We start from the raw sequence: 57,671 nt of genomic DNA on the forward strand, positions 1-57,671 counted from the left end.
TAAATGCTAGTATTCGTATGATTTTTGGCGTGCTACTCGTTTTAGGATGCTATTTTATAATGAGAAATTTATTGGGGAATACTGAAATAGTGGTACTTGAATCATCTATTGCTTATGTAGGAATAGTATTTAATGTTGTAAGTCTACTACTCTATATAATCGGTTTACAATACTTTAGTTTATACGGTGGAGAAGAGAGAGAAATTTTTGCTGGATTATTAGTTGATAGAGGATATCCACGGTTAATTGGATTGCTAGATGATCCTAACATTTTTATTTTCTATAATACAATATTTTTTATGTACTATATGACGAATTTGCAAAATATCACTAACATCTTAGGGTTAATTTTATGTGTTACGACGAGTCTATTAACCTTTTCAAGAGGGGGAATATTAGCGCTTGTGCTTGTCATTTTTGTATATATATGTATGTCTAGTTTCGCTAAAAAAATAAAAATAATTATGAGTTTAGTATTGTTTAGTGTAGTTATTTTTAGTTTATCGAATAGTGTAATGGGGGGCCAATTAGATGACATATTAAATAAACGAATTTCTGATTTTTCCCATGATAATGGAAGTGGTAGATTTACATTATGGGAAGCTGCTTTTAAATATTATTTATCCAATCCATATATCGGAATTGGTGCGTTTAACTTCTCGAATTATTATGAGTATCAATTTAATGAAAAATTATATGTACACAATACATTTTTAGAAATTTTGTCTGAGTCGGGTACAATTGGTTTTCTTCTATATAGTGCGTTTTTATTCATATTAATGTTTAAGTTAGCGCAGCATACTTTGTTTCGTGAAAAACCATACCTTCTATTGACTATGATTGCATTTTTATTTCAGATGATGTCATTGTCACTCATTATTAACGAAGCGTTCTTTTTATTTTTAGCAGTTGTTGTGAAGTATATTTCAATATATGAAGGAAGGGGAAAGATAGATGGTAAAATGTCTATCAGCACATAATAAGGCGCCTCATGTTTCTGTAATAACACCTTCTTATAATAGTAGACGATTTATAGGTGAGACAATTTTATCTGTACAGAATCAATCGTATGAAAACTGGGAAATGATTATCGTTGATGACTGTTCAACCGACCAATCTGCCGTAAAAATTAAAGAGATAATAGAAGGAGACTCACGTATTAGGTTATTATCATTAAAAGAAAATGTTGGTGCTGCTAAAGCTCGGAATTTAGCGATTCGAGAGGCGAGAGGAAGGTACATTGCCTTTTTAGATAGTGATGATATATGGTTGCCGCATAAATTGAAGACACAATTGTTATTTATGGAAGAAATGAATATTGCTTTTTCATATGCGTCGTATAGTTTAATTGATGAAAATGGTAATGAATTAAATCGCGAAGTGAGTGTACCAAAATCTGTTGACTATCATTATTTAGTAGGAAATACAATTATCGGGTGTTTAACGGTGATGATTGATCGTGAAAAAATTCCGTATGTCGAAATGCCTAGTGTACAGCCGGAAGATACAGCGTTATGGCTGAACTTATTACATGAAGGGCATGAAGCAAAAGGGATACAGCAAGTATTAGCGAAGTATCGAATTGTAGCAAATTCTGTTTCGAGAAATAAAGTTAGAGCAGCTTTTCGGTATTGGAAATTATTAAGGGACCAAAAAAGTCTTAATACAGTGCAAAGCTTTTACTATTTTAGTAAGTATGCTTATCATGCTTATAAAAAAAATAAAATCAATGTAGTTGGGAAGACGCAATTATGAATATACTGTTGATGACTGATAAATTGATAACTGGCGGAGCCGAAAATTATTTCTGTAAATTAGAAAATAATTTGCATTATGAGGATTTTAAGATTTATACAGCTGCAGGTGATGGAGAACTATATGAATCCCTTACTAGAAAAGAAAATTTTATCTTACTTAGTCGATGGAATCATTTGAGAAATATTTATTATTTACGAAACGAAATTTGTAAACGAAAGATAGAACTTATTCATGCAAATAGTTTGCGAATGGTATTATATGCTTTTCTACTTCAAAAGTTTATTAAAAAAAAGATGAAAATTGTTTATACGAAACACAATGTAACGATATTAGAAAAGAAAATGCCAACGCTTTTTCGGTATTTCATGAATAAATATGTGAACAATATTATTACAGTAAGTGAGTTTGAAAAGAACAATTTAATTTCAATTCATGTAGCAGAAGAAAAAATAAATACAATTTATAACGGTGTTGATATTGAAAAGTTTTTATTCCAGCAGAAAAAGAAAGAATCTACATATAAAATAGGGATATTAGCTAGATTATCCAAAGAGAAAAACCATCAACTATTTGTCAAAATTGCAAATGTATTGAAAAAGAGAAATGATTTTATGTTTTATATTGCTGGTGATGGACCAGAGAAAGAATCGATTATGAAAGAAATAGAAAAATATGGATTGCAGCAAAGGGTGAAGATGCTAGGGAATATTTCAGAGCCGCATGAGTTTATAGGGAATATGGACGCCTTACTTTTATTATCTTTTCGTGAAGTGTTTCCAATGGTAGTAATTGAAGCGATGGCTACAGGGACACCAATTGTTTCAATAGATGTTGGTGGAATACATGAAGCGGTAATAGATGGAGAGTCAGGTGTTTTGATATCTGAATATTGCGAATCAGAATTCGCAAGTGCGCTTGAGGAACTACAAGGGAATGAAGAAAAGGTAACTGCTATTAGATTGAAAGCACGAGAGAAAGCAATGAGATATTTCTCGTTAACTAAAATGATAGAGGAAACGAAAAATATATATGAATTAAACAAATGACCGAGTAGGTCGTTTGTTTTTTTTATTATAGAAACTTTTAAGAGACAACTCACATATTATATGAAAAAGGTAATATGAGGAGTGAATTTATTTTGTCAGAATATATTTCATCCCAAGAAGATTGTGCGCCAGAAAGTAGCGTTCATATTGATTGTTTTGGCGCAGTTCCAAACTCGGGAAATGATAGCTCATTAGCAATTCAGCAAGCTATTGATTATTGTGTAGCGAATCGAATTTCGACGGTTAGAATTACAGGGATAAATACGTACAAAATTGTAAAGCCGATTGTTATTAAATCAAACGTAAGATTAGAGTTGGATCCTACCGTAACACTGCAAATTGATGGGGATTTTAATGCATTTGAGCTACAAAGTAACGCTTCGATAGTTGGTGGTACTCTTCAAGTTATAAATCCATTGTTTCAATCTGCTGTTATTTATGTTTCTGGTTCACAACAAATCGAAGTACCTAATCAATCTGTTATATCAAATATAAATATAATAAATACAACTCCATCGTATAAAGGAAAAGCTATACATTTTTATTGTCAAAAGGCATGGGATTTTATTAGTTTCTTTCAAGTTAAATTTATTCAAATTAAAAACTTTCAAACTGCAATACATTTGAAGACAGAATATATAAATGATATCAATACACCTTGCTGGATTAACGCCAATGTATTTCAATCTATATTTATTGATGGATGTGTGTATGGGATTGAAGTAGATGGAAATAGTGATTTGCCAAATGAAAGTTCAGGAAATACGTTTCATGATATTCAAGTGCAATGTAGACAACAAACGGAAAAAGTAATTCGTTGTTCAGGTGCGTATAATACATTTGATTGTATGATCTGGGATACGTACCGGATGAGTAGTGAACAAATTGTTATTGAATTTTCTTCCAATTCTCATCGTAACTACCTTTTTTCAAATCTGCTTTCGACAACTATTGTAGATAAAGGACAATACAATGTTTGTAAGTCTACTTATGAAGAATCCCTACGAATTCAGTTACCTTTGACGTTAAATAGACCTCATTTAATAGGAAATCAAGATGATATTTTAGTAAATGCTCAGCAGAAATATAACGTTAAGCAAGTAAGTGGAAAAGTGCCGTACGGGGGAAATCTCACAAATTGCTTTAATTTAATAGATGAACAAAGTGTAAACTATATTGACGTTCCAGATAGTGATCCAGTTGTAATTGAAATGGATTTTACGAAAAAACCAATACAAATGTTAAATTGTTTTGGAATGTATTTTGGATGGGGAGAGAGCCCAAAGAAAATTAAAATTGAATATGCATTAAGTGCAACTGGAAGTTGGGTTATCGCGTTGGATGTTCCATTAAATGTTGGCGATACAATTATATCGAATATGAAGGCCAGTCAGTTATATAAAGTTAGAATTACATTAAGTGGTTATTCTCAAGATCATAAACGTTTTCGAATTAATCGTATCTTTGCAAGATCTTCTATGGAAAATGGGAGTGCTTGGTTAGCGACGACTGGCGGAAGAATGTTTGGAGATATTGAAATAGAGGCAAGTAAAGGTATAATCATGAAGACTGCTAGTGGAGTGAAATGGAAAGTTACTATTAATGAAGCTGGCCAACTTATTACGACTAAAATAACTTGAGATGGTGTTTAATCGTATATCCTTGGACGAGTTACAACGTAGTGGGATATAGGTAATGAAAAAGAGATTGTAATTTGGTTTCAACCAAACTACAATCTCTTTTTTGTTTCAATTACTTCCACCAAATCCAAGTCCAAAGGTAATTTCGTACATTTCGAGGAGTAATGCGAATGAAGCGTTCACCGTCAAAGAAGCAATTTAAATTTGGAAGTGCTTCATCTGGATTTTCTGGAACAAAGGTGACGATGTTTTCGTTACTTGTAACGGTTACTGTAATTGGTGGGTCGGTAGGCGAGACTTGAAGTTGTAACGAAATATTGGCCGTATTTTTAAAGGGATTATTAACAGGGGGGCTTATCACTTGTACTGTGAATAACACGATAATTGTTTCGTTTGGTTCCAAATTAGTAGCGACTAGGAAACCGATATTCGGATTCGCTAGTGGAGAGCGTTCACCGTTAATAAAGACAGTGCCATTTATAAATTGTAAACCTGCTGGAATAGTATCTTGTAACGAAATATTTGAGAGTGAAATTTCAGAAGTATTTGTAATGCGTACCGTGTAATCAAAATATTGATTTAAATAAGCTGAGCTGGCGGAAGCATTTTTCGTGACTGTTGCAGTTATAAATTGAACTGGTATACGAACGATATTTGAATTAACAATGAAAGTAATAATTGGATCCTGTGGTGTCAACTGAAAAGCAGCGGTAACTGTTGCAGAATTTATAATTGTACTGTTTGAAGGAATAGAAGTTGCGAGAACTTGAAATGTTATAGTTGCTACTGTACCTGCAGATAAAGAACCAATATTAATACCAGTGTCTGGACGAACATTTGGAACGGGAGTGCCGTTAATGGTTACGCTGTTTTCTATAAATGTTGTACCAGCTGGAATTGTGTCTATAACAGAAGTACTGATTGTAGGAATTGGGGAATGATTGAATACCGCTAATGTGAATGTAATGATATCTCCTATAACGACAATAGATTTGTCAGCTGTTTTTTCAATGCGAACCATCGGATCAATAACTGTCGTTGTAACGGTATTTGTTTGTTTTGTAATTGTAATAGGTGGTTTTGTTGGATCAATGATAACGGTATAGGAAACAGAAGCATCATTATTAATTGTAGATTGAAGAGTAGAAGAAGATATTGTCACTTGGAACGTAATAATAACAAATTCATTAGGAGCAAGATTTCCTAACGTAATACCATTTTCAGGATTCTCATTAGGCTGATTGATTCCGTTAATCGTAACACTACCAGCAACAAAAGTCGTATCTATTGGTACGGCGTCTATGGCAAGAAGGTCTTCAATCGTTACATTACCGCTATTCGTAATCGTAATTGTATACGTTAAAGTTTGACCAGGTAAGGCGTTTGTTACATCAGCAGACTTAAAAGCAATGACATTATCATTTTGGACAGTAGTTTTGACAGTATTTGTTGTAGTCGTATTTGTAACAGGTACGTTATTTGGGTTGACTATATAGTTAAAAGTAGTAATTGCGTTGTTGTTTAGTTCATTTGGTGTTGGAATAGAAGTCACCGTTACTTGGAATGAAACGATAGCATCTCCACCAATAGTTATAGTACCAATTGGTATGCCGCTTACTGGATTCACTCCTGGAAGAGTTTCTCCGTTTACAATGACGCTATTTTCTATAAACGTAGTACCTTGAGGAATAATATCTTGAATGATTACATCATTTACTGCAACATTACCGGTTTGATTTAGTGTAATCGTATACGTTAACGTATCACCAACCGTTGCAAATGCAAGGTCAACAGCTTTATTACTATTCAAATTCGCATGATTAATTTCTGTTAAAGCAGCTGATGAAATAATAGTTTCGGTAATAGGTGGTCGATTTGGTACCGTGTATTCATATTCAATTGTACTCGTGTTAGAGATTGGATTTGTTTGTGGAATCGAAGTAACCCGTACTTGGAATAGAATGGTTGCTGTCGTATTAGGCGGAATGTTATCAATTTGTATACCGTTAAGTGGATTGTCATTTGGCCGAGCGTTGCCATTCACGATAACACTATTCTCTATAAAGCTCGTATTTGCTGGGATGATATCTGTAACAATAATGTTTTCTACTTGTATATTCCCATTGTTTGTAATGGAAATAGTGTAAGGGATAATAGTTTGTAGGTCAGCATATTGGATAGGTGTTGTTTTTGTCGCAATTACATTAGCAGAAATAACTTCAGTGAAGGTAATATTGCTAGTGGATATTTGTTCTTCCACGTTTATTGTATAACGAGAAGTTGATTGATTTTGAACATGGCCGCTAGCAGGAAGAGCTACGACGGTAACAGAAAATGTGACTGGGATAGAAATATTAGGGGCAATCGTTCCTACAAGTATACCTGCACTTGGGTTGGCATTAAGCTGAGGAATGTTATTTACTAAAACGCTACCGTCAATAAAGGTTGTTCCATTAGGAATATTGTCTGTAAATACAACAGCAGTGGCATCCGTATTCCCTGTATTTGTTAAAGTTGTTGTATAAGTTAAAATGTCACCAATCGTTACAGAGGTTAAATCAACAGTTTTAAGTGAAACGATGTCAGCATCATTAATTTGAACAAAAGTAGTATTGGAAGTAGTAGATTTTTGAATTGGTGCAAAGTCAGGATTGAAAATAAAGTCGTAGACGACGTTTGCAGTATTAGGTGTTGGATTTACAGCAGGTAAATTCGTAACGGAAACTTGGAATGTTATTGTAGCCATTTGACCTGCTGCGACATTAGGAATGGAAAAGCCGATATTCGGATCTGCTGCAGGAAGTACAGTATTATTAACTACTACACTTCCTGGAATAAATACTGTTCCATCCGCTATAGTATCTGTAAAAAAGATGGAGTTAGTTGTAGCCGATCCATTATTTTGAATGAATACTGTATATTCAATGGTTTCATCAATGTTAGCTAATACAGTATTAGTGGACTTTGTAGCAATAAGAATAGCATCAATAAATTGTATGTTTGTAGCATTGGAAGAGGTCGTTTCTGAAATTGGTGGTGTGCTTGGGTCTGGTCGATACTCATAGTGAATGACGGCGATATTATTAATGTTATTTTGTGGCGGTATAGAGACTACGCTTACTTGGAACGTAACAATAATCGTATTATTTGGAAGAATTATATCAAGATTGATACCTGTAATTGGATTTTCGTTAAGTCTTGGTACGCCATCTACAAGAATGCTATTTGGAACGAATGTGGTGCCAGAAGCAATTGCGTCAAGTAGGAGAGTATTTGTAATAGGTATTGTACCAGCGTTTGTAACTGCGACTGTATATGTGATGATTTGACCGATACGTGTAATGGATCTGTTAGCGGATTTAATTGCACTAACATTTGCCGTCCGCACTTCAGTATTTACTGCATTTGATAACGATCTACGCTGAATAATTTGAGAACTAGGGTCAATTTGGTATTCGTACGAGGTGTCTGAAATATTAATGACTACATTGCCAACTGGTATATTTGTAAGTTGTACTTGGAATGAAATAGTGACTGTTTCATTTGGTTGTATCGTGCCGAGAGTTACTCCGTTTTCAGGATTAGCGCCAGGCTGAATTACATTATTTATTGCTAAGCTATCTTCAATAAATATAGTACCTTCTGGAATGTTATCAATGAACACGGTATTGTTAGCTGGAACGGTTCCTATATTTTGTAGTGTATTTGTGTAGGTAATAATTTGCCCGATTGATGCGAAAGTTATATCCGCGCTTTTAACAGAAATAATATTTGCGTTTTGAAGTGATGTTGTAACAATGTTAGAATTTGCAGAGCGATTCACTGGTGGGGCTGTAGGGATACTTACATATTGGTAAGTTGCTGAAGATTGATTTACAATTTCGGTTTCAGTAGGTGGATTATTTGTTTGCACTTGAAATAGTATCGTTTTGGAACTGTTAGCTGGAATTGTTCCAATCGGTATTCCGTTTTCAGGATTTACACCTGGCTGAAGGACACCGTTAATTGTGACACTATCGGGAACGAATGTAGTCCCAGCTGGGATAGAATCTGTGAAAACAATATTTATTGCGTCAACATTACCGATATTTTTCACTTCAGAAATATAAAGTATAGTTCCGCCAATATCTACAGTTGTTGGATTGGATGTTTTTGTAATTGTCAATTGTGCTTGCACGAAATTTGTAATGACGATATTACTAGTAGATGTTTCAGGAATAGGCGATTGCCCTGGGTCTGGTTGGATTGTATATGTTGTATTGGATTGATTTGTAATCGATTCTCGCGAGAATGAATCTTTAATAAGAATTTGGAACGAAATAAGGTGAGTAGCGTTTGCTGCTAAGGTAGGTAAAGTAACACCTACATTTGGATTGGCACCAAGTATAGTTGTTCCATTAAGTGTAAAACTATTTTCTACGAATGTAGTATCTTGGGGAATCGTATCTGAAAATATGAGATTCGTAGCTGGAATATTTCCGGTATTTTCTAGTGTTATTGTGTAAGTCAAAATATCACCTGTTGTTGTTTGAGGTGCATTGACTGCTTTTAAAGAAAGGATAGTTGCATCCGAAATTTGTGTGAAAGCAGGATTAGACGTAATTGTTCGAGAGATGATAGGAGCAGTTGGATCGGCGATAAAAGTATAGTCAATACGGGCTGTATTAGAAATTGGGTTCACGCTTGGTATAGATTGAACGATAACCTGGAATGTTACAGTGACGATTTCTGACGGTGTGATGGAGTTTAATGGTATTTCTACGTTAGGATCGGCACCTGGAACAGAAACACCACTAATGGTAACGCTATTCGGAATAAATGCAGTTCCTTCTGGGACCAAATCTGTTAAAGTAACTGTATTTGCAGTAGTATTTCCGTTATTTTGAACGACTACTGTGTAAGTGATTGTACCGTCAGTAGATTGTACGAGAGAATCTGTACTTTTAATTACGGATAACGATGCATCAACAACAGCTGTATTAACCGTATTAGACGAGGATGTTGCTGTAACAGGAGGTTGACTTGGATCGACAATATACGTGTAACTTGTAAGTGCTTGATTTATAATCGCTCCTTGCGGTGGAATAGAACTTGCAAGAAATTGGAACGTAATAGTAGCGGAATCACCTGGTGCGATAATACCAACTGGAATACCGAGAGTTGGACTTGCATCTGGAAGTGAAATCCCGTTGAGCGTAACACTATTTGGAACAAATAATGCTCCTTCAGGAACTCCGTTAATGAGTAATACAGAGTTTGCAGGGAAGTTTCCAGTATTCGTTAATGTTGCTGTATACGTAATTACATCCCCGATAGATACAATTGAACGATTTGCTTGTAAAACAGTTGTAACAGTCGCGTTATTAATTTGTGTTGAAGCGCTATTAGAATTTATCGTGCCTGTAACAGGAGGAGAGGCCGGATCAACGATGAATGCGTATTGAATAGATGCTACGTTTGTAATCGGATTTGAAGGTGGAGTAGATGTAACTATGACTTGGAAAGTAACGGTTAAGGAACTACCTGCGCTAACTGTTCCGATATTCACTCCGTTATTTGGATTTGCGCCTGGAATGGTACTTCCATTTACAGCAAAACTATTTTCAACAAAGGTCGTTCCAGTTGGAACTGGGTCTGAGAAATTTACATTCGTAGCGTTTGTATTGCCGTTATTTTGAATCGAAACTGTATAAGTGATCGTATCTCCAATATTTGCAAAGGCTGTATTAGCAGTTTTTACAGCTGAAAGTATGGCTGTATTAATAGAAGTAACGAAGACATTCGTTTCCACATTGCCAGGCTGAGCCAGTAATGCATTGCCTACGTTATATTGGAAGTTAACAAATCCTAAGTTTTGGAGTTCAGGTGTGAACGTTGTTGGATTACTTACGATTTGTACTTGGAATATGATTGTAACAGTTTGATTTGGACTGATTGTATTTATGCCAACACCGTTAATAATCGAAGCGGATGGTAATGGAGTGCCATCAACAATAACTGATCCTGCAACAAATTGTGTCCACGATGGTAAAGGGTCTGAGAATATAGCGTTGTTAGCAGGAATATTGCCTGTGTTCGTAATAGTCGTTGTATACGTAATCGTATCACCAATCGTTGCAAAAGTTTTATCTCCTATTTTAATAGTATTTAAAATAGCACTTTCAATTTTTGTTGTAACGTTGTTAGAAATAATATTTTTTGAAACTGGAGGATTAGCTGGATTAACGATATGTTGAAAGCTAACGCTAGCTTGATTAGTAATTGGATTTATAGGCGGAATTTCATTGGCGATAATGTGAAATGCTACGATGACAGATTCGTTTGGCGCGATATCACCGATTGGAACGCCTGTAATGATATCTGCATTTGGGATGCTAGTTCCGTTCAGTGTAAAGCTATTCGGTTCAAAGGAAGTTCCGTCTGGAATAAGGTCGGTAAAAATAACATTCGTTGCACTCACATTTCCGCTATTTGTAATTGTAACGGTGTAGGTAATATCCTGCCCGATATCTACCGTAGATACATTTGAATTTTTTTGTGCAGTAAGGATAGCGCTATTAATTTGTGTTGTCGTTGTATTAGATTGATTGGAAGTTGTAATAGGTGGCTGGCTAGGATCAACGACATAATGATATGTGGTAGAAGCAGAGTTAGAAATGGGATTAAGTGTTGGAAGTGTAATAACAGTTGCTTGGAATGTAACGATTGCCGTATTACCACCATTAATGGAACCAATATTTACACCAGTTGATAAATCGGCGTTTGGAATGGTTTGCCCATTAGCTGTGAAACTATTTGGAACGAAACTTAAATTGCTATCAAGAATATCGATAATAGTTACATCAGTTGCGGTCACATTCCCGGTATTAGGAAGGTTAAGTGTAAATGTTATTGTATTACCAACATCCGCAAAAGTAAGATTTGCTGTTTTGGTGCTAATAATAGTTGCGTTGTTTATTTGAAGGAGTGTAGTGTTGGAAGTAGCTGCGCTTGAAACGGGAGGATTAACAGGATCAACAGTAAATTCATACGTCGTTGATGCTTTATTTGGTGCTGGGTTACTAGGGGGAATATTGTTTACTGTAACTTGAAAGACGATGCTATATATTTCATTTGGTGGAAGTGTTGCAAGTAATACACCTGTATTTGGATCCGCGTTAGGTTGTAAAACGCCATCGACAGTTAATGTGTTAGGAACAAATGTGAGTCCACTTGGTAATGCATCTGTGAATACAATATTAGTTGCATCGGTATTGCCTACATTGGTAATAGAAGTAGTATAAAAAGCAGTTTGCCCGATATCTGCAAAGGATACACTTTCATTTTTGGTCATAGATAATATGGCTTCTTTAATTTGGGTTGAAACAGGATTGCTAATTGAAGTTTCTGCTTCAGGTGGTGAGACTAATTGATACGATGTTGATGAGAAATTTACAATTGGGTTTGCGGTTGGTAATGATGTTACAGTAACTTGGAACGAAACTGTTACTGTAGTCCCGGCTGTTATTGTCCCAATATTCACACCGTTCGATGGATCCGCCCCGCTTTGAGGAACTCCATTAATAGAAAATGTGTTTGCAATAAATGTAGTGACGCTTGGTACGGTATCTGTAAATATAACATTTTGTGCTGATGAGTTTCCATTGTTTGTTAAAACGACAGTATAAGTGAGTGTGTCTCCAATACGACTAAAGGATTTATCGACTTGTTTTAATGAAAGAATGTTAGCTGTATTAATCGTAGTAAACACTGTGTTTGAAGTAACGTTTCTTGAAACAATAGGTGCATTGGGATCAGCGATAAATGTGTAAGAAGCAGTAGCGGAATTGGCAATAGGATTTTGAACAGGGGTAGAAGTAGCGGTCACTTGAAATGCTATAGATATTGAGCTGTTAGGGGCAATTGATCCAATCGTTATGCCTGTATTAGGATTCAATCCAATTTGTGTGAGTCCATTTATTGTAACGCTATCAGTAATAAATGTTGTACCATTTGGTATAAGATCCGTGAAAGTAATATTAGTTGCATTTGTATTACCGTTATTCGTTAAAATTGTCGTATAGGTTATGGTATCGCCTAGTGTTACAAGGGTTTGATCGACCGATTTTACCATCGTTATCATAGCATCTAATACAGGATTTGTAGCAATATTCGTTGAAGTAGAGGTAGTAGCAGGAGCGCTGTTTGGATCAACAGTATAAGAATATAAAATTGTGTCATTACCCATAATTGAACTGGAAGGGGAAACGGAAATAACATTTACTTGGAAAGTAACAGTTACCGTTTCACCAGGAGCGATATTTGGTATATTTACTCCAAGTGCTGGTTGCGCACCAGACTGCTGAACGCTATTTATTGTGACTGAATTTGGTATAAAGGTAGTGTTAGCTGGAATAGCGCTTGTGAAAGTAATATTCGTTGCGGCTGTATTTCCGGTATTTCTAATAGTAGTTGTATACGTAATCGTATCTCCAACTGAAACTATAGATTTATCAGCACTCTTTTTTGTTGTTAAAATTGCACTATTAATAGTTGTCGAAACCGTATTAGATACATTCGTTTGCGATACGGCAGGTTGGCTAGGATCGACCACATGTGCAAATTGTACAGAGCTAGAATTAGAAATTGGATTTATACTTGGAATGTTTGTAACAAGTACGTTAAGAGTAATCACGGCCGTTCCATTTGGGTTTATATTTCCAATCTGAATTCCGTTAGCTGGATTTCCGATTTGCTGTGTACCAGAATCGTTTGTAAGAGTGCCAGATATGAATGTCGTTCCATCAGGTAAAGTATCCGTAAAAATTATATTTTGTGAAGTGACATTTCCAGGGTTACTTAATGTAATTGTATAAGAAATTGTATCGCCAATTGTTGCGAAAGTTTTATTTACAGATTTGATTGCCACAATTTCCCCGGAATTTATTTGTGTCGAAACCGGATTGGACGTCGTACTTCTTGAAACGAGTGGTAAGTTTGGACCTGTCATAAATTGATAATTAATGGAAGCGCTGTTTACAACCGGTGAGTTTGGTCCGCCTGGTCCAATTGTGAAAATTGGATTTGGAATGCTAACTACTTGCACACGGAAGGTAACGTTTATAAAATCTCCAGCAATAATATCCCCAATCGGTATCCCATTCGCTGGATTTACTCCAGGCAATAAAACTCCGCCTACTCGAACGCTATCTTCTATAAATACTGTGTTATTTGGAATCGGATCTGTAAAAATGATATTCGTAGCAGTTGCGTTTCCTATATTATCCAATAAAGCAGTATACGTTAAAAATGAATTTCCAGGTGCTACGTCAGAAAATAGTCGATCTACACTTTTCGTTGCTTGAATAATCGCTTCGTTAATTTGAACTAAAGTTGGATTATTTGTAGCTGTTTCTATCACCGGCGGCTGGGTAGGATCAATAATGATCGAGTATGTTGTGCTAGATTGGTTCAAAGTTGGGTTTGTAGCTGGTATTGAGCCAACGATAGCTTGAAAGCTAATTGTTGTCGTTCCTCCAACTGGAATTGAGTCTAAAGAGATTCCGCTATCTGGTCTAAATCCAAGTTGTGGGATTGTATTAATTTGTACGCTATCAGGAACGAATGAAAGTTCAGGTGGTAATATATCGATAAAAACAGGTGTGTTTGCTGAAGTATTTCCGCTATTGGTGAGGATAGTTGTATACGTAATTGTATCTCCAACAGCAGCAAAAGCACTGCTTGCAGTTTTTGTTGCGATAACGGAAGCAGTATTTACTTGTGTAAAAGTTTTATTAGATTGAACTGTTCGTGAAACTGGCGGTTCATTTATATCTACAATAAAGCTATATTGAAGCGATGATTTGTTCGGGATTGGATTCGGGTTTGGAAGTGTTGTAATGTTTACTTGAAAACTGAGTGTAGCAGATGCATTTGAATTCAAGTTACCAATATTGATACCGTTTTGTGGATTTGCATTAGTAATAGTTGTTCCATTTACCGTAAAACTATTTGGAATAAACGTTGTACCATTTGGAATTACATCTGTAAAAATAACATTGTTTGCGGTAGTATTACCGGAATTAGTAATGGTAGAAGTGAAAGTAAGTGTATCTCCAATAGTAGCGAATGTTGAATTGACAGTTTTATTTATAGAAAGAGTAGCATCAATAATTGGAGTAACCGTTGTATTCGTAATTGTACTATTGACGGCAGGTGATTGGTTGGGATTCACGGTATATTCATAATTTACAAGAGCATTATTTGTTAATGTGCCACTAGGTGGTATCGCTAAAATTTGTGCTTGAAAAGTAATAAATACAGTATCCCCTGGCGAAATATCTGCCAAGTGAATACCAAGTGATGGATCTAATCCTGGTTGTGGGACATTATTGATCGTTACGGAGTTTTGGATAAATGAAGCTCCTGCACCAAGCCCATCCGTTAAAACAGTCGCACTAGCAGGAGTATTACCTGTATTTGTTACTGCAATCGTATAGGTAACGATATCGCCAATTGCAGCTGTCGGTGTATTCACAGACTTAGTAGCGACAATAGTAGCGTTATTAATTTGAGTTGTTATTACGTTACTTAACGTATTGGCGGATGCTGGAGGTAAGTTAGGATCTACGACGTACTGGTACGTTGTATTGCTTTGGTTCGGGATTGGATTTGGATTCGGGATAGAATTTACTTGTACTTGGAACGAGATGAGCGTATTTGCATTCGGATTTATTGGATCAATGGCAATTCCACTTGCTGGATTTACATTAGGCAGTGTATTCCCGTTTACAGTAACACTATTAGCAATAAATGATGTCCCGTTTGGAATTACATCTGTAAATATTACATTTGATGCAAGTGTGTTCCCGTTATTCGTTAAAGTAGTCGTGTACGTAATAATATCATTTACGTTAGCAAACTGTTTATCTGCAGATTTAGTAGCGGCAATTGAGGCGTTATTAATAGTTGTCTGTACAGTGTTAGAAGCAACCATCTGCATCACAGCAGGTTTGGATGGATCATACGTATATTGGAATGTTGTGCCTGATTGATTTGTAATTGGATTTACAGCAGGGATAGTTGGTACAAAAACTTGGAATGCAACGGTGCGTGATGAATTCGCTCCTATTGTACCAATTGAAATGCCGGTAGCAGGATTTGCGTTAGCTACAGGGACATTATTAATCGTTACAGTATTAGGAATGAAGAGGGTACCCGCTGGAATGATATCTGTAAACGTTACATTAGCAGCAGGGATATTCCCGTTATTTGTTAAAATAGTCGCATATAGTATGACATCACCAACATCAGCGAAGTTTGTACTCGTTAGTTTTGTAGCAACGATATTAGCAGTATTAATTTGTGTAGTTACTATATTGCTAGCAGCGTTTCTAACAAGAGCAGGTAAATTTGGATCAGCGATAAAGCTATATTGAAGTGAAGCGCTGTTTTGAATTGGGTTTGGTGAAGGTAGCCCATTTGCACTTATTTGAAAAACAATCGTTGTAAAACCACCTGAAGGAATGGAGCCGACTTGAAGACCGGTACTAGGGTCTGCACCTAGTTGTAAAGCACCACCTATAAAAATACTATTTGGTACGATTGTGGTGCCATTAGGGATTATATCGGTAAAAATAACATTATTTGCTATAGTATTTCCAAGATTAGCTAAAGAAATTGTATATGTGATTGGTTGCCCGACATCGGCGATAGTTAAATCTACTTCTTTGACAATCACTACATTTGCTAAATTAATTTGTGTACTTACAGTGTTACTTACAGATGTTTCTACAGTTGGTGGATCGCCCGGATTTAGAATAAAACTATACTGTGTACTAGATGAATTTATCGTTGGGTTTTGTATTGGTAAAGAGGTGACGGTTACTTGATAAGAGACGGTAAGTGAGCCGTTAGCAGCAATGGAAGGTAGTGGAACACCTATATTTGGATCTGCGTTATTTTGGAGTACACCATTAATAAGAAAAGTGTTTGGAATAAAGGTAGTACCGTCTGGATTCGTATCTACGAAAGTAGGACTATCAGCAGAAACACTTCCTGCATTCGTCAAAGTAACAGTATAAGTTAATATATCCCCTACGGTAGCGAACGCTCGATCCACTGTTTTGGCTGAAATGACATTTGCATCGTTTACTTGAGTAAATGTAGTGGTTGAAGTAGTGTTCTTACTTACAGGTGAAGCGTTTGGATCAACAATAAAGTTATAGGAGATGGAAGCGCTATTTGAAATAGGGTTTGGATTTGGAATGCTAGTTATTACTACTTGGAATGAAGCTGTAATTGTAGTATTAGCATTGATGCTACCAATATTGATGCTAGTTGGTGTAACGCCTGGTTGAGTAACACCGTTAACTATAACGCTATTTGGTACAAAGGCGGTTCCATTCGCAATTGAATCGGATAGTAATACATTGTTCGCTGCAACATTCCCATCGTTAGTAAGAGCGAAGGTGTAAGTTAATACATCGCCAACTTCCGCAAACGTTTTATCTACAGATTTATTAGCATGGAGATTTGCTAGTCTAATTGTTGATGTAACAGAATTAGAATTTGCTGTCTTTGAAGTCGGTGGCAAATTTGGATTTACAGTATATAGATAAGAAGCGAAGGCATTATTAATGATAGGATTTTGGGTCGTAATATTGATGACTGTTACTTGGAAAGAAAGGGTAAAAGTAGCCCCGCCAGGAATTGTGCCGATAGGTAAAGCGACGAGAGAATCTACATTTTGCAAAACTCCGTTTAGTGTTACAGTACCAGGAGTTAATATCGTTCCATTTGGAAGTGGGTCTGTTAGTTGAACGTTATTAGCGGCCGTATTTCCACTGTTTGTAATAAGGATTGTATAACTTATCGTTTCGCCAATTGTGGCAAATTGTTTGTTAGTTGATTTTGTTAATGTTACATTCGCATTGTTAATTTGAGTGGAAACGAGATTAGAAGAAATGTTTTTTGTAACGGGTGATTGGCTAGGGTTGACGGTATATTGATAAGAAGCACTTGATCCGTTAGATACGACATTTGACGCGGGTATTGTATTTACTACTACTTGAAATGCAACATTTTTTGTTGTGCCGCTTGGGATGGATCCAATATTCACGCCGTTAGCGGGATTTGCGCCCACTTGTGTCGTGCCATCTATTGTTAAACTGTTTAGAACGAAAGTTGTTCCAGTAGGGATGACATCTGTAAAAATAACATTGTTCGCATTTGTATTACCTGTAGCTGTAAAGGAAACGGTGTACGTTAGTGTATCACCAATATCTGCAAAATTTTTATCTACTGCTTTCGTCATTGTTACAGTAGCATTATTCACTTGAGTGGAGACAATATTTGTCTTATCAGTCCCACTTACTGCTGGTTGATTAGGTACAGGAATGTATTGATATGTTGTTGTTCCACTATTTAATATTGGGTTTGTTTGAGGGATAGAAGGAACGAGTACTTGGAATGAAATAGTAGTAGTGGAATTTGCGGCAATTGACCCAATTGATATACCATTAGCGGGATTTGCGCCAGCTTGAGTAACTCCGTTCACAGTTACACTCCCTGAAATGAAAGTAGTCCCGCTAGGAATCGGATCCGTATATATCACATTCGTTGCAGCGATATTTCCTATATTAGCTAAGGCAATACTGTAAGTTAATGTTTCACCAATATCGGTAAAAAGTTTGTTAACTGATTTTGTTCCATTAATATCTGCGAGGTTAATTTGTGTTCCAGCAGAGTTGCTTGTTGCAAGACCATTAAAAGTTGTTCCTCCGGCGATTGGTGTATATTGAAATGTAATATTAGCAGTGTTAGAGATAGGATTTTGACTTGGAAGAGAAACGACAGTAGCTTGGAAAGTTACTGTACGAGAAGCACCATTATTAATTGTTCCAAGAGATATACCAGCCGCAGGATTTGCATTTGTTTGTGGTACGTTATCTACTGTTACAGTGCCGGGTATAAAAGAAGTACCGCTAGGGAGACTATCTATAAAAATAGCGTTATTGGCAGGAAGAAGCCCGGTGTTAGGGATAGTAACTGTATAAGTGAGAATATCTCCAATTGCAGCAACACTTTTATTCACGCTTTTCGTCGCTTGTATATTTGGTGAGTTTATATTAATTTGTAAGCCTACTGTATTTAACATATATGCGTCTCCGTTAGTAGTTAAACGGATTGCGGCGGATACTTGTGAGTTTGTTAAATAAGGAGAAATATCAATGGAAGTAATGTCCCAGCCCTGTCTTCCTGCGGAGATGTTTGTACTTGTAGAAGCACTTTGATTTCGCGTTCCGAATGTCCCTGTTGTATCTAAGTTTCCTGCAGCATTATTAACTTGAGAACCGAAGAAATTATTTATAGCATTGTTTGGTCCAGATAAAGCATTTAATGAACTGAAATTTGGTCCAAATAAAGCTTGATCCCCGGTTAAATCTGCATCTCCTTCGGTAGAACTTAAAAATAATCGCCCGCTTACTGGTCCTCCTGAAGGTGTTAAAAATCCAGAAACAGATACATCGGCACTACCAGTTTCTGCAGAAACACGGTTACCAGCTACATAAATGGTTAAGTTTCTTGCTGGCAATGTCCCGTTTTGATAAGCGACGATAAGTGTCCATCCAGCCGAATTAATTGTTCCATTAGAAGCATCTATAGGATCTACAAGTCCAGGAACCGCTCCTGTAGTATAGGAACCAGCACCTCCCGCTTGAATAAGAGTTGTTACGTCTGCTGAACGAGTGTAAAAGCCAAATGTAATAGAGTTTGAAACGAAAGTTTGATTTGAAGCCGTAACAGCTGAAGGAGTAATCGAGTATGTTGAAACAGGTGTTGTAAAAGAAACTGGGTTTCCTAATACACTTGTAATGTTTTGATCACGAGATAAATAGTTTCCACCCCAAACGAGTTCTGCGTAAAGAATAGTACTACCAGCAGGGATATTTAAAATAGCGGTAGAACTATTTTGTGTATAGTTTAACGTTGTACCAGCAGGAAAAGTAGGTACTTGTAAAGCAGTATTCGTAGTTGCAAATGCACCAATTGCCCCGATTGTACCAGCACGGTTTTGATTACTAATTTTACTTAAGCCTAAAGTATTACCTGTAATAGCGAGTGCGCCGTTAGTGGTGGTAGAAAATCGATTCGTAATGGGCATGTTGTCACCTCATTTACAATATAGTCTTGGTCAAAATAACATATGTGTGTGACAAATAAAGGGAAACATGTACAAGTTGATTTCGTAATAATGATTTAAATGTCTAGATAAGGGGATGGAGTATGATTGAATTGGAAATTAGAGTGGAGCGTCTTAGGGAAGAAAAAACAGGTAATATTGTATCATTATCTTCTTATATTGGGTGGGATTATAACAGAGAAGAAATTGAGACTATTTTTAACGCAGGGATTGTATACGGTGTTTGGAATGAGAGAGAGGAACTAATTGCTAGCGCGGCAATAATATTATATGGGGAGAAATTAGCGTCTATCGGAATGGTGATTGTACATCCAGATTATAAGGGGAGAGGGATTGGAAAGATAATAACGGAAGCGTGCGTTAAAAGCGTATCAGCTCATACTCCAATTATGCTTATTGCTACGGATGAAGGGAAACCTTTATATGAAAAGTTAGGATTTAGGGCAGTAAGTTATGTTTCTAAATACATATGTAACTCATACAATGCGAAAGATTATTGTGTAAGAAATGAAGATTATGTGATGAATTATGAAGAGGGTGATTTAGAAAAAATAATAAAAATAGATGAATATGCGTTTGGAACAAATAGAAAAGAGTTTTTAAAGAAAAGAATTGTGCAAAGTGAGCAGTGTGTCGTTGTAAAGGATACGAAAGAAAATGTAGTAGGATACGGTATAAGTATACAAACGCCAGAAAATAAAATAATAGGACCAGTCGTTGCTAAAAATAATGAGATGGCAATGAGAATAGTACATGATTTAGCAAGAGGGCATAATGGAAAATTAAGAATGGATGTACCAGAAGGAAAGAACGATTTCATGAAAGAATTAGAGATTGCTGGTTTTAAAAAGGTGAATACACCACCAATTATGATGAAAAATAGTAATCGGTTATTAAAAAGAAATAGTGAACTATATAGTATTGCAGCGCAAATTTTTGGATAAAAAAGAACCCTTTTAAATGAAGGATTCTTTTTTGAGCCAATTTAATCACGATATTGGTCATGAGTCGGCTGAAAGAGGTCTTCCTCGATATCTCGCACCATAGAAAAATGATCAACGTTATAATGACCGTGTAAAGTTTTATTGTGATGACCAATAATTTGTTCTGCAGACAATACGTTAGAATCAGTTGTTGAATGACCGTTTTTAATTAATGTAACGTCAAATCCTTGTACAGTTGCTGTCCTAACGGCAGTGTCAATGCAATGTTCTGTTTTACATCCGCCTATAACAATATGATTAATGTTTTCTTCTTTTAAAAGTTCAAGTAAAGAAGTACCGTAGAATGAATTGGTTGCTGCTTTATTAATAAAGATTGCAGACTGGGGTACTTGAATTTGATTATGTACTTCAAATCCTTCGCCACTACCAGAAGCAACATCGATATCTCTTACGAAAACAATAAGAGCATTTGAATCTATTGCTTTCTGGAGGGCTATATTTAGTGTAGATAATAGCTCGGTTTTACGAAAAACTTCATTCTCTTGCTCATTTCCATCAATTAATTCTTGCTGAGCGTCGATAATTAATAGTGCTTGTTTCATCGTGTCTCCCCTTTAATATGAAATAAGTTCCACTGTACATATTCCTTCAGATTATTAGAAAATCCTCCATTGTAAGAGAAGTAGAAGATTGATTTACAAAGTTGTCAAAGAAATTTCATTCTCATAGCGTGTAAAAACATGTATGATAGGAGATGGAGAATTTTTGAGTAGGTGGGAATAACATGCAAACAGTAGAAGATTATCTTTCATTCTTACATACGAAAGGATTTAAATTATCAGAGGAAGCACAAGGGTTTATTATGTTTGGACAAGGATATACTGGTGCGTCTGATGGGATTGTGAACGCAGCAATAGAAGCGACAATTAAACATCAATTGCAGTTTGATGGTAGTTATTTCGTTGCGTTATTAGAACGATTGAAAGAGGAAGAAATTACAGATAAAAAAAGCGCTAAGGCTTTTATGCGGAAGTTACAAGCGTAACTTCACGCAGCCTGCGCTTCTTTTTTTGTTTTGGAAGGTAATTCAACAAAAATCATGCCTAGAAAAATACATAGACATCCGATAATAGCAGAAATAGAAAGTTGTTCATTTGCAACGAGAACGCCTGTTAATGCAGCAAAAACGGGCTCCATTGCGAAAATAATTGCTACCCTCGTTGGAGAAGTGTGTTTTTGTGCCGATGTTTGAATGAAAAAAGCAATAGATGTTGCAAACAGGGCAGTTAGAAAGAGTGCGAATAAAAAGGATTGATTCGTCCATAGTGATACTGAAAATAACTTTTCCCAATCTTCAAACAAAAAAGCGCAAATAGAAGAAAATATACCAACAGCTAATACTTGAGATGTGCTTAATAATAAAGGTGATATTTTCTTAGAAAAGAAGCCGTTAATAAGAATATGGGCAGCGAAAGCGACTGCACAACCGAGAACAAGTATATCTCCTATATTTAATTGGAAAGAATCAGCAGCTGTTAATAAGTATAAACCTGTTGTAGCTACAACAATACCAAGTACGATGAAAATGGTAGCTTTTTGTTTTAAAAAGATAAAGGATAAGATTGGGACCATAACAATGCTTAGCCCAGTTAAGAAACCTGCTTTTGAAGATGTTGTATAGAGTAAGCCAAATGTTTGCAATAAATAACCGACAAATAAGAAGAACCCAACTATTAATCCGGCTAAACTACTATGTTTTAATTCTTGTTTTGAAGTTTTCTGTGAGAAAATAATTTGAACGAATAATAAAATAATTCCAGCGAATAAAAAGCGAATACCATTAAACGTAAATGGACCAACGAAAGACATAGCGTTTTGAACGACAACAAACGTAGCTCCCCAAATAAAAGAGACAAATAATAAAGCAAGAGGAGCAATCCACTCTCTTTTCACACTCATACCCCCGTTAATTTTGTAAGATAGCTTTTCTAGCTAATTCATCAGCTACTTTATTTTGACTACTTGGAATCCACTTAATAAAAAAGAGATCGAAGTTTTTTATGTACTGCAGTGCTTCATCTAAAAGAGGTGCAAATATTTTATTTTTTGCGTATTCTTTTTCAACAGCCCGTTCGACAAGCTGGGAATCTGTACGAAAAGAGACAGTGCTATAATTATGCTCGATGCAATATTTTAATGCTAGAAGTAAAGCGCGGTATTCTGCTTCATGATTGGACATTGTTCCAAGTGGTACTGATAATTGTACAGGCGGCTGAACGCCTTTAATAAACACTCCTGCACCAGAAGGACCAGGATTTCCTTTTGATGCACCATCAATATATACTTCAATCAAAATGAGAAACCTCCAAATTATAAGATTATCCCCTACTTAAATATTTTTTTGAAGTAGGGGATAGGGTAGTTATCCGATTGTGATGCTGTAACGACATGTAAATGTTTCATTCGCTTGTAAAGATTGAATTCCCTTTTTGTCCTTGAAATCTTTTGCTGGATTTACTTCATCAGCGATTCCATACCAAGGTTCAATACATAAGAAAGGTGCGTTATCCCCTGGTGTCCATACGCCGACAAATGGAAATCCATCAAATTCTACTTTTACAAATTTATTATGTTTATGAGAACGAATCGAAATTTCATTCGTATTCATATGTTCAAAAATAAGTGCATCATTTTTGAATAAATCGTATGTAAGTGGCAATTCAGTCGTATTTTCAGCGATTAATTGCTTTTTGTTTGAAAGATAAGGTCCTTCTAATACGCTTGTTTCTAAGCGTTCCGAACCATTAAACGATAAGTGATAATCTGTAAATGATTCACCGTCCAATAAAGGGAAGTTGAATCCAGGATGTGCTCCGATTGAGAAGAACATTTCTTTAGAAGTAGGATTGTTTACTTCATATGTTACATGAACACTTTGTCCATCTAGCTCATAAGAAACGAGTAATTCGAATTCGTATGGGTATTTTTTTAATGTTTCTTCATTACTAGTAACGATATAAGTGATCTTTGTTTCGCTTTGTTCTTTCACAGAGAAAGTAAGATCACGAGCGAAACCGTGTTGTGTTAATGAATATGGTTTACCGTCTACGTAGTATGTATTATCTACTAATCGACCGACAATTGGGAACAAAATTGGTGCACGGCGTCCCCAATAAGTAGAATCACCTTGCCATAAATATTCTATGTTGTCTTCTTTTAAGCGAACGCTCTGTAATTCTGCACCTTTGTCAGAAATGGAAACGATCACTTTTTCATTTTGAATTGTTGCTGTCATGAAGTGAAACCTCCTAAATCTTTCATATGTTTCATTATACGTTGTCTAAAAGGAAAAAGGTAGTTTATGATAGGAAATCTATTGACGAAAGAGGGGCTACCACGTAAAATATAATCTTGTTGCTAAAAAAAGAATAACGTGGTTCGAAACCATCCCACGTAAAAAAACTAAGGAGATTTTGTCATGAATATTAGAACATTAGTCGGTAATGGTATTTTAGCGGCATTATATATTGCTGTTTCTATGCTTATTCAGCCATTTGGCTTTACAAATGTACAGTTTCGTATTTCAGAGATGTTTAATCATCTCGTTGTATTTAACAAGAAAGCAATTTACGGAATTGTATTAGGTGTATTTTTAACGAATCTCTTTTTCTCACCTATGATCGCTTATGATTTAGTATTTGGAGTAGGCCAATCTATTCTTGCATTAGTTGCAACGATTATTTCTATGCGGTTTATTAAAGGTGTTTGGGCTCGTATGATTTTTAATACAGTTATCTTTACGGTTACAATGTTTATGATTGCAATTGAACTTCATCTTGCATTTGACCTACCATTTATGTGGACTTGGTTAACATGTGCAGCAGGTGAATTCGTAGTAATGGCGATCGGTATGCCTGTAATGTACTGGATTAATAAGCGAGTACAATTTGAAAGATTTATGTAATAGATGAAAGAGCTATTCCTTATATAGGATGGCTCTTTTTGTATGTGATTATATTGAATATAATACTGTGACTCTTGATAAAATATAATAAAATAAAGTGAGGCTTCAATTAGCCGGATAAATAAGAAGTCTTACATAAGGGGAATGTAGTATGAAATATAAAATTCATTGGTTGTATAAAACGAAGCGCGGATTGCAGACGGAATTAACGACAGAGTATATGAACATAGAAGAAGTACTTCAATTTGCAGAGGATTTTGAGAAAACAGGAAGAGTAAAAGAAATTTCATTTTATGATGAAATGGACGCAGAATGGTCATTAAAAGAGATGAAAAAGTTAAGTAAGCAAGTAGAGGAAGATCCCCAAGAAATACTCGTTTATTTTGATGGGGGGTATGATGTGCAAACGAAAGAAGCTGGCGTTGGTATATGTGTGTATTATAAAAAAGGAAATACAAACTACCGGATTCGCCGCAATGCATATATAGAAGGTATATATGATAATAATGAAGCGGAATATGCATCGTTACTATACGGTATGAATATACTCGAGGAATTAGGGATTAAGTATGAAGCAGTCACACTTCACGGTGATTCTCAAGTTGTACTGCAGCAATTAGCCGGAGAATGGCCTTGTTATGATGAGCATTTAAACCATTATTTAGATCAAATTGAACAAAAGGCGAAGCAAATGAAATTAAAACTTATATGTGAACCAATATCTAGAAAACAAAATAAAGAAGCACATCAATTAGCTACGCAAGCATTGGAAGGAACAGTTATTGATAGTCATAAAGAAATAACTGAATAGAGAGGTGCAAAGGTGGATAAAAAGCAACTCATTACAGAGGTAAATGACTTATTAGAAACGTATTGTGAAGGATGTTTCTTGCGAGAACATAATCGAAAGACAAATAGTAAATATTATGCCCATTCATTTTGTATACGGCAATGTACAGTTGGAGAAACATTGAAAAAGTATGGAGAACAGTTGTCATGAAAAAACATCCAGAGAAAATTCTCTGGATGTTTTTTAGTGTCTTGCTTCGTTTAGTTGATGCTCACATTTATTTAATTTCTTTTCCTCATTCATTAAAAATGGCTCATCTAAATCAGTTGCAACAGATTTCATAATTTCAAGCTGAGAGCGAGCTGCTTCTACAGCAGTAGTAGCATGCTCTAATGTATCTGGATCCATTGAAATTGTTGCTGATCCTACCATTTTTTGTGCTGTTTCTACACGGAATTTCACTTCTTCAAAATCATTTACTTCTGATCCCATTAATAATTCCTCCTTTGTATAGTGCGCATTTCACATAGTTTTTGCTCTGTAAAACGGAAATATACAAAGGAATAACAAAGGAGGTTACCAAGTAAGGCAACCTCCTGTTATATGTTGGATTAAAGTTTTACTACGTTAGCAGCTTGAGGTCCGCGGTTACCTTCAGTAATGTCGAAAGATACTTCTTGACCTTCTTCTAAAGCTTTGTAGCCGTCTCCTTGAATAGCAGAGAAATGTACGAATACATCGTCAGCGCCTTCCATTTCGATAAATCCAAAACCTTTTTCGTTGTTAAACCATTTTACTTTTCCTTGCATGTTACAATTCCTCCTAAAAGCGTTTACTATTTTCATTTAGTGAAATTCATTAAAAAAATAATATAAACTAAAAATGCTATATTCTTGAATATTCTGCTAAATGATTAATTTAAATATACACGAATTGGGAGAATTTAGTCAAGTAAGCGATTTTATTTTTTTGTATTTTTAAATAATTTTCCAGTCAAATTTTTAAATAGGTATAGGACAAGCCGGGTATGTAATATTCTTAATTGAATGCTATACATAATGAGGTGAAAGAATGAATAAGTCTTACTTATTAGATAATGAAGGAATGAGAACGAGAACCGACATACCGGATTGGGTTGCAAAAGAATTTGAGATTTTTTCAAATGTTGTGTTAGAACCAACTTTTCCATGTTATTTCGGTTTAACAGCTTTGAAAAAGAATGAACTTCGTTATTCATTTCTTTCTCATAATGATTGGAGTCATTTGCCGCATACAATGTTATCTTTTTTAGAGTTAATGAAAGAGAGACCGATTGTAAGAAGGGGCTTTTTCCTTTTTGTAGAACCGGAATGTGAAGAACAATCACTCGAATATTACCGTGATTCTTTTTGGAAAGTGTTACAGTATTTACATGAAAACGATAATCAAGCATGGCCAAAGCAAATTCCTGAAGACCCAGACCATTATTTATGGGAATTTTCATTTGGTGGTGAGCCAATATTCGCATTTGGAAATGCGCCAGCTTATAAACAACGAAAAACTAGACATTTAGGGAATTCTCTCGTTATTGGGTTTCAGCCACGCACTATTTTTGATGGATTAGAGGGAGATCGTCCTAAAGGAGCATATTCAAGACAAATGGTCCGTGAGCGAGTTGAAAAGTGGGATCAATTGCCGAAACATCCTAACATTAGTCATTATGGTGACCCAGAGCATCGTGAATGGAAACAATATTTCATAGGAGACGATGTAGAGCCAATAAAAGGGAAATGTCCTTTTCTTCATAGGATAGAAAAGTAAGAGCCATCATCTAGATGGCTCTTTTGTATATTTTGGATAAAAAAGGGTATTTTATTATGAAAGCTAGTCTATTTTTTAAAATTACATCATTAACTAGTAGTAAAGAGAGTAGAAAGGATAGAGCGATGATTGGAGCAATTATACAGCAAATCGTATTAGGTATATCATTAGCTGCGCCAGTAGGGCCGATTAATATTGAAATGTTAAAACGAGGAATTGAACGTGGTTTTTGGCACGCTTGGGTTGTTGGAATTGGTGGAATGACTGCAGATGTTTTATTTATGCTTCTCATTTATTTCGGTTTATCTTCTGTGTTTATGTATACATATGTACAAGCCTTCATGTATTGCACGGGTTTTTTCTTGTTATTTTATTTAGGATTTCAAAGTGTAAAACAAGGAATTTTCGAATCGAATATGGAATATAAAAAAGAAGAGGTAGGTGGCCTTAAGCAATCGTTTATGGCAGGATTTTTAATTGCGATATCCAATCCATTAAATCTTGTTTTTTGGTTTGGTATATACGGAAGTACACTTAGCTCATTACTTACGAAGGTAACGAAACAAGAAGCTTTTTTGTACAGTCTTTGCATTATTGTTGGTATTATTTTATGGAATTTAAATATTGCTTTTTCTGTACATTTTGGAAGAACTTTATTAAAACCAAAAGCGCTTGGCTACATAACAGCCGGAGCAGGTATTATTTTAGTAGGTTACTCTATACATTTTGCATACAAAGCTTTACAGTTGTTCACATAAGATTGAAGGGGAGATTTTTATGTATCGAACCACTATTGACGGAAAAGAAATTATAATTACGTTAGCGCCAAAAATCCGAAAAGAAATTACTGATAGAAATCCACTATATGAAGCGGTGTTTCATAATGCTGCAAGATTGTTACAAACAAAGCAACCGACGTTTGCAGTAAATCATGAAATATTTGGGCTCATTATTGGAGAAGTGCAAAGAGGAGAAGTAACAGTGTTTGCAGTGGAACATACTATTCCGAAGCAAAATATATTTGGATCAAACAATTTTTTCTCGGCAATAGAACAACAGGCAAATTTGTAAAGTGAATAGAATAAGAATAGAAAAGAAATAGTCGTAACGATATGTTGCGGCTGTTTTTTTGGAAAAGGGGGAAACAAGATGAAGAAAGTGGGGAAAGAGTTCTTTTTACAACATGATATTGTTATTATGTATAGCATTCTATTTATTTTCATTATTATTTTAAAAATGCAATTTTTTACGTGGTTTGGCATGTTAGCATGTGTGTTTGGGATTGTTTTCTATACACTTAATGAATATATGACACATCGTTTTTTATTCCATATAAAGCCACCTAAAAACACATTTCTATTAAAAATGTTAAGAAGATTGCATTATGATCACCACGTATATCCAGATGATTTAAAACTTTTGTTTTTACCTGTATGGTTTAGTATACCTAGTTTTACTATATATTTACTTATAGCATATGGTATTACAAAAAGTGTTACTATTGCACTTTCATTTGGAATCGGAATGATTATTATGCTGCTCGTTTACGAATGGAAACATTATATTGCTCATAGACCGATTCGTCCCGTCACTAAGTTTGGAAGATGGCTAAAAAAACAACATATATTACACCATTATAAAAACGAAAAGTTTTGGTTTGGTGTTTCAAATCCAGTATTCGATTTTATATTTGGAACACTTAAAGACGGAAAAGATGTTGAGTTAAGCGAAACGGCTCGTAATTTAGAAAAGGAAAAAAAGACAAAAGTAGTGCGTTAAGCACTGCTTTTGTCTTAATGAGGATAAATAAGTAAGGTGTCACTTTATTTTGAAAAAGTATATTAAAAATTTAGGGGAAATTGCCGAAAAATGTCTATCAAAAAATCTTTGCATGAATGCATGGATTGTCTAAAATGAATATAAGTTTCTGAATATTTATAAAATTTAGTCTTTAGGTATGCAAGGGGTAAGTGTATTTTAAGTAAGAGAGGGGATCGGTTAATGAAACGAGACGATACGTCAGCACGTAAGTTGCAAAATGAGGTGAATTATACAGAGGTCGTTCAGTCGGAAGAATTTCAATTGTTATTAAATACGAAAAAGAAGTTTATCATTCCAATGAGTATTTTCTTTTTTAGTTTTTTTATCGCATTACCTATTCTAACATCGTATTCAAAGGTGCTTAATACACCTGCATTTGGAGACGTTACATGGGCGTGGGTATTTGCTTTTTCCCAATTTATTATGACATGGGCACTATGTATGATTTATAGCAAAAAAGCAGAATCATTTGATGAAATCTCCCGAAAAATTTTACAAGATATGCAAAAAGGGAGGGGCTGAACTTGAATACTACTGCATTTGCACTATTTTTAATTATTGTTCTTGGTACGCTCGTCATAACCTATTTTGCATCGAAAAAAACGAAAAATGCGAGTGAATTTTATACGGCTGGAGGGGGATTAACTGGTTGGCAAAATGGTCTGGCCATTGCTGGAGATTACATGTCTGCTGCTTCATTTCTCGGTATAGCTGGAGCAATCGCATTAACTGGGTTTGATGGATTCTTTTATAGTATCGGTTTTTTAGTTGCTTATTTAGTTGTACTATATCTTGTTGCAGAACCGCTTAGAAATTTAGGAAAGTACACTTTGGCGGATATGATTGCAGCACGCTTTGACGCGAAAAAAGTTCGCGGAGTTGCAGCTCTTAATACGATGACGATTTCTATCTTTTATATGATTGCACAATTAGTTGGCGCGGGTGCACTTATTAAATTATTATTAGGGATTGAATATACGACATCTGTATTAATCGTTGGAACACTTATGACGGTGTATGTTATTTTTGGTGGTATGACAGCAACGAGCTGGGTACAAATTGTAAAGGCTGTATTACTTATGGCCGGTACGTTTATTATTTCTGTTATCGTTTTCGCAAAATTCAACTTCAGCGTGACTGAAATGTTTGCCCAAATGAAAACAGCTACACCATTAAAAGATTCATTTTTAAATCCAGGTGTAAAGTATAAGGATGGCCTTGATACACTTTCTTTAAATTTAGGACTAGTACTTGGTACAGCTGGATTACCACATATACTTGTCCGCTTTTTTACAGTACGTGATGCAAAAACTGCACGTCAATCTGTCGTATATGCGACATGGTTAATTGGTGCATTTTATATTATGACGATTTTCTTAGGATTTGGTGCGGCAGCGTTTGTAGGAAATGAAGCGATTATTAAAGCGAACCCAGCGGGTAATATGGCAGCACCTTTATTAGCCAAAGCGTTAGGGGGAGACTTCTTATTTGCTTTCGTATCAGCAATTGCTTTTGCAACAATTTTGGCTGTAGTGGCAGGTCTCGTATTAACGGCAGCATCAGCATTCGCTCATGATTTTTATAATGAGATCATTCGCAAAGGGAAATCATCGGAAAAAGAGCAAGTATCTATGGCTCGGTATGCATCTATTGGAGTAGCGATATTATCTATCATACTTGCATTATTTGCCCAAACATTAAACGTAGCATTTTTAGTATCATTAGCATTTGCAGTTGCAGCGAGTGCAAATCTACCAGTGATTTTATTTACAATATATTGGAAGCGTTTTAATACAACGGGTGCTATTTCCGGTATGATTGTAGGGCTCGTATCAGCAATTGTTCTCGTAGCGTTGAGTCCAAATGTTTGGAACCCTGTAGCTGGAAAAGCTATTTTTGTTGGGGAAGCGATATTCCCATATACGACACCAGGAATTATTTCAATTCCGCTTGGATTTCTTGCAGCATATTTAGGAACTGTTTTATCTAGTAAGAAAGAAGATGCAGCGAAATTTGATGAAATTCTTGTGAAATCTAATACTGGTCACGGTATTAGTGATGCGTCTTCACATTAAATAAAAGAGGAGCTTTTCGATAGATAAGAAAAGCTCTTTTTTCTTTTGTCATTTTCTTGTAAATATTACTGATTTGTAAGTAGGATTTGTCTTAATTTTGTGGAATGAAAATAGCAGGGAGAAATTTAAGTCATCATGGCACCAGCGCAGCTTTTGTGAAAAATAAGTTGTTATGGAAGGTGGAAGTAATGATGAAAACGAAGCAAACTGATGAATTATTAGCAAAAGATGAGCAATATGTTTGGCACGGAATGCGTCCCTTTAGTCCAAATAGTACAATGGTAGGGGCAAAAGCTGAAGGGTGCTGGGTTGAAGATATACAAGGAAAAAGATATTTAGATGGTATGAGTGGTCTTTGGTGTGTGAATAGTGGATATGGAAGAAAGGAGCTCGCAGAAGCGGCTTATAAGCAATTACAAACATTATCATACTTTCCAATGTCACAATCTCATGAACCAGCTATAAAGCTTGCTGAAAAATTAAATGAGTGGCTTGGGGGAGAGTATGTTATTTTCTTCTCAAATAGTGGTTCAGAAGCGAACGAAACAGCTTTTAAAATAGCAAGACAATACTATGCGCAAAAAGGTGAACCACATCGTTATAAATTTATGTCACGTTATCGTGGGTATCACGGGAATACAATGGCGACAATGGCAGCGACGGGACAAGCGCAGCGTAGATATCAATATGAACCGTTTGCTTCAGGCTTTTTACACGTAACACCACCGGATTGTTACCGTATGCCTGAAATTGAAGGGCAGCATATTTATGATGTAGAATGTGTGAAAGAAGTCGATCGTGTTATGACGTGGGAATTAAGTGAAACAATTGCCGCTTTTATTATGGAACCAATTATTACAGGCGGGGGCATATTAATGCCACCACAAGACTATATGAAAGCTGTTCATGAAACGTGTCAAAAACACGGTGCCTTGCTTATTAGTGATGAAGTAATTTGCGGTTTCGGACGTACAGGAAAAGCATTTGGATTTATGAATTATGATGTGAAGCCAGATATTATTACGATGGCAAAAGGGATTACGAGCGCATATTTACCATTATCTGCAACAGCTGTGAAAAAAGAAATATATGAAGCATTTAAAGGGAAGGGAGAGTATGAATTCTTCCGACATATTAATACATTTGGTGGAAATCCAGCAGCTTGTGCATTAGCCCTTAAAAACTTAGAGATTATGGAAAATGAAAATTTAATTGAGCGATCTGCGCAAATGGGTTCCCTTTTATTAGAGCAACTAAAAGATGAAATTGGGGAACATCCGCTTGTTGGGGATATTAGAGGAAAAGGTCTATTAGTTGGAATTGAATTAGTAAATGATAAAGAGACGAAAGAGCCAATTGATAACGACAAAATCGCAAGTGTCGTAAATGCTTGTAAAGAAAAAGGGCTTATTATAGGACGAAACGGTATGACGACAGCAGGATATAATAACGTCTTAACATTAGCACCGCCGCTTATTATTTCAAGTGAAGAAATTGCCTTTGTTGTTGGAACGTTGAAGACGGCGATGGAACGTATTTAATAAATAGAGAGAGGAGCGAGCTTTAATATAAGGCTCGCTTTTGTTTAGTAGAGGGGACTTTTAATGGATAAATATGATCCGAACAAACATTATCACATCGGATATTATGAAGACGGATATGATTTAGAAGTGACGGCGTACAAAAGAATAAATGAACCAGTTTGGGATGCTTATCTTCCGCACTATGAGGTAGACGATTTTTATAAGAAAGTGGAGGAAATGAAACTGGGTGAATATATAGATGATTATGGTATTAAGGTGTATTCATTTAGTAATGATATCAATGATGAAGAAGCACGAACTATTTTTGAAAATGGTTAAAAAAGAACGAGATTGTTTAAAGATAAAACAAAAAGGAGATTGCTATCTTATAAAATAGCAATCTCCTTTTATTATAGTAAACTTATTTACTTGCTTTCATTGCTTTATCTTTTGCACCAAACGTGTATTTTAACATTGGTGGTGTAATCATTGTAGTTAAAATAACGACAATAACGATTGCTGTAAAGTAATCTTGTGCCAATAGCCCAGAAGAAAGACCTGTTCCTGCGATGATAAGTGCAACTTCACCACGAGAAACCATTCCAGCACCGATAATTGCAGAAGACTTAGCATCAAATCCAGTCATGCGTGCACCAACACCACAACCAATTAGTTTCGTTAATACAGCGATTACTGTTAATGCTAAGATGAACCAAATTTGATTGCCAATACCGTCAAATGTAATATTCATACCGATACTAACGAAGAATACCGGAACGAACATAGCGTAAGCAATTGGTTCTACTTTCTTTTCTACTTCATGTTTGTAGTTTGTTTGAGAAATTGCAATACCAGCAGCGAAAGCACCGATAATACCAGCAATTCCTAATAGTTCGCCGAAATATGCGAATGAGAAACAGATGATAAGAGCTGCGCTCACGATAGACTCAGATACGCGCAGTGGTGACAACCAACGCATAATTGCTGGAACACCTTTCCATCCGATTAAAATAATAGAAGCGAAGAATACTACTTTCTTCAAGATAACCATTGTTAAGTTAACATCATCAGTGCCTAAGAAGCTCATTGCGAATGCTAATAAAATAACAACAAGAATATCATCAAATACAGCGGCTCCAAGCATCGTCGTACTTTCACGTGTTTTCATTTTACCTAAATCACGAAGTGTTTGTACGGAAATACTAACACTTGTCGCACATAGAAGTAATCCTAAGAATACAGCGTTTCCTTGTTCCATTCCCATAACAAGGCCGGAAACGTAACCACCTACGAATGGAAGAATGATACCTCCGAGTGCAACTGCTAAAGAAGAATTACGATTTGCGTTTAATTCTTCTAAGTCTGTTTCAAGTCCAGCCATAAACATTAGAAGAATAACCCCGACATTACTTAATTGAGTTAGAAGCTCTGAATTTTCAATCCAACCTAATACAGCTGGACCGATAACGATACCGACAATTAATTTACCTAGTACAGAAGGTTGACCTAATCTAACACTAAGATCACCAGCAAGCTTTGTACTTAATAAAATAAGTGCAATTTGAAAGAAAAATTCGAATTCCATCTGATCCTCTCCTCATCATTTTTAGTTTTATCATACGATTTCTCGGAATTTGCCTAATGAAAATATGTAAAACCCATTAAACAAAAGGGTCTGATTACAAGTTCTTTTGAACTCGTAATTTGAACCTGTAATTAATATATAATATATTTTGCAAAAAATCAATGAAAAAATGGGAGCTTTTTTAGAGAGAGACGGTGTTATTAGAGGTATACATATAAGAATAGTGTGTGAATTTTTATATGTATGAAATAGTATGAAGTCCTTTTTCATTACAAATAATAAAGCCTAAATGCTATTTCACGAATTATAAATGTGAAAAGGAGGTTTTATCATTTGAATTCATTAAAAAATAACTTGTCTATTGTTGCTTTAGGTGGAGTAAATGAAATAGGAAAAAATATGTATGCTATCCAATATGAAAATGATATTGTCGTCATTGATTGTGGATCTAAATTTCCAGATGAAAGTTTATTAGGGATTGATTTAATAATTCCAGACGTCACATATTTGCAAGAAAATAAAGAAAAAATTCGCGGTTTAGTAGTAACGCACGGGCATGAGGACCATATTGGCGGAATACCATATTTTTTAAAACAACTAAATGTACCAATCTATGCAACAAAGTTAACGTTAGGTTTAATTGAAATTAAATTAAAGGAACACAATCTTCAAAATGATACGGAATTAATCGTTATTCATTCAGAATCAGAAATTGATTGTGGTTCTATTAAGGCAACCTTTTTTAAAACGAACCACAGTATTCCGGATTGTCTCGGTATTGTTTTTCATACACCAGAAGGTACTGTAGTACATACAGGTGATTTTAAATTTGATTTAACACCAGTAAATAATCAACATCCTGATATTCATAAAATGGCTAAAATAGGAAGTGAAGGTGTACTAGCTTTATTATCTGAAAGCACAAATGCAGAACGCCCAGGTTTTACTCCATCAGAAAGGTCAGTAGGAGAACGGGTAGAGGAAATATTTATGAAAGCAAATAGAAAAGTAATTATTTCTACATTTGCTTCTAATGTGAATCGTGTTCAGCAAATAGTTGAAGCTTGCATAAAAACAAATCGAAAATTGGCTTTGCTCGGGAGAAGTATGGTAAATGTAGTAGAAGTTGCTCTAGAGAAAGGTTATTTACATATTCCAGAAGGTATGTTAATTGAAGCAAATGAGGTAAATCGTTTAGATCCAAAGCAGGTTGCAATACTTTGTACAGGAAGTCAAGGAGAACCGATGGCAGCTTTAGCGCGTTTAGCGAGTGGAAACTATAGACAAGTTGATGTTTTACCAGAAGATACGGTTATTATAGCCGCGACTCCGATTCCGGGAAATGAACGTAACGTTTCAAGAATTATAGATAATCTATTTGCTTTAGGAGCAAAAGTAATTTATGGATCAGGTAGTTCTACTGGAGTCCATGTATCTGGTCATGCGTATCAAGAAGAATTGAAATTAATGCTCACTTTAATGAAACCTAAATATTTTATCCCAATTCATGGAGAGTTTAGAATGCTACATCACCATAGTTTGTTAGCAGAATCAATTGGTATTGAAAAGGAAAATATCTTTATCGTACGTAATGGAGATGTTGTAGATATAAGTAATGAAGTGGCAATTCAATCTAGAAGAATACAGGCAGGAAATATATATGTAGATGGATTAGGAATTGGAGATGTTGGAAATGCATTATTACGTGATCGTAAACAACTTTCAGAAGATGGAATGCTCGTTATAGTTATTACTTTTAATAAAGTGGATGGAGAAATAATTTCAGGTCCTGATATTATTTCTCGTGGATTTGTCTATGTTCGTGATTCAGAAGAATTTTTAAGAGAATTAAATAAATTAGCTGTTATTACAATTAATAATTTAAAGAAAGAGAATGTGAATAGCTGGGGTATTTTGAAAAGGGAGGTAAGAGAAGCGTTAGGGAAGTATATATATACAAATACAAAACGAAAGCCGATGATTCTTCCTATAATAATAGAGGTTTAATAGTAAAAAAAGAATTCTCGTATGGGAATTCTTTTTTGTTTTGAAGACAAAATGAACATATAATGAAATAAATAGAAATGGAAGGAAATAAAAGATGTTATTAAATAAACGTTTTACAATTGGAGAAATGGCAAAAATGCATAATATCGCAGAATCTACATTAAGGTATTATGATGAAAAAGGAATTTTTCATCCGTCCATTGTTGATCCTCAAACGAATTATCGTTATTATACAATCGATCAATTTTCACTATTAGATACGATTAAGTTTTTACGCCAATTAAACATTCCATTAAAGGAAATTAAAAAATATATTGATGAAAGAAATCCAGCATACGCACTCAATTTACTGGAAAAACAACAAGAGATGATGCTGAAGAAACAAAGAGAAATTGAGTATGCTTTGGCGAAAATGGAGCATAGAATTCATTTAATTAAGGAAGCAACAAAAGCAAAAGCTGAACAAATGGTAATAAAAGAGATCCCGCAGCGAAAAATAACAGCTATTGCGGTTGCCCCGAATACGACGGATGATATGTTTGAGTACTACATTCATTCGTTGCAAAAAAATATGAGGCAAATGGATGATAGCTTATTTTCTGGAGATATTGGTGTAACTGTTGCGAAAAAAGGGTTAATGCAAAATGAGTTTCAAGCATATAGCAGTGTATTTATTCTTTTGGATTATATGCCTTTTGAAGTACAGAGTTCAGATGAAATTAAAGAAGGTATGTTTGCCTGTGTATATCATCATGGGCCATATGAAGAAACTGATGAAACATATAAGAAGCTAATGAAATATATTGATCAAGAAGGATACGAAATAAGTGGAGATGCAATTGAGATTGCATTAATTGATTGGTCTGTAACAGAAGATCCTGAGGAGCAAGTAACAGAAATTCAAATTCCTATAATGAAAAAACAAAGCAATAAGTTATAGGACTCGTATAATTACAAATGAGCATCAAACGCGATAATTAAGTCACCTATTTTTTAATTCTCTATTGACCTTAAAGTTACTTGAAGGTTTAAACTAAGAAAAGAGAGTTGAAAAAAAGGAGCATATTAGAGTATGGAAGCAACAGAAAAATTAAGAGAAAAACCAATTAAAAGCTTATTTATTTCTTATTTAATACCAGCAGTTCTTGGAATGGTATTAATGTCAGTGAATATTGTAATTGACGCGGTTATGATTAGTAGAGGAGTTGGGGCGAACGGTTTAGCAGGAGTGAACGTGGCTATTCCAGCCTTTTCGATTTTCTTCTCTATTTCATTATGGATCGGAATGGGCGGGGCAACGTTATACTCCATTGCATTAGGTGAAAATAAACGAGAAAGAGCAAGGTCTATTTTTACTCAATCAATGACGGTAGCAGTTGTTATCGTAGGGATTTTAGCAGCGATTTGCTTATGGAGAATAGAAGATTTAGTATACTTATTTGGTGCAAACGAAGTGATTCTACCATATGCGTTAGACTATTTACACGTATTATTAACATTTGGAATGATATACGTTTTAGAAAATATTTTAAGTACATTTATACGAAATGATGGAAATCCTAATTTAGCAATGGCTGGTCTTGTTGTAACGGCTGTATTAAATATAGTGTTTGACTATATCTTTATTTTTATCTTTGGATGGGGCGTAACAGGTGCTGCCTCAGCGACTATTCTTTCGGCAGCGATTGGTTTCCTTGTATTATTAACCCATTTCTTTAGAAAAAGTAGTATTTTAAAGTGGACGAAATTTCATTTTGAATGGGATACTGTCAAACAAATTATGGTGATTGGTTTCCCAAGTTTTACAGCAGAAAGTACGGTTGCAATCGTAACGATTGGTTTTAATATCGCATTTGTCCAATATGCAGGAGAAGTAGGAGTAGCTTCCTATGCGATGGTGAATAGTATTCATGCAATGACATTACTATTATTCTTTGGTGTTGGAGCAGCATTACAGCCAATTGCTAGTTTCCATTACGGGGCAAATTTATCAGAGAGACTTCGTGAAGGATTGAAGTTTGCTGTGAAAATTGCAGTTGTCCTTGGAGGCGTTGCGATAATTGTCGGATTATTCTTCGGGAAATATATCATTGGTTTATTTGATGTTCAATCTCCAGAATTATTGGAGTTAACCTTAACAGGTATTAGTTTATTCTTTATCCAATACGTATTTTTAGGTTATAACATTGTGTATGGAGAGTACTTCCAATCAGTGCGACAAACGAAGAAATCAGTACTTATTATAATGAGCCGAGGATTACTATTTATTATTCCATTGTTATGGATTATGCCGAAACTATTTGGTATAAATGGAATTTGGCTCGTTATGCCAGTTGCAGAAGTAATGACAGCGATTATCGTATTTACGATGAATCGTATGAAACATCCTGTTCCATTAAATATGGCAGGAGAGAAAGAAGCGATATGATAGAAAATCCCCTTAAGCAATTAAGGGGATTTTCTTATTCCTTTAAACTAATAGCAAAAGATCCATCCGTTTCTTGAACAGAAGCAAAGGCAACGTTTTTAATATTTGTAATTCCTTTTTCTTTTAATTCTTTATATAACCATTTTTCATCTTTATGTATTAACTTTAAGTTATCATATTGAATTTGTGAATCGACGATAAGTGCAATTGGTAATCCAGCATACTTAACATCTATGTTTAAATCTTTTGGAGTTAATGGTACAAGTTCTCTTTTTGGTAAAATACTAATAGCGCCGTTCGCTTCTAAAATAGCGTATTCAATTTCATGAACACTTGGATATCCTGCAACGCGAAGATTAGAAAGCAGTTCTGCAATGGGGTATCTACTTTTTTGTAAGTTCTCAAAAATAATATCACCATGTTTAATTAAAATGATAGGGTGTCCGAGAATAAAACGATTTAGTTTGTTGAATAGGCTTAATTTTGTAAGGAGTAAATGTAAACATGTGATAACAACCATACCGAGAAATGCTTGTAAAGCACCAGAGACGGGTATGGCCTGGAAAGCTAAATAAGATAAAAAAATTATAGCCCCAAAATCATGAGGAGTTAGTTGCGCTAACGCGGATTTACCGAGTAACTTAAGCGATAGCAAAAATAAGATGAAAAAGAACGACACGTTACATAAAAAGAGAAGCAATAGAGACACTCCTTCGTGTAAAGTTGTACTTACTATTCCCGAAAGTAATATAAATATTACCTTTCAGAGGATAAATTAGGGTTTATTGGAATTTGTCTGTATACAAACAAATAAATGGATATTATCATGAAGGAAGTAAAAGAAAATAGGAGTATATGAATATGAGAAAGAAGAAAATAATGAAGGGCATTTTAGTTGTTATAATAATTTGCGCCGTGTATGCGGGGTTTTTACAATATCACATTTATAAGCATGGGCATATGAATGCAACATACGATGCTGATTACATAATTGTACTAGGATCGAAAGTAAATGGGACGAAACCATCTTATTCATTGCAATATCGTATTGATAAAGCAGCTGAATATTTAAAATCACATGAGAAAACAATCGCTATCGTATCTGGAGGACAAGGAAAAGGCGAAGACATTTCAGAAGCATTAGCAATGAAACAAGGACTAATAAAACAAAATATCGCAGAAGACCGCATTATAATGGAGGACAAATCTACGAGTACAGATGAGAATATTACATTCTCAAAACCGTTAATTCCAGCCGATATGAAAAAAGGTATGATCGTAACAAACGATTTTCACATGTTTAGAGCGAAAAAAATAGCGGCCAAACAAGGTTTACAATTAGAAGGTCTTCCGGCAAAAACACCGAAACCAATCATCATTCCATCGAATGTACGAGAATATTTAGCAATTACACAGTATTGGTTTATGAATCGAATATAGTGAAAGTGATCCCGTCTGAAACTCAGGCGGGATTTAGTTTGAGGAAAATCTTACAAATATGTCACGTTCGTGAAAGGTAAAGCGATAGTTTCTAGAATGATTTCCTGACATAATGAAGGTAACAAAAACTATTTAGAGGTGAATCGGATGAAAGGAAATAATATTTTATCTTCGTTATGTTACTTTAGTATCTTTCTTGCACCATTTTTACTACCAATTATCGTGTACTTTGTTGCAGAAGATGAAGTGAAGTATCACGCGAAAAAAGCATTTTGGTCACATGTTTTCCCATACGCAATCTTATTTGGAGGACTAGCAGTATCAGGCATGTACGGTTTAGGTTTCAATCAATCTGACGGTGCTGGAATTGGAATGGCTATCACATATGCAGTGTTCATTCTTGTAGGAATTTACTACTTCATTTGGAATATCGTAAAAGGTATTAAAGTTTTGAAAACGGCGTAAAAAGATAATTATAATTTCATTTACCGTATCGATAAACGTTTTAAAAAAGGGCAATTCAAAAAGAATTGCTCTTTTTGTGCTTATAAGTTGTGAAAATTGAAAAAGATATGTTAATTTTTCATTATGAAGAGAAAAAAGGAGTGATTTTCATGAATGAGATCATACATAAGATGGAGCAACATGTTTCAGTTCGTAAATATAAAGAAGAATCAATTCCTAAAGATGTAGTAGAAAAGATGGTGCATGCTGCGCAACATGCAGCTTCATCACATTTTGTACAGGCGTATTCTGTTATATATGTAACAGATCAGGAATTAAAGGCTAAACTAGCAGAGCTATCCGGAAATCGCCATGTGAAGGACTGTGCAGCATTTTTTGTTTGTTGTGCAGATTTAAAACGACTTGAAATTGCATGTGAAAAACATAGTACAGAGATAAAGCATGAGGGAGTAGAAGACTTTATCGTTGCGACGGTAGATGCTTCACTTTTTGCGCAAAACTTAGCACTAGCAGCAGAATCGTTAGGATACGGTATTTGTTATATTGGTGGTATTCGTAATAATCCGAGAGAAGTGAGTGAACTGCTTCATTTACCGGATAAAGTATATCCTGTATTCGGAATGACAGTCGGTGTACCAGATGAAGAACATGGAGTTAAACCACGTTTACCAGTAGCAGCAGTTCTTCATGAAAATGGATATGATGAACAAAAATATGATGAATTACTAAACGAATATGATGAAACGATGAACGCGTATTATAAAGAAAGATCATCAAACAAGAAAAACGTAACATGGACGGAATCAATGAGTTCGTTTATGTCTAAAGAAAAAAGAATGCATATGAAAGAGTTTTTAAGTGAAAAAGGATTAAATAAGAAGTGAGTAAAGAGGCAAACCTGTGATGCAGGTTTGCCTTTTTGAGAAGGAGAAATACCTAAGGCCAGAAAGTTGTTTATTCTTTCTGAACTTAGGTATTTTGTTTGTTATCATGTACATAGAAATAAAAATTGATAATTTTTTACAAAAGTGATAGAAAATGAGAATGAAATGCCAATAGTAAGTAAAAGCGGCATAATAGCCGCTTTTTATCGTTTTATTTAGTATTTGATTTGAAATATTTTCCTTATGAAAGAAAGATTATTGCTAATTGTAAACTGTCAATAAAGTTATTTAAGTTTTGATATGGAATACCCCGCCGGAAAATACAGCAATAATTTCGTTTGAACATATCTGTTATTGCACGATCTAAAGCATCTTCTATAACAAGTTCAAACTTTCAATAAGAAGATAACCCCCTGTACAACTTAAAAGAATGTACGTAAATATTTTAAAAATCCGTTGATTAAGCCATTTAAAAATAATTTGACCTATAAACAAACCTAAAAATACAATTGGAATGGCATAAAAACTTGATTCCCAAATGGTTTTGTTTGTGCCAGTAAAGAGTATTTGAGTTACTAGACTAATGAAATATATAAACAGATAAAAAGCTAATGTAGTTGCTCTTAACTTCTCTTTTTCAGTATTAGTTCCTGTAAAATAAAGTAACAGGGGTGGACCTGGCATACCGATACTTGTCGTTAAAAGACCAGATAATCCGCCAACTATGAAATCTCTAGATTGTGTTGATCTAACCTTAACGTTGCATATTAGCAACAATGTTAATAGTAAGAGTAGGATGCTAACTGCTAATTTAAAAGTGTTTATGTTAACGGAAATGAAAATTAAAATGCCAAAAGGAACACCAACTATACTTCCAAAAATAAACCTTTTCAGTAGAACAAAATCAACGTCCATTCTTATTTTCCAAATGAGTGAAATGGAGATAATTAAAGATAAAATAATGTTTATTTGTATAGCTTCTTGTGGTAGAAATAACATAAGTAAGAAAGGGGTTGCCATTATGGAAAAGCCAAAACCTGTACTTGCTTGCAGAATAGAAGCCACTAATATAATACATATGAAAAAGAATGTGATACCCAAAACAGCCCTCCTATTTAATCAAGTTTAACTAGTTAAAGTCTATTATTTAAGTGCAATGTTTCACAAACTTATTTGTATTTTAACATAAATATCTAGTTTTTTCTCAAATAGTGTTGCCATATAAGGCTCTTTAACTAAAAAATCTGACTTGTGTTTTTAAACAATTTTATTATGGGGAAACAAATAATGAATGGGATCAAAATGTATTGATTATCATTAAATTATTCACTGAGATCCCCGCGATAAAACAAGAACAGCCATATAAAACTTACAAAAATACAGCATGTAGCTAATAAACAGCCAATCATTTGAGGAGAAAGAATTTCTAACAGCCCTCCTGTAAAAAACATCGATAACTGAATAAGAGATCCGTAAATGGAATAATGGAATGAAAAAACTTTACCTATCATATTTTCGTGTGTGTAAGTTTGAAGTAATGTCGTATCAAGTGGAACGATGATTCCTCCTGCTATGCGCATACAGAATAAAGTAATGATACCGATAATAAGTTGATCGGATAGAATGAATCCGAGAAAGAAAATTCCTTGTAATAAGTAGGCCCAACCGAATACTTTTTTCATTTTTTCTTTATTATGGGATATATAAAGATTAACGAGAAGGCTTCCTATCATAAGCCCAGCCCCTTGAACCGTATATAAAATCCCAATGTTCGTATGGAAAATTTTTTCGGCATAGATCGTTAGAAGTAGTTGATAAGCACCTCCAATAATCCCCCATGAAATGCCGACAAGAATTAATGTTAAAATGATTTTTGTTTGTAATATGTATGTATAACCACCTTTTATATCAGTGAAAAATGCTTTCTTCTTGTTACAAGTATCATGAGCAGGAATACTCATGTTATAAATAAAATAGGCTGAAATAAAGTATGATAGGCTATTTACTAAAAAAGCGAACTCAATATGTAAAGATTGTGCAATTACTCCGCCCAAAGAAGCCCCCATAATAGACATAAAACCATTAATTGTACTAGAAAGAGAGTTAGCAGTTACGAAATGATTTTGGTGTACGATATTTTTTAGGGTTGCTTGTTTAGCCGGTTCAAATAAACAAGAAAGTACAGATAAACATATATTAGCAATGAAAATAATCTCAATTTTATAGCCTGCGAGTAAGTATGTAAGGACTAGAATTCCCCGTGTAATATCGGTAAAAATCATAATATTCTTTTTAGAGAAACGATCTACAATTCCGCCTATGAATGGACTAAGAAGAAGCTGTGGTAAACTTTTACTTATAAAAGTAAGTGCGATCATAAACGGCGATTCCGTTATGCTGTAGACAAATGTTAATAAAGCTACCGTATGGAACCAATCCCCAAGTACACTTAATGTTTGCCCATAAAATAGTTTATTGAAGTTTTTATTTGTTTTAAGAAGTGTGGAATAAGAAACTGACATAAATAGATTAATCCTTATGTAATGACGATGTTTGAATTTGTTCTTTCCACTCACTTAAATACACTTTTTCCGCTGTGGGAAGTCCAACAGGTAATTGTGCAATCAATTCTAAACTATTTCCATCAGGGTCGTTAAAGTATACGGCTGCATGTGCTAATTCCGGAAAAACAATCGGTTCAATTGGTTCCATTCCAAAGTCTTTTCGTGCTGAAATTCCTTTTTGATTTAGCCAATGAATCGCATTTTCTAAATCATGTAAACTTACTTGAAAGGCGATATGTCGTAAAGAGGGGTGATAATTCACTTTGTATTCTGTGCCTTCCCAAAGGCCGAGCCAACTCTCATTTTCTTTAATCCAAAAGAAAGCAATATTATCTCCTCTTTTATATAATTTTAGCCCTAGTGATTCATAAAAAGGTATTGATACTTTTAAGTTGCGGACAGGTAAATGTGCTTCGTAAAGACCTCTAATCATTGTAATCCCCCTTAGTAAAAATGTTTCTTATTCCATAGTAAACAATATGTTGCTAGTTGAAATCGCAAATAAGAGGGATATAAATTCATACGAAAGTATGAAAAAAAACAGCTCATATTTGAGCTGTTTTTCTATAGTTTTTAGTTCATTTTTCAAGGATAGGATATATTAATATCCGTATCCGCCGCCACCCCAACAGCTACATCCGATGATGATTAGAAGGATGAATAGTACGATAAGCAAAGCAAATCCACCGCCGAAACCAGCGCAACTTCCACCATAACTCATATGTTTTCCTCCTTTTTAGTAAGTTAATCTATATGGTTCATGGACTACTATATACAGTATGTTTTTTGTATAGAAAACGAGCCAGTCTCATTTATAATTAGACAAATGCCTGTAGATTCATTAGGATTGCATGTTAGTGATTTGTAAATAAACCTTTACGTAATTCATAATTTAGGCATAAAAAATAAAAAATTGTAAAAAAAACCATTTTCTTATTTTTTTATGAGAGAATATGTACTATAATTTTACAAGTAATATTATGGGAAAAGGGAGTTTTAGTATAGAGATGGAGATGGGACAATTAAAAAATAAAATAGAAAACAAAAAGAAAGAGTTAATTCAACTTGTTGCGAGACACGGATTGGATCATGATAAAGTTTTGTTATTTAGTCGTGATTTAGATATACTTATTAATAAGTTTATGAACATAAAAGACAAAGTGCATAAATAAAAAATTTATAGTTTTTTATATTAAGATGTTTCACAGAAAGGAGAGGACAGTAATTGGAACATTTACAGGAAGAATTGTATAAACAAATAAAAGAAGAAAAAGGTACAGTGACAATTTTCTTAAAGAGTGGCGTTAGAATAATAGGAGAAGTTGTTGGAGTGGATAAATTTACAGTTTTAATCTTAGTGGATGGAAAACAACAGCTTATTTATAAGCAGGCTATATCAACAATAATGAAATAAGACACTCTTGTTGAGTGTCTTATTTCATTATTGCTTGCATGCCTCAACATCAATGCCGGCAGCAATTAACTTCTTTTCTCCATCTTGTTCAATAATTTTTTGTAATTTAGATAAGAAAGAATCAAAGTTTGTATGCTTTGCTACTTGGAACGTCATTTTATGTTCAATTGGTAGCCACGTATCAATATCAGCTTCGTTATGCTGAATTTTTACCTCAAGTTTATCGAGTGCATTAGCAACTTTTGCTTCGTACGTTTCTTTCGCTTCAAACTCCATCCATAAGTCATATAATTCCTCGCCGAGAGAACCTGTTAACGTTTGTTTAATATTTAAAATAGCCTCCAGTTCATTTTTTTGTTTTTGTAGCTGTAATTCGTGACTATTCATTGTATCAAAAGCAGGAATATCACCAGCTTCGGCTTCGACTAGGTCGTGAATAATAACCATTTTAAGTAATTTCTCAATACTTACTTTTTGATCCAAATAAGGTTCAACTAAAATGGCCATTAGAGACATCCGCCATGTATGTTCGGCAACACTTTCTTGACGTCCGTTGGAAAGCCAGCTATGTCGCATTTCATATTTTAGTTTTTCTGCTAATGCAATGACTTGTAAAATGTTGTGTTCCATCGTGATCCTCCTCATTTATTCATACCATAATTCTAATATAGAAATGAAATGTGTCAATTTTATGAGTATATTGCGATAAACAGATGATAAGCGTATAATACATGTTATATGTGAAAACGTATTATTAAAATAAAAAAATGTTATATAAAAATGGAAAGGAAAGGGCAGAAATATGGGAGAGAAAAATCAAGTATTAGCTAGACCACAAAGAAGAAAAAGGAAGTTTGATATTTCTAGCCCAGTGGGCATTATAGTAGGTTTCATTATAGTGATAGCGGCAATTATGCTTGGTGGCGGTGGAATAAAAGCTTTCAAAAACTTTTTAGATATTTCATCTATTTTAATTGTCATAGGGGGAACAACAGCGACAATTGTTGTGGCATATCGATTTGGAGAAATAAAAAAATATACGAAAAGCATTTTTACTGTTTTACATAGAAGAGAAGAAGATTTAGAACAGTTAACGGATTTGTTTGTCGATTTTTCGAAAAAGTCTAAAAAGAACGGCTTGCTTTCTTTAGAGGTAGATGGAGAGCAAGTAGACAATCCTTTTATTCAAAAAGGAATTCGATTAATGTTAAGCGGTTACGATGAAGATGAATTAAAAGAAGTGTTATTGAAAGATATTGAAACGGAAGTGTATGAGTTAAGAAAAGGAGCAGCATTATTAGATAAAATTGGTGATTTTGCTCCAGCTTGGGGAATGATTGGTACGTTAATCGGTCTTATCATTATGCTCCAAAACTTACAAGATACATCGCAAATTGGTACAGGAATGGCAGTTGCGATGTTAACGACATTATATGGGTCTGTACTTGCGAATATGATTGCAATCCCTCTTGCGGAAAAAGTATATCGTGGTATTGAAGATTTATATACAGAGAAGAAGTTTGTAATAGAAGCAATTTCAGAATTGTATCGTGGACAAATCCCTTCTAAATTAAAGTTGAAACTGGATACATACGTATACGAAACAAAGGTAAAAAAGGTAAAAGGAGCAGCCTAATATTTCAAGGAGTGGTATGATGAGTAAAGGACCGCAAAAGGGATCGCCTCGTTGGATGACAACTTTTACAGATTTAACGATGTTATTATTAACTTTCTTTGTATTACTAGTTGCTACATCAAAGCAAGATGCAGTAAAATTGTCAAAGATGCTTGAAAAGTTTAGTGATACGGGGCAAGTAGATGCAAAAGTAATGGAAAATACAATACCGGATATTTCACATGAAAAAAATGATGAAAAAATGATTTCAAAAAAGAGAATGGATGAATTATATAAGAAGTTAAAAGCATATGTAGATAATAATGGTATTAGTCAAGTGAATGTATATCGAGAGGATACAGGGGTAAGCGTCGTTATAGTAGATAATTTAATATTTGATACAGGCGATGCGAACGTTAAGCCCGAAGCGAAAGGGATAATAAGTCAATTAGTTGGATTTTTTCAATCCGTACCTAACCCAATTGTTGTAGAGGGACATACAGATAGTAGACCTATTCATAACGAGAAATTCCCTTCTAATTGGGAGTTATCTTCAGCACGAGCGGCAAATATGATTCACCATTTAATTGAAGTGTATAATGTGGACGATAAAAGGCTAGCTGCGGTAGGATATGCAGACACAAAGCCAATTGTACCAAATGATTCACCGCAAAACTGGGAAAAAAACCGTCGCGTTGTTATTTATATAAAAGAGTAGTATATTATTATTTTAATAATAAAATAATAAAAACACGAAAATTCTTTTAAAAAAATATTAAATTTTATCATTTTATTTTGTATAATGAGTGAGAATGATAAGGTGAAATATTAAGATATATTTATACATAGAAGGAGAGAATTAAAAAGAATGGCACATAAAATTTTAGTAGTAGACGATGCGATGTTTATGCGAACGATGATTAAAAACTTATTAAAAAGTAATGCTGAATTTGAAGTTATTGGCGAAGCAGAGAATGGGGTAGAAGCAATTCAAAAGTATAAAGAACTTCAACCTGATATTGTAACATTAGATATTACTATGCCAGAAATGGACGGGCTTGAAGCATTAAAAGAAATTATTAAAATTGATTCAAGTGCAAAGGTTGTTATTTGTTCTGCAATGGGACAACAAGGTATGGTATTAGATGCAATTAAGGGCGGGGCAAAAGACTTTATTGTAAAGCCATTCCAAGCGGATCGTGTAATTGAAGCTTTAACAAAAGTAGCAAATAGTTAATATAGAAGGGGTGCCACAAGGAATCAAAACAGTGATAGCGGATCGACGTGTGGCCCCCTTTTTTCTCATTGTAAAACACTAAATTGTTATACATAAATGAAATGTTTGTTAGACAGGTAGGGGATAAAAATGCAAACAGATCTATTAAATATATTTTTCGAAGAGTCAGAAGAACATTTACAGTCGCTAAATGAAAATGTGCTAGTGTTAGAACAAAATCCTGCTGATATGGATGTTGTAGGAGAAATATTCCGATCCGCTCATACATTCAAAGGTATGTCTGCGAGCATGGAATTTACGGAAATGGCTGATTTAACGCATAAGATGGAAAATGTGTTAGATGAAATTCGTCATGGAAATATAGTTGTAAATGCGGATATTATTGATGTGATTTTTGAGTGCATTGATAATTTGGAGAAGATGGTTGCAGATGTGCAACAAGGTGGAATGGGCAATATTGATGTAGCCTCAACTAAACAGAAATTAGAAGCATTATTGAACGGCAATGTAGAAACTCCTACGGAACATATAGAGCAAAATCATATAGACACCGATGATGCAGTTTCGCATGAAGTGCATATAACAGTTGAACAGCAAGCAATTTTAAAAGCGGTACGTGCTATTATGTGTATTGAAGCATTGCAAAATGTAGGTAATATACAAAAAACAGCTCCGAGTATTGAAGAAATTGAAGCAGATGCTTTCGGATTTGAATTTACAGTATTTATGGATACTGATTGTAGTATAGAAGAATTGAAACAAGTAGTACTTCATGTTTCTGAAATTGAGAAAGTGGAAGTAAAGCAAGGAGAACCTATATCGAAGGAAGTAGCTTCTAAAAAAGTCGTTACACAAGAAGTTGTGCAAGTAGAAGGAAAGCTACAACCAGCTGTGGCTACGCAGGTAGAATCACCAATAGAGGCAACGAATCAACCTTCAAGTGCTATGCCAGCTAAAAGTACTACAAAAACGAAAAATGCTAAAGTGGAGAATCGTTCAATTCGTGTTCAATTAGAGAAAATCGAAAGATTAATGAATATGTTTGAAGAAAGTGTAATTGAACGTGGGCGCATTGATGAATTGGCTCAAACGATTCAAAACAAGGAGCTAATTGAACATTTAAATCGATTAGGCGATATTTCAAAAGATATTCAAAATGTACTATTAAATATGCGTATGGTGCCGATTGAAACTGTGTTCAATCGTTTCCCGCGTATGGTACGTATGTTAGCGAAAGATTTAGGGAAAAAAATCGATTTACAAATTACAGGTGAAGATACTGAAGTAGATAAAATTGTTATTGATGAAATCGGTGATCCGCTCGTTCATTTAATTCGAAATGCAATCGATCACGGTGTTGAAACTGTTGAAAAACGACGTGATGCAGGTAAAAATGAGACAGGTACGATTAAATTAGAAGCCTTTCATAGTGGAAATCATGTCGTTATTCAAATTACGGATGATGGAAACGGTATTAATAAAGGGAAAGTATTAGAAAAAGCGATTAAAAATGGCGTTGTAACTGAAGCGGATGCGAATAGATTAACAGATCGTGAAGTGTTTGATCTTATTTTCCAACCAGGATTTAGTACAGCTGAAGTTGTATCAGATCTTTCTGGACGCGGTGTCGGATTAGATGTTGTAAAACATACGATTCATAGTTTAGGTGGACATTTAATTATTGATTCTGAGGAAGGAAAGGGAAGTACATTTAGAATTGAACTTCCATTAACGTTGTCTATTATTCAATCTATGCTTGTTCAAACGAATGATAAGCGTTATGCTTTACCTCTTGGAAATATCGTTGAAGCAATTCGAATTAAGAGAGAAGACATCCAATCCTTACAAGGAAAAGATGTGTTAAATTATCGTAATCAAATTATTGAAGTGAAACATTTAAGTACTGTATTTGGTGAAAAAACAGTAGATGAGGCGTTTGCGTCATATGATGGTCAAATGGTTCCTGTGTTAATTGTTCGTAACACACATCGCAGCTATGGACTTATTGTAAACACAATTATCGGTCAAAGAGAAATAGTCTTAAAGTCATTAGGTGACTTCTTTGCAGAGAGTTCTAACTATTTCTCTGGTGCGACGATTCTCGGTGATGGACGAGTGGTCCTCATTTTAAACCCAGAAGGTTTATAATAGGAATGAAGGAAAGCTCCCCACTTGTATACAATTGGGGAGCTTTTTGGCTAATCGTTACGAATCTAATAATGGATACATAGTAACGTTTTATACTAATGAGTTTGCTAAAATAAGAGTTTATATTATTTGATAGAAAAACAGAAATGAGGAGGCAGGGAAAATGCCTGAGCAACACACAAAAGGGGATACGAGCACGATTGTGCTAGAAAAAGAAAATGAGCATTTAACGCCTCAAGAATGCGATATTCTTGGCGAAATTGCAAATATATCATTTGGTTCAGCTTCGACTGTATTATCAACAATTTTAAATAGGCAAGTAAGCATTACTGCTCCTCGTATAGAGTTGGTAGATTTATATGATTCAAGAGATGTCGAAGTTCCGCATGTTGTATTAAACATTCATTTTACAAAAGGATTAGATATGGAAAACCTCCTTGTCCTTAAGCAAGATGTTGCATTGTCCATTGCTGATTTAATGATGATGGGAACAGGTGAAGTGGAGGACGGAAAAGAACTTGGTGAATTAGAGCTAAGTGCTGTACAAGAAGCGATGAATCAAATGATGGGATTCGCAGCTACATCTATGTCGGAATTCTTCCAAGATACAGTAGATATGTCTCCGCCGACGATTAAAGTTGTAAAGTTATCAGAAGAAATGGAGAAAATCTCTGAAATCGATGGGAATCATACGATTGTTAAAGTATCGTTTGATTTAAAGATAGATAATCTTGTAAACTCTAAACTTGTACAAATTGTTTCAGTTGAGCATGCGAAACAAATGGTAAATAAATTAATGCAATTATCTGGTGGAGTAGAAGAAACAGACGAACCAGCAGAAGTAGTGGAAACTGAGATTGTAGAAGAAGTTGAAAAAGAGCATTTAACACAAGAAGAGAAAGATGTGCTTGGTGAAATTGCAAATATTTCAATTGGCTCCGCTTCAACAGTATTGTCAACGCTTTTAAATCAGCCAGTTACAATTAGTACACCAAATGTGGAAGCAATCAATGTTCGTCATTATGATGGAGTACCAGTACCATTTGTTATTTTAAATGTCGACTTTGTTGAAGGGCTAAAGAATGAGAATGTATTTGTATTTACGAAAGATGTTGCCTTAACAATGGTAGATTTAATGATGATGGGAACAGGGGAAGTTGACCCAGAAAAAGAGCTTACTGAATTAGAACTGAGCGGTATTAAAGAAATTATGAACCAAATGATGGGTCATGCTGCTACGGCGATGTCAGAAATGTTTCAAGAAAAAATGGACATGACGCCGCCAAATGTTAAATTTGTAACGTTAAAAGAAGAAATGGAATATTTGGGAGAGTCAATGGAAGTGGACGAACTCGTTCAAATTACGTTCAATCTTGAAATTGGCGATTTGCTTCAATCGAAGATGTATCAAATTTTGCCAATTTCCGAAGCGAAAGAAATGGTAAGGCGACTTCTGTATCCGATGGTGGAAGAAGAAGAGATTGCCACAGAAGAAATTGAAGAAGAAAAAATTGTAGAACCAGTTGTGCAACCTATTGAATTTAAAGAAGTAAAACAAATGGAACCAGTATATATGGACACGTCCATTCTACAAAATGTAGAAATGAACGTGAAATTTGTATTTGGAAGTACAGTGAAAACGATTCAAGATATATTAAGTTTACAAGAAAATGAAGCAGTTGTACTAGATGAGGATATTGATGAACCGATTCGTATTTATGTAAATGATGTATTAGTGGCGTATGGTGAACTTGTAAATGTGGATGGATTTTTTGGAGTAAAAGTGACGAAATCACTATAAGGCATTGAAATAGGAGTTTGAACTAGTAGATGAAAAACGTAAAGTTTTTTCTAATGAGTTGGCTATGCATACATGTGTGCTTGTTCTTCCCCTTGCAAAGTCAGGCTGAGGAACAAATTGAGTCAGATCAAAAAATAAATGAAGTGAATGTACAAGAAGAAAATAAGGAATCTCAAGAATCGTCAGAACAAGTGGAAACGAAGCAAGATGAAGAGAAACAAAAAGAAGCAGAGCAACAAGAAGTAGTAAATAAACAATTGAATGAAAGAAAGATAGAAACAGAACAAGGAATTATTACAGTAAATAAGCCGGAGCTTAAAGTTGGCGAAGAAGTGCGAATTGCTGTAGAACCAAATGGGAAAAACATTCAAAGTATGAAAGGTATATTGCAGCTACAAAAAAATGGCGAGCAATATGCGCAAGAAAGAATACTATCTTTTGAGTATGATGAAGAAACGAAGAGCTGGGTTGCTAACTATAAAGCAGGGAATTTTGATTTGCAAGGTGATTGGAATCTTCAGCTCGTTCAAAGTTACAAAGAGAATGAGAAAGAAGAAATCGTAAAAAATGAAGTGAAAGTCCCGCTCATTCGTATTAAAAATGAAACGCCAACTATAGATAAAGAATTGCCAAAGTTACAGAAAGTTACTATTGATGAAGTAAAAGAGAACTTAGTTGAACGAAAACAGGGAGATTCTATACATATACGAGTAAAAGCATCAGATATAGAATCGGTTGTAAAAGAAGTGCGCGTTACATTAAAAGGGAAAGAAAATAAAGAGCTTTCGTTTTTATTAGACTACAACAAGCATGATATGGATTGGCAAAAAGTATTTGAAATAACAGAAGCATTGCCGGCTGGGCCATACGAATTACTTGTAGAGATAATAGATGCAGCAGGTAATAAACTTGTTGAAGAAAGTGAATATACCATTTCTGTTTTGGCGCCAAAAAACGAAGATGATAAAAAGATAGAAGAGAAAGAGAAAGAAGAGAAATTAGATAATAAACTAGAAAATGAATTAGAAGATAAGAAAGAAAATGAGAAGCGAGAAGATTTGAAAGTCAAAAACCCGCTTCTAGAAGAAAAATTGCCGGTTGTTCAAATTCCGAAGCAAGATGAGAAAGTAAATAAGTTTATAAAAGAACCGTTGAAAGAGAAATTTACTTACGTTATAAAAGAGCCGTTCGAAGACAACAAGGAAGTACATAAGGCGAAGGACCAAAAAGAGAAAAATAACAAACAAGTTGTCTCTAAAAAGAAAGAACAAAAAGAAGAAACGAAAGACAAGGAAGAAGAAAAAGGTGAACAGGGAGTACAAGCTTCGGATGTATTTACTATCATGTCAGGTTTGTTCGTACTGTTTTTAGTTTTAAAGAGTAATAAAGAATGGGGCTAATTATTTCATAGTAGTGGAGGCGCTTAAATGGAGATTAAACGTACGACAATTGAAGATAAGACGCTACAACCATTAAAACAGCCTGCAGCTATTTCGGAACATGAAATCCAGAAAGAACGAAAGCGTAGCAATTTAGTGTTTACTGGACAGTCTAAAATTATTTCGAAAAATAATGAAATAGGTATTTTACTTGCAAGTTTAAGTGATGGAAAGATTATGAAGGAAATGCTTTCTAAAGAGATGGATACAGTGTTACAACTTTTTAAAAAGTTACATACGTTATCTGAAGAAGGAAAGCAATCAGAAAAAGTGTTTGAACAAGTAATTAGAAGCCTGCAAGGACTTATTAAGCAGGCGCATATAAAAGAACTTCCTTTGTTAGATGGAACATATGATTTCGCTGAAGTGCAACTATCATTTGGTAGAAAAGTACATATTCCTTTACTAGATGTAAGTGCACTCATCTCTAGAGTGGAAAGTGATTCTTCAGAAGGAAATATAAATTTGATGGTAACGGTTATTACTGCTTATATAACGAAATTGTCTAACGAAACGATTTTAATTAGCGTTACAGACCGCATTGCTAAAGATCGGGATGTAAGTGTATGGAGAGCGCTTGCGGAAATGAACATGACACAATTATCACAGGCATTGAAACAAACGATGCAAGAACATAAATGGTCTATGACGTTTCTTTTTCTCTTCATATGGATTGTCGGTATTATTTTAATTCGAGTTATGTAAAAAGGTCGTCACTCCATTGTGACGACCTCTTTTATATTTTTTCGTAGAAGAATGTATCAAATCGCTGAAGATTGTAACGTTCGGGTGTTAAAATTTGTTCCGTACTACCAACAAATAGTACACCGCCTTTTCGTAAAGAACGACTAAATTTTTCGTAAAGTTTTATTCTTGCTTCTTCTGTGAAATATATCATTACATTACGACAAATAATCAAATCATAATTTGTATCGAATGACTGCATTAAAAGGTCATGTTGTTTAAACGAGACGTTTTGTTTAATGTTTTGATGCAATGAATATAGACCATTCTCTTTTGTGAAATGACGTTCTTTCAAATCAGTAGGTAATTCCTTTAACGAACGTTCCGTATATTGAGCGCGTTTTGCGGTTTCTAAAATATGAAAATCAAGATCTGTTGCTTGAATTTCAAAACGAAATGGAGCTAGATGCTTTGATAAAATTAAAGAGAGTGTATATGGTTCTTCACCAGCAGCGCAAGCGGCACTCCATACCTTTAATTTTCCGCTATTTTGTTCGAGTAATTTTGGTAGTGCTTTCGACTCTAAAGTTTGCCATCGTTCTTTATTTCTAAAAAACTCTGAAACGTTAATTGTAATATAGTCAATAAAATTTAAAAATAAATTTTGATCAGCGCGTAATTTGTTTAAAAAATTAGTGTAGTTTTCGAAGCCTTTTCTCGAAATGAAAGCATCGATTCTACGGCGCATTCTATCTTGTTTATATGAAGCGATGTCCATATTGAATTGTTGTTTAAAACTCGCGATAAAATGATCATAATCTTGTTCAATTATCATATTTACAATGGGCACAATAATGGTATTGTGCCTCCCCCTTTACATCATACGAATTTTTTGTTCAAAGCTTTTTTTCATTTGCTTTTCATGTAATCCTGGTAAATCATAAATGACAGCATCAATACCTGCTTCTTTTGCAACATCGACAGGGATGACAGATGTATGTTTGTCCCCATTATAAAAACAGAGAACTAAATCAGTGTCTTCAATAATTTGTTTAACAAAAAACATATAATCTGATCGGTAAATGGAGTCGGAAGGATGATCAAAAGCAACATATTCGGCTCCGTGTTTTTTTAAGTAATCAACGACTTCTTGAAATTCATCTGTTATTGCTGGCAATGGTTGCAGCGTGTAAAGGCATAAATTTTGAGCGAGTCTTTCATTCTCAACGAAAAAACGAAGAACCTCATTTTCAATAGATTTATAACATAATATGTAAATTTTATGTTTGTGAGCATAGTCAGTTAAAAATTTTTTAATTTCTTCTTGATCTAATGCTGTTAATTGATTTGAACCACAAAGGAAAATATTCATAGAATTGTGCCACCTCATGCTAAATTGTAACATATCTTTTATAAAAAATAACTGCAAAATATTACTGTTCAGAGTATAATTATAAATAACTGGATTTTACGATTAAGTTTAGGAAGAAATAAAAAAATAAATAGGTGATATATATGCTACGTTCTATCTCGCATAATCCAATTTTATCGCATATACCGCCTGCTACTCAAATGCCGAAAGAAGCAAATGTCAGGACAGGACTTGCATTTTCGGATAATTTGCATGCAGATCCGAAAAAAGATAAATTGCTAGAACAAATGGAAGCGTTTGTCGATAATATTGGAGAAATTAAAGAGAAAATTGAAATGGAATTAACGCTTGATAATGTAATGGAATACAAAAATACAGTAAAATCATTTTTGAATTTTTACGTTGATAATGTATTGCAGTATAAAGATGTCATGTCTCGTCACCCGCGTTACGGATATTCACAGAAAATGACGATTGTGAAACAGGCAGAAATGGGATTGAATGAATTAGAAGATGTTATGAATTTAATTAATACGAAAACAGGACATTTAGAAATGTTAAATCAAATTGGAGAAATCCATGGTTTAATTGTGAATTTAGTCTTGTAAAAGAAAGGAAGCTATATGTACATACAATTATATGAAAAACTCGTTATTATTCAAAAAGCGTATGAAAATATTCAAGCGCTTGGAGAGCAAATATATGAGAATTTAAAAAATAAAAATGTAAATGCAGTTCAAAAGTTGCAAGTAGAGCAATTGCATTACATTGATGGTTTAAAAGGGTTATCAAGCTCATTTGAAGAAATGGTTGTTCAGTTCTGTAAAGAACAAGGGGTTGAATCGTTTCGTGTAAGTGCGTTATTTTCGTATTTTTCTCAAGAAGAAATTGAAAAAATGAAAGAATTACAAAAAAACGTAACTGAATTAGAAGAGAATGTAAAAATGATTCTTTTGAAAAATCAATATTACTTAAACGTACTATTAAAAACTACAGAAAGTATTGTGGATTCTGTTTCTGAATATAACTTAGAGCGAAACAATAATTCGCAAATCTTTATGAATGAACTATTGTAAAGGAGAAGTGAAGCTTTATGAGATTATCTGATTATAATACACCGCTATCGGGTATGTTAGCGGCTCAAATGGGGTTACAAACAACGAAACAAAACTTGTCTAACATTCATACACCGGGTTATGTTCGTCAAATGGTGAATTACGGATCTGTTGGAGCAAGCAATGGTCATACGCCAGAACAGAGAATTGGTTACGGTGTACAAACGCTAGGTGTTGACCGTATTACTGATGAGGTAAAAACGAAGCAGTTTAATGATCAATTATCTCAGCTCTCTTACTATAACTACATGAATTCGACTTTATCACGTGTAGAGTCTATGGTTGGAACGACAGGGAAGAATTCATTATCTAGTTTAATGGACGGTTTCTTTAATGCCTTTCGTGAAGTAGCAAAAAATCCAGAACAACCAAACTACTACGATACATTAATTTCTGAAACTGGGAAGTTCACTAGTCAAGTAAATCGTCTTGCGAAAAACTTAGATACAGTGGAAGCGCAGACGGCAGAAGATATTGAAGCGCATGTTAATGAATTTAATCGTCTGGCTGCTAGTTTAGCAGAAGCGAATCATAAAATTGGACAAGCGGGTACACAAGTGCCGAATCAACTTTTAGACGAACGAGATCGCATCGTTACAGAGATGTCTAAGTATGCAAACATCGAAGTATCTTATGAATCTATGAATCCTAATATCGCGAGTGTTAGAATGAATGGTATTTTAACAGTAAATGGACAAGATACATATCCACTTCAATTAAATAAAGAAAAAGACCCAATGTCAGTTGAGATTTACGGTTCAGAAATCTCTGTAACTAGCGGAGCGATAAAATCAGCGATTGATACGAAAGCGAAGATTGTTGATTATAAAAAAAATCTCGAAGACTTAATGAGTTCAATGAAAAATCAAGTGAATACAGTGATGGGAAAAGATTTCTTCGTTGGAGATTATGCGAAAGAGATGAAGTT

Annotated in this window: 50 protein-coding genes, 1 pseudogene and 1 riboswitch (2 of these 52 running past the window's edge); of the genes and pseudogenes, 35 read left to right on the forward strand and 16 right to left on the reverse strand. The window is 34.6% G+C overall.

The window, feature by feature from the left end; translation table 11 throughout:
* The 4 genes from AC22L0_RS04395 to AC22L0_RS04410 all read left to right on the forward strand — a co-directional run.
* Window positions 1-980, forward strand: partial view of an O-antigen ligase family protein gene (locus AC22L0_RS04395; RefSeq protein WP_000429870.1) — the 3' portion only. 235 nt of this gene lie to the left of the window's left edge; only the last 980 of its 1,215 coding nucleotides appear in the window; its start codon lies beyond the left edge, outside the window; its stop codon occupies window positions 978-980.
* Window positions 955-1,755, forward strand: coding sequence for a glycosyltransferase family 2 protein (locus AC22L0_RS04400; protein ID WP_087948106.1), 801 nt, complete (start codon window positions 955-957; stop codon window positions 1,753-1,755). Before AC22L0_RS04395 ends, AC22L0_RS04400 begins: the two co-directional genes overlap by 26 nt.
* The gene (locus AC22L0_RS04405; protein WP_001023684.1) at window positions 1,752-2,804 is read left to right on the forward strand and encodes a glycosyltransferase family 4 protein; all 1,053 of its coding nucleotides are present in this window, start codon (window positions 1,752-1,754) and stop codon (window positions 2,802-2,804) included. The genes AC22L0_RS04400 and AC22L0_RS04405 overlap by 4 nt, the downstream gene beginning before the upstream one ends.
* Before the next feature lie 92 nt (window positions 2,805-2,896).
* On the forward strand, window positions 2,897-4,444 hold the full coding sequence (locus tag AC22L0_RS04410) for a glycoside hydrolase family protein (protein WP_139894384.1): 1,548 nt from the start codon (window positions 2,897-2,899) through the stop codon (window positions 4,442-4,444).
* 112 nt (window positions 4,445-4,556) lie between these two features.
* Here the strand turns inward: AC22L0_RS04410 and AC22L0_RS04415 are convergent, their stop codons facing one another.
* Window positions 4,557-19,589 carry a cell surface protein gene (locus AC22L0_RS04415; RefSeq protein WP_487272150.1) on the reverse strand — a complete coding sequence of 5,011 codons (15,033 nt, stop codon included), beginning with the start codon at window positions 19,587-19,589 and terminating at the stop codon, window positions 4,557-4,559.
* A gap of 122 nt (window positions 19,590-19,711) precedes the next feature.
* Here AC22L0_RS04415 and AC22L0_RS04420 point away from each other — a divergent pair, with 122 nt between their 5' ends.
* On the forward strand, window positions 19,712-20,572 hold the full coding sequence (locus AC22L0_RS04420; protein ID WP_087966027.1) for a GNAT family N-acetyltransferase: 861 nt from the start codon (window positions 19,712-19,714) through the stop codon (window positions 20,570-20,572).
* A 41-nt stretch (window positions 20,573-20,613) separates the two neighbouring features.
* On the opposite strand, the gene AC22L0_RS04425 is transcribed toward AC22L0_RS04420, so the two are convergent.
* Window positions 20,614-21,174: a cysteine hydrolase family protein gene (locus tag AC22L0_RS04425; RefSeq protein ID WP_000806320.1), complete on the reverse strand. Its 561-nt coding sequence runs from the start codon at window positions 21,172-21,174 to the stop codon at window positions 20,614-20,616.
* 182 nt (window positions 21,175-21,356) lie between these two features.
* On the opposite strand from AC22L0_RS04425, the gene AC22L0_RS04430 reads away from it, so the two are divergent.
* Window positions 21,357-21,617, forward strand: a complete 261-nt coding sequence (locus tag AC22L0_RS04430) for a DUF6123 family protein (protein WP_001195212.1) — start codon at window positions 21,357-21,359, stop codon at window positions 21,615-21,617.
* A gap of 2 nt (window positions 21,618-21,619) precedes the next feature.
* Here AC22L0_RS04430 and AC22L0_RS04435 read toward each other — a convergent pair whose 3' ends face one another.
* The 3 genes from AC22L0_RS04435 to AC22L0_RS04445 all read right to left on the reverse strand — a co-directional run bounded on the left by AC22L0_RS04435 (window position 21,620) and on the right by AC22L0_RS04445 (window position 23,867).
* Window positions 21,620-22,525: a DMT family transporter gene (locus AC22L0_RS04435; protein WP_000818085.1), complete on the reverse strand. Its 906-nt coding sequence runs from the start codon at window positions 22,523-22,525 to the stop codon at window positions 21,620-21,622.
* Window positions 22,526-22,538: 13 nt separating this feature from the next.
* Window positions 22,539-22,925, reverse strand: coding sequence for a reverse transcriptase-like protein (locus tag AC22L0_RS04440; protein ID WP_000573880.1), 387 nt, complete (start codon window positions 22,923-22,925; stop codon window positions 22,539-22,541).
* A 69-nt stretch (window positions 22,926-22,994) separates the two neighbouring features.
* On the reverse strand, window positions 22,995-23,867 hold the full coding sequence (locus AC22L0_RS04445; RefSeq protein WP_000127397.1) for an aldose 1-epimerase family protein: 873 nt from the start codon (window positions 23,865-23,867) through the stop codon (window positions 22,995-22,997).
* 132 nt (window positions 23,868-23,999) lie between these two features.
* Window positions 24,000-24,044, forward strand: a riboswitch (PreQ1 riboswitch).
* Between the two features lie 6 nt (window positions 24,045-24,050).
* On the opposite strand from AC22L0_RS04445, the gene AC22L0_RS04450 reads away from it, so the two are divergent.
* From AC22L0_RS04450 to AC22L0_RS04460, 3 genes are all read left to right on the forward strand, one after another.
* On the forward strand, window positions 24,051-24,536 hold the full coding sequence (locus AC22L0_RS04450) for a QueT transporter family protein (RefSeq protein WP_001026477.1): 486 nt from the start codon (window positions 24,051-24,053) through the stop codon (window positions 24,534-24,536).
* Window positions 24,537-24,687: 151 nt separating this feature from the next.
* Window positions 24,688-25,347: a ribonuclease H family protein gene (locus AC22L0_RS04455; RefSeq protein WP_000875553.1), complete on the forward strand. Its 660-nt coding sequence runs from the start codon at window positions 24,688-24,690 to the stop codon at window positions 25,345-25,347.
* A 12-nt stretch (window positions 25,348-25,359) separates the two neighbouring features.
* Entirely contained in the window at window positions 25,360-25,536 is a 177-nt protein-coding gene (locus tag AC22L0_RS04460) for a zinc-finger domain-containing protein (RefSeq protein ID WP_000358801.1), read from the forward strand.
* Window positions 25,537-25,569: 33 nt separating this feature from the next.
* Here the strand turns inward: AC22L0_RS04460 and AC22L0_RS04465 are convergent, their stop codons facing one another.
* Window positions 25,570-25,818 (reverse strand): DUF2564 family protein, encoded by a 249-nt coding sequence (locus AC22L0_RS04465; protein ID WP_000534392.1) that lies wholly within the window; start codon window positions 25,816-25,818, stop codon window positions 25,570-25,572.
* Window positions 25,819-25,937: 119 nt separating this feature from the next.
* Entirely contained in the window at window positions 25,938-26,135 is a 198-nt protein-coding gene (cspB, locus tag AC22L0_RS04470) for a cold shock-like protein CspB (RefSeq protein WP_001161731.1), read from the reverse strand.
* A 262-nt stretch (window positions 26,136-26,397) separates the two neighbouring features.
* Here cspB and AC22L0_RS04475 point away from each other — a divergent pair, with 262 nt between their 5' ends.
* The 8 genes and pseudogenes from AC22L0_RS04475 (at window position 26,398) to AC22L0_RS04510 (ending at window position 32,904) form a co-directional block, all read left to right on the forward strand.
* Window positions 26,398-27,126 carry a YqcI/YcgG family protein gene (locus tag AC22L0_RS04475; protein WP_001043769.1) on the forward strand — a complete coding sequence of 243 codons (729 nt, stop codon included), beginning with the start codon at window positions 26,398-26,400 and terminating at the stop codon, window positions 27,124-27,126.
* Between the two features lie 14 nt (window positions 27,127-27,140).
* Entirely contained in the window at window positions 27,141-27,884 is a 744-nt protein-coding gene (locus AC22L0_RS04480) for a LysE family transporter (protein WP_001196839.1), read from the forward strand.
* Between the two features lie 19 nt (window positions 27,885-27,903).
* Window positions 27,904-28,197, forward strand: a complete 294-nt coding sequence (locus AC22L0_RS04485; RefSeq protein WP_087966025.1) for a cytoplasmic protein — start codon at window positions 27,904-27,906, stop codon at window positions 28,195-28,197.
* Window positions 28,198-28,275: 78 nt separating this feature from the next.
* Complete coding sequence (locus AC22L0_RS04490; RefSeq protein WP_000755400.1) at window positions 28,276-28,905, forward strand: sterol desaturase family protein; 630 nt, start codon at window positions 28,276-28,278, stop codon at window positions 28,903-28,905.
* A 222-nt stretch (window positions 28,906-29,127) separates the two neighbouring features.
* Window positions 29,128-29,469: a DUF485 domain-containing protein gene (locus AC22L0_RS04495; protein WP_000817366.1), complete on the forward strand. Its 342-nt coding sequence runs from the start codon at window positions 29,128-29,130 to the stop codon at window positions 29,467-29,469.
* A gap of 2 nt (window positions 29,470-29,471) precedes the next feature.
* Window positions 29,472-31,022, forward strand: a complete 1,551-nt coding sequence (locus AC22L0_RS04500) for a solute symporter family protein (protein WP_001098233.1) — start codon at window positions 29,472-29,474, stop codon at window positions 31,020-31,022.
* 191 nt (window positions 31,023-31,213) lie between these two features.
* A complete protein-coding gene (locus AC22L0_RS04505; protein ID WP_000850959.1) occupies window positions 31,214-32,563 on the forward strand; it encodes an aspartate aminotransferase family protein in 1,350 nt (449 codons plus the stop codon).
* A 63-nt stretch (window positions 32,564-32,626) separates the two neighbouring features.
* Window positions 32,627-32,904, forward strand: a pseudogene (locus AC22L0_RS04510) (DUF3986 family protein).
* 62 nt (window positions 32,905-32,966) lie between these two features.
* Here the strand turns inward: AC22L0_RS04510 and AC22L0_RS04515 are convergent.
* Window positions 32,967-34,130 carry a cation:proton antiporter gene (locus tag AC22L0_RS04515; protein ID WP_000393904.1) on the reverse strand — a complete coding sequence of 388 codons (1,164 nt, stop codon included), beginning with the start codon at window positions 34,128-34,130 and terminating at the stop codon, window positions 32,967-32,969.
* Between the two features lie 333 nt (window positions 34,131-34,463).
* On the opposite strand from AC22L0_RS04515, the gene AC22L0_RS04520 reads away from it, so the two are divergent.
* The 3 genes from AC22L0_RS04520 (at window position 34,464) to AC22L0_RS04530 (ending at window position 38,565) form a co-directional block, all read left to right on the forward strand.
* Entirely contained in the window at window positions 34,464-36,137 is a 1,674-nt protein-coding gene (locus tag AC22L0_RS04520; protein WP_001086704.1) for a ribonuclease J, read from the forward strand.
* Window positions 36,138-36,231: 94 nt separating this feature from the next.
* On the forward strand, window positions 36,232-37,077 hold the full coding sequence (locus AC22L0_RS04525) for a MerR family transcriptional regulator (RefSeq protein ID WP_000925910.1): 846 nt from the start codon (window positions 36,232-36,234) through the stop codon (window positions 37,075-37,077).
* 132 nt (window positions 37,078-37,209) lie between these two features.
* Window positions 37,210-38,565 (forward strand): MATE family efflux transporter, encoded by a 1,356-nt coding sequence (locus AC22L0_RS04530; protein WP_087966023.1) that lies wholly within the window; start codon window positions 37,210-37,212, stop codon window positions 38,563-38,565.
* Window positions 38,566-38,599: 34 nt separating this feature from the next.
* Here AC22L0_RS04530 and AC22L0_RS04535 read toward each other — a convergent pair whose 3' ends face one another.
* A complete protein-coding gene (locus tag AC22L0_RS04535) occupies window positions 38,600-39,265 on the reverse strand; it encodes a DUF421 domain-containing protein (protein ID WP_000923922.1) in 666 nt (221 codons plus the stop codon).
* A gap of 161 nt (window positions 39,266-39,426) precedes the next feature.
* On the opposite strand from AC22L0_RS04535, the gene AC22L0_RS04540 reads away from it, so the two are divergent.
* The 3 genes from AC22L0_RS04540 to nfsA all read left to right on the forward strand — a co-directional run bounded on the left by AC22L0_RS04540 (window position 39,427) and on the right by nfsA (window position 41,354).
* Complete coding sequence (locus AC22L0_RS04540; protein ID WP_001227673.1) at window positions 39,427-40,005, forward strand: YdcF family protein; 579 nt, start codon at window positions 39,427-39,429, stop codon at window positions 40,003-40,005.
* 147 nt (window positions 40,006-40,152) lie between these two features.
* Complete coding sequence (locus AC22L0_RS04545; RefSeq protein ID WP_487272152.1) at window positions 40,153-40,470, forward strand: magnetosome magnetite crystal formation protein family; 318 nt, start codon at window positions 40,153-40,155, stop codon at window positions 40,468-40,470.
* 149 nt (window positions 40,471-40,619) lie between these two features.
* Window positions 40,620-41,354, forward strand: coding sequence for an oxygen-insensitive NADPH nitroreductase (gene nfsA, locus AC22L0_RS04550; protein ID WP_001002392.1), 735 nt, complete (start codon window positions 40,620-40,622; stop codon window positions 41,352-41,354).
* A gap of 375 nt (window positions 41,355-41,729) precedes the next feature.
* On the opposite strand, the gene AC22L0_RS04555 is transcribed toward nfsA, so the two are convergent.
* The 4 genes from AC22L0_RS04555 to AC22L0_RS04570 all read right to left on the reverse strand — a co-directional run bounded on the left by AC22L0_RS04555 (window position 41,730) and on the right by AC22L0_RS04570 (window position 44,639).
* Window positions 41,730-42,455, reverse strand: coding sequence for a sulfite exporter TauE/SafE family protein (locus AC22L0_RS04555; protein ID WP_000513081.1), 726 nt, complete (start codon window positions 42,453-42,455; stop codon window positions 41,730-41,732).
* Between the two features lie 221 nt (window positions 42,456-42,676).
* Entirely contained in the window at window positions 42,677-43,876 is a 1,200-nt protein-coding gene (locus tag AC22L0_RS04560) for an MFS transporter (protein WP_000117062.1), read from the reverse strand.
* Between the two features lie 7 nt (window positions 43,877-43,883).
* Window positions 43,884-44,351 carry a VOC family protein gene (locus AC22L0_RS04565; RefSeq protein ID WP_000617953.1) on the reverse strand — a complete coding sequence of 156 codons (468 nt, stop codon included), beginning with the start codon at window positions 44,349-44,351 and terminating at the stop codon, window positions 43,884-43,886.
* Between the two features lie 168 nt (window positions 44,352-44,519).
* Entirely contained in the window at window positions 44,520-44,639 is a 120-nt protein-coding gene (locus AC22L0_RS04570) for a YjcZ family sporulation protein (RefSeq protein ID WP_000120179.1), read from the reverse strand.
* Between the two features lie 232 nt (window positions 44,640-44,871).
* Here AC22L0_RS04570 and AC22L0_RS04575 point away from each other — a divergent pair, with 232 nt between their 5' ends.
* Entirely contained in the window at window positions 44,872-45,090 is a 219-nt protein-coding gene (locus AC22L0_RS04575; RefSeq protein WP_000291688.1) for an aspartyl-phosphate phosphatase Spo0E family protein, read from the forward strand.
* Window positions 45,091-45,143: 53 nt separating this feature from the next.
* Complete coding sequence (hfq, locus tag AC22L0_RS04580; RefSeq protein ID WP_000400664.1) at window positions 45,144-45,332, forward strand: RNA chaperone Hfq; 189 nt, start codon at window positions 45,144-45,146, stop codon at window positions 45,330-45,332.
* A gap of 27 nt (window positions 45,333-45,359) precedes the next feature.
* Here hfq and AC22L0_RS04585 read toward each other — a convergent pair whose 3' ends face one another.
* Window positions 45,360-45,962: an HD domain-containing protein gene (locus AC22L0_RS04585; RefSeq protein ID WP_000400780.1), complete on the reverse strand. Its 603-nt coding sequence runs from the start codon at window positions 45,960-45,962 to the stop codon at window positions 45,360-45,362.
* 172 nt (window positions 45,963-46,134) lie between these two features.
* Here AC22L0_RS04585 and AC22L0_RS04590 point away from each other — a divergent pair, with 172 nt between their 5' ends.
* The 7 genes from AC22L0_RS04590 to AC22L0_RS04620 all read left to right on the forward strand — a co-directional run bounded on the left by AC22L0_RS04590 (window position 46,135) and on the right by AC22L0_RS04620 (window position 54,277).
* Entirely contained in the window at window positions 46,135-46,968 is an 834-nt protein-coding gene (locus AC22L0_RS04590; protein ID WP_000504185.1) for a flagellar motor protein MotP, read from the forward strand.
* 19 nt (window positions 46,969-46,987) lie between these two features.
* Entirely contained in the window at window positions 46,988-47,665 is a 678-nt protein-coding gene (locus tag AC22L0_RS04595; RefSeq protein WP_000033627.1) for an OmpA family protein, read from the forward strand.
* Window positions 47,666-47,815: 150 nt separating this feature from the next.
* On the forward strand, window positions 47,816-48,184 hold the full coding sequence (locus AC22L0_RS04600; protein ID WP_000940568.1) for a response regulator: 369 nt from the start codon (window positions 47,816-47,818) through the stop codon (window positions 48,182-48,184).
* A 129-nt stretch (window positions 48,185-48,313) separates the two neighbouring features.
* Window positions 48,314-50,332, forward strand: a complete 2,019-nt coding sequence (locus AC22L0_RS04605; RefSeq protein WP_001192611.1) for a chemotaxis protein CheA — start codon at window positions 48,314-48,316, stop codon at window positions 50,330-50,332.
* Between the two features lie 163 nt (window positions 50,333-50,495).
* Entirely contained in the window at window positions 50,496-52,133 is a 1,638-nt protein-coding gene (locus tag AC22L0_RS04610; RefSeq protein WP_001115014.1) for a flagellar motor switch protein, read from the forward strand.
* Between the two features lie 29 nt (window positions 52,134-52,162).
* Window positions 52,163-53,533, forward strand: a complete 1,371-nt coding sequence (locus AC22L0_RS04615) for a transglycosylase (protein WP_487272153.1) — start codon at window positions 52,163-52,165, stop codon at window positions 53,531-53,533.
* A 27-nt stretch (window positions 53,534-53,560) separates the two neighbouring features.
* The gene (locus AC22L0_RS04620) at window positions 53,561-54,277 is read left to right on the forward strand and encodes a hypothetical protein (RefSeq protein WP_000403962.1); all 717 of its coding nucleotides are present in this window, start codon (window positions 53,561-53,563) and stop codon (window positions 54,275-54,277) included.
* A gap of 31 nt (window positions 54,278-54,308) precedes the next feature.
* On the opposite strand, the gene AC22L0_RS04625 is transcribed toward AC22L0_RS04620, so the two are convergent.
* Both AC22L0_RS04625 and AC22L0_RS04630 read right to left on the reverse strand, forming a co-directional pair.
* Entirely contained in the window at window positions 54,309-55,091 is a 783-nt protein-coding gene (locus AC22L0_RS04625; protein ID WP_000582874.1) for a CheR family methyltransferase, read from the reverse strand.
* A 39-nt stretch (window positions 55,092-55,130) separates the two neighbouring features.
* Window positions 55,131-55,628 (reverse strand): hypothetical protein, encoded by a 498-nt coding sequence (locus AC22L0_RS04630; protein WP_001020105.1) that lies wholly within the window; start codon window positions 55,626-55,628, stop codon window positions 55,131-55,133.
* Window positions 55,629-55,771: 143 nt separating this feature from the next.
* Between AC22L0_RS04630 and AC22L0_RS04635 the strand changes: the two genes are divergently transcribed.
* The 3 genes in view from AC22L0_RS04635 to flgK are tightly spaced (at most 17 nt apart) and all read left to right on the forward strand, a layout consistent with a single transcriptional unit that may run on beyond the window.
* Complete coding sequence (locus AC22L0_RS04635) at window positions 55,772-56,236, forward strand: YaaR family protein (RefSeq protein ID WP_000946323.1); 465 nt, start codon at window positions 55,772-55,774, stop codon at window positions 56,234-56,236.
* Window positions 56,237-56,251: 15 nt separating this feature from the next.
* The gene (locus AC22L0_RS04640; protein ID WP_487272154.1) at window positions 56,252-56,704 is read left to right on the forward strand and encodes a hypothetical protein; all 453 of its coding nucleotides are present in this window, start codon (window positions 56,252-56,254) and stop codon (window positions 56,702-56,704) included.
* Between the two features lie 17 nt (window positions 56,705-56,721).
* Window positions 56,722-57,671, forward strand: the 5' portion of a protein-coding gene (flgK, locus tag AC22L0_RS04645; RefSeq protein WP_001239711.1) for a flagellar hook-associated protein FlgK. It continues 349 nt past the right edge of the window; the window shows 950 of its 1,299 coding nt (coding positions 1-950); it begins with the start codon at window positions 56,722-56,724; its stop codon lies off the right edge, out of view.

The organism is Bacillus sp. LQ01 (assembly GCF_057624735.1).

What these genes read in the sequence shown, in the direction of transcription:
- AC22L0_RS04400 (WP_087948106.1), top strand. Translation starts at nt 955, where the DNA reads ATGGTAAAATGTCTATCAGCACATAATAAGGCGCCTCATGTTTCTGTA.
- AC22L0_RS04405 (WP_001023684.1), top strand. Translation starts at nt 1,752, where the DNA reads ATGAATATACTGTTGATGACTGATAAATTGATAACTGGCGGAGCCGAA.
- AC22L0_RS04415 (WP_487272150.1), bottom strand. Translation starts at nt 19,589, where the DNA reads ATGCCCATTACGAATCGATTTTCTACCACCACTAACGGCGCACTCGCT.
- AC22L0_RS04420 (WP_087966027.1), top strand. Translation starts at nt 19,712, where the DNA reads ATGATTGAATTGGAAATTAGAGTGGAGCGTCTTAGGGAAGAAAAAACA.
- AC22L0_RS04425 (WP_000806320.1), bottom strand. Translation starts at nt 21,174, where the DNA reads ATGAAACAAGCACTATTAATTATCGACGCTCAGCAAGAATTAATTGAT.
- AC22L0_RS04430 (WP_001195212.1), top strand. Translation starts at nt 21,357, where the DNA reads ATGCAAACAGTAGAAGATTATCTTTCATTCTTACATACGAAAGGATTT.
- AC22L0_RS04445 (WP_000127397.1), bottom strand. Translation starts at nt 23,867, where the DNA reads ATGACAGCAACAATTCAAAATGAAAAAGTGATCGTTTCCATTTCTGAC.
- AC22L0_RS04450 (WP_001026477.1), top strand. Translation starts at nt 24,051, where the DNA reads ATGAATATTAGAACATTAGTCGGTAATGGTATTTTAGCGGCATTATAT.
- AC22L0_RS04455 (WP_000875553.1), top strand. Translation starts at nt 24,688, where the DNA reads ATGAAATATAAAATTCATTGGTTGTATAAAACGAAGCGCGGATTGCAG.
- AC22L0_RS04465 (WP_000534392.1), bottom strand. Translation starts at nt 25,818, where the DNA reads ATGGGATCAGAAGTAAATGATTTTGAAGAAGTGAAATTCCGTGTAGAA.
- cspB (WP_001161731.1), bottom strand. Translation starts at nt 26,135, where the DNA reads ATGCAAGGAAAAGTAAAATGGTTTAACAACGAAAAAGGTTTTGGATTT.
- AC22L0_RS04475 (WP_001043769.1), top strand. Translation starts at nt 26,398, where the DNA reads ATGAATAAGTCTTACTTATTAGATAATGAAGGAATGAGAACGAGAACC.
- AC22L0_RS04480 (WP_001196839.1), top strand. Translation starts at nt 27,141, where the DNA reads ATGGCTCTTTTGTATATTTTGGATAAAAAAGGGTATTTTATTATGAAA.
- AC22L0_RS04485 (WP_087966025.1), top strand. Translation starts at nt 27,904, where the DNA reads ATGTATCGAACCACTATTGACGGAAAAGAAATTATAATTACGTTAGCG.
- AC22L0_RS04490 (WP_000755400.1), top strand. Translation starts at nt 28,276, where the DNA reads ATGAAGAAAGTGGGGAAAGAGTTCTTTTTACAACATGATATTGTTATT.
- AC22L0_RS04495 (WP_000817366.1), top strand. Translation starts at nt 29,128, where the DNA reads ATGAAACGAGACGATACGTCAGCACGTAAGTTGCAAAATGAGGTGAAT.
- AC22L0_RS04505 (WP_000850959.1), top strand. Translation starts at nt 31,214, where the DNA reads ATGAAAACGAAGCAAACTGATGAATTATTAGCAAAAGATGAGCAATAT.
- AC22L0_RS04515 (WP_000393904.1), bottom strand. Translation starts at nt 34,130, where the DNA reads ATGGAATTCGAATTTTTCTTTCAAATTGCACTTATTTTATTAAGTACA.
- AC22L0_RS04525 (WP_000925910.1), top strand. Translation starts at nt 36,232, where the DNA reads ATGTTATTAAATAAACGTTTTACAATTGGAGAAATGGCAAAAATGCAT.
- AC22L0_RS04530 (WP_087966023.1), top strand. Translation starts at nt 37,210, where the DNA reads ATGGAAGCAACAGAAAAATTAAGAGAAAAACCAATTAAAAGCTTATTT.
- AC22L0_RS04540 (WP_001227673.1), top strand. Translation starts at nt 39,427, where the DNA reads ATGAGAAAGAAGAAAATAATGAAGGGCATTTTAGTTGTTATAATAATT.
- AC22L0_RS04545 (WP_487272152.1), top strand. Translation starts at nt 40,153, where the DNA reads ATGAAAGGAAATAATATTTTATCTTCGTTATGTTACTTTAGTATCTTT.
- nfsA (WP_001002392.1), top strand. Translation starts at nt 40,620, where the DNA reads ATGAATGAGATCATACATAAGATGGAGCAACATGTTTCAGTTCGTAAA.
- AC22L0_RS04560 (WP_000117062.1), bottom strand. Translation starts at nt 43,876, where the DNA reads ATGTCAGTTTCTTATTCCACACTTCTTAAAACAAATAAAAACTTCAAT.
- AC22L0_RS04565 (WP_000617953.1), bottom strand. Translation starts at nt 44,351, where the DNA reads ATGATTAGAGGTCTTTACGAAGCACATTTACCTGTCCGCAACTTAAAA.
- AC22L0_RS04570 (WP_000120179.1), bottom strand. Translation starts at nt 44,639, where the DNA reads ATGAGTTATGGTGGAAGTTGCGCTGGTTTCGGCGGTGGATTTGCTTTG.
- AC22L0_RS04575 (WP_000291688.1), top strand. Translation starts at nt 44,872, where the DNA reads ATGTACTATAATTTTACAAGTAATATTATGGGAAAAGGGAGTTTTAGT.
- AC22L0_RS04585 (WP_000400780.1), bottom strand. Translation starts at nt 45,962, where the DNA reads ATGGAACACAACATTTTACAAGTCATTGCATTAGCAGAAAAACTAAAA.
- AC22L0_RS04590 (WP_000504185.1), top strand. Translation starts at nt 46,135, where the DNA reads ATGGGAGAGAAAAATCAAGTATTAGCTAGACCACAAAGAAGAAAAAGG.
- AC22L0_RS04595 (WP_000033627.1), top strand. Translation starts at nt 46,988, where the DNA reads ATGAGTAAAGGACCGCAAAAGGGATCGCCTCGTTGGATGACAACTTTT.
- AC22L0_RS04600 (WP_000940568.1), top strand. Translation starts at nt 47,816, where the DNA reads ATGGCACATAAAATTTTAGTAGTAGACGATGCGATGTTTATGCGAACG.
- AC22L0_RS04605 (WP_001192611.1), top strand. Translation starts at nt 48,314, where the DNA reads ATGCAAACAGATCTATTAAATATATTTTTCGAAGAGTCAGAAGAACAT.
- AC22L0_RS04610 (WP_001115014.1), top strand. Translation starts at nt 50,496, where the DNA reads ATGCCTGAGCAACACACAAAAGGGGATACGAGCACGATTGTGCTAGAA.
- AC22L0_RS04615 (WP_487272153.1), top strand. Translation starts at nt 52,163, where the DNA reads ATGAAAAACGTAAAGTTTTTTCTAATGAGTTGGCTATGCATACATGTG.
- AC22L0_RS04620 (WP_000403962.1), top strand. Translation starts at nt 53,561, where the DNA reads ATGGAGATTAAACGTACGACAATTGAAGATAAGACGCTACAACCATTA.
- AC22L0_RS04625 (WP_000582874.1), bottom strand. Translation starts at nt 55,091, where the DNA reads ATGATAATTGAACAAGATTATGATCATTTTATCGCGAGTTTTAAACAA.
- AC22L0_RS04630 (WP_001020105.1), bottom strand. Translation starts at nt 55,628, where the DNA reads ATGAATATTTTCCTTTGTGGTTCAAATCAATTAACAGCATTAGATCAA.
- AC22L0_RS04635 (WP_000946323.1), top strand. Translation starts at nt 55,772, where the DNA reads ATGCTACGTTCTATCTCGCATAATCCAATTTTATCGCATATACCGCCT.
- AC22L0_RS04640 (WP_487272154.1), top strand. Translation starts at nt 56,252, where the DNA reads ATGTACATACAATTATATGAAAAACTCGTTATTATTCAAAAAGCGTAT.